This window comes from Sinorhizobium sp. (assembly GCF_059070375.1).
In genome coordinates this window covers 1,941,602-1,998,012 of the sequence record NZ_JCACWC010000003.1, presented here as the reverse complement: position 1 = coordinate 1,998,012, position 56,411 = coordinate 1,941,602, and the positions used below count along the sequence as shown (strand labels likewise).

Below are 56,411 nucleotides of genomic sequence, written 5' to 3'. Positions count from 1 at the left end.
AGGATGATTTCGTTGCCGTAGGGGCGCAGCGCAACGATCATCGCCTGGGGCAGAATGACCTTGAAGAAGGCTACGCGCTCCGGCAGGCCGAGCGCGGCCGCCCCCTCGCGCTGGCCGCGCGGCACGCTTTCGATGGCGCCGCGCAGGATTTCCGCCTGATAGGCGGCGGTGTTCAGCGTGAAGGTGAACAGCGCACAGTTCCAGGCATCGCGGAAGAACCACCACAGTCCCGCGGATTCGAGCTGCGGACGGAAGCTGCCGAGTCCGTAATAGATGAGGAAGAGCTGGGTGATGAGCGGCGTCCCGCGGAAGAAGTAGACATAGGCGTAGGCAAGCCAGCCCCATAATCTGTTCTTCGACATGCGCCCGAGCGCCACCGGCAGCGAAACGACGGCGCCCATGAGGATGGAGGAGGTGACGAGGGTCAGTGTCACCCCAAGACCGGAAAGGAAGCTCGGTCCGTAGCGAGAGAATTTCTCGGGGTCCCAGCCATTGACGACCGTCAGGAAAATCCCGACACCGAGCGCCAGCCAGATGCCGAGCGCCACGCTGCCGAAAAAGCGCGAGAAGGTGTAGGGCTTCGGCGGCGCCGGCGGGGGCGCCTGCGGCGGGATCATGGTTTCGGCAATGCTCATCGGCGTGCCTCCGCGCGTTTGGTCGAGCGCTCGAGTGCCGAGAATACGACCGAGGAGATCATTGCCAGGACGAGGAACAGAACGCAGGCGATGCCGAAGAATTCGAAAGCGTGCTTGGTCACCCGGGCTGCAACGCCGGTTTGGCGCAGGATATCCGGCAGCCCGATGACCGAGACGAGGGCGGTGTCCTTGAGCAGCGCCATCCAGAGATTGCCGAGGCCGGGCAGCGCGATGCGGATGAGCTGGGGCAGAATGATGAGGCGCATCGTCTTGCCCCGGTGCAGGCCGAGCGCGTCACCGGCCTCGTACTGACCGTGGGGGATCGCCTTGAAGGCCGAAAGCAGCACTTCGGAACAATAGGCCGAAAAGACCACGCCCAGAGCGATCATCCCCGCAACGAAGGCGCTGATCTCGACGGCGCCCGTATAACCGATCGTCGCCAGGAACTGCTGGGCGAGGATCTGCAGGCCGTAATACACGATGAAGAGCGTAAGGAGCTCCGGCAGGCCTCGGAAAATCGTCGTATAGATGTTGCCGGCCAGCCGCAGGGATCTTTCCTCGGATTGCTTGGCGAGCGCAATGAAGAAGCCGATGATCAATCCCACTGGAAGGGTCGCGATCGCCAGGCTGGCGGTGACGAGGAATCCATAGGCGATTTCATCGCCCCAGCCTGCGTCTCCGCACGCGAGAAGGGTATCCGATCCGAACCACCGAAATACCCCGAGAGGACCGCATAGCGGATCGATGATCGCGCCGATCCAGGAGAGACCGGAGGAAAGGGCGGCAAACAGTCCGCTCATGCCAATAGTTCCCGTTGCGTATTCTGGCGTCTACCGCGTTTTTGTTCTTCAGCCGCGCCGCGCGCTAGACGCTTATTTTCGTGATTCCTTGTCAAACAAAAACGGCGGAAGGGCAAGCCCGTCCGCCGTTGCATTTTCTTCATCAACCGAGATTATCCCGGCATAAAGCCTCAAGATGTGCAGGAATCGCCGAGATTAGCTGCCGTAGACGTCGAAGGGGAAGTACTTTTCGTTGATTTCCTTGTACTTGCCGTTCGCGCGGATGGCGTCGATCGCCTTGTTGAACTTCTCCCGCAGAGCGTTGTCGCCCTTGCGGAGCGCGATACCCGCGCCTTCGCCATTGATGACCGGATCGATCGGCAGGGTGCCAAGCAGCTTGCAGCAGGCGCCATCGTCCGTCTTGAGCCATTCCGACAGCACGACGACGTCGTCGATTGCCGCGTCGATGCGGCCGTTGGCGAGGTCGAGCTTGTATTCATCCGCGGTCGGGTAAAGCTTCAGTTCCGACTCTTTCATATGCGCTTCCGCATAGTTGGAATGCGTGGTCGAACTTTGTGCGCCCAGCATTTTGCCGGAGAGGGCTGCGGCGGTCGCTTCGGTAATCGGCGAATCTTTCGGCACCGCGATGGCCGGAGGCGTGTTGTAGTACTTGTTGGTGAAGTCGACCTTTTCCTTGCGCTCCTCGGTGATCGACATGGACGCGATGAACGCGTCGAATTTCTTGGCGATCAGCGCCGGAATGGCGCCGTCCCATTCCTGGGTCACGAAGGTGCAATCGGCCTTCATCTCTTCGCAAAGCGCCTTGGCGATATCGATGTCGAAGCCGGTCAGCGTGCCGTCGGACTCGAGATTGTTGAAGGGCGGGTAGGCGCCTTCGGTACCGATGACGATCTTTTCGCCGTCAGCCATGGCAGCGCCGGCCATAAGCACGAAAACGGCAGCCGATACCGTGGCTGCCAGACGTCTGGAAATACGCATGATGTCCTCTCTGTTGGCTCGGCATCCGGTTCTTCTTGTTTCGCGGATGCCAATTGGCGCCGGAGCTTCAAGCCGCCGGTTGCGGCGATATTCGTACGGATTTCCTGCAAAAATCAACTGGAAAGCTTTGCTTCCCACTGTTTGACGCGAATCATGTCCTTCGATTGTCGCATAAGTTGCGCTAGAAGATGAACGGGCCGTTCAGGACCGGTTAATGTCGCCTTCGATAGGCCTTGCAGCGGAACCGATCCGCAGTTGCGGCGTTGCGGCTACGGCATTTCGGCCGAGGCAAAAAAGGCCGGGACCGCGGATCATGGCCCTGTGACGAGGGCGCCATGGTGGGCGAGGCGATTGGAGTCGCCTTTGCACACCAGCGTCAGGACCTCCGAACAAGAGGAAGAAAAAAATGTCGATACGATCCAGACTTTTCGCAACAGTGGCCTTGCCCGTTCTTTCGGCCTCCCTGATGATCCAGCCGGCCTTCGCTGACAGCCTGACTGCTCCGTTCGAAGTCGCTCAGGAAGGAGAGGGCCAACAGTCGCCCGAGGATCTGCTGTTGCTGAAGCGCAAGCAGCGTCAGGCCGAGGAATCGCAGGGGCAGGCGGAGGAGCAACAGCCGCAGGCCGAGGAGCAGCAAAAGCCGCGCAGGAAGCGCCAGCAGCAGGCCGAAGAACAGCCGGCAGCCGAAGAGGGCGCCCCGCGGCAGGCCGAAGAAGAGGCTCCGCGGCGCAAGAAGCGCCAGCAGCAGGCGGAAGAGCAGCCCGCAGCCGAAGAGAGCGCTCCGCAGCAGGCCGAAGAAGAGGCTCCGCGGCGCAAGAAACGCCAGCAGCAGGCCGAAGAGCAGCCCGCGGCTGAAGAGAGCGCTCCGCAGCAGGCCGAAGAAGAGGCTCCCCGGCGCAAGAAACGCCAGCAGCAGGCGGAAGAACAGCCCGCAGCCGAAGAGAGCGCTCCGCGGCAGGCCGAAGAAGAGGCCCCCAAGCGCAAGAAGCGCCAGCAGCAGGCCGAAGAGCAGAAGCCTGCGGCCGAGGAGAGTGCTCCCCAGCAGGCCGAAGAAGAGGCCCCCAAGCGCAAGAAGCGTCAGCAGCAGGCGGAAGAGCAGCAGCCCGCAGCCGAGGAGGGCGCGCCGCAGCAGGCCGAGGAACAGGAGCCTACGCGTAAGAGACGCCAGCAACAGGCCGAAGAGCAGCGGCAGACGGAAGAACAGAAGGCCGCCGAGCAGCCGAGCGCCGAACCTGAGAGCGGCACGACCGCCAAGCAGCCCGCGACGGAGACGCCCGCCGAGCAGACGGGCGAGGGCGAGCAGCAGTCGATTCCCGGCGCCGAACAACCCGCAACCGCTGAACAGCAGGGTGAGCAGCCCGCCGGCCAACCGGCTCCCGAAGTCGTCGATGAGCGCTCGACGGAAGAAAAGCAGAAAATCGCGGAGGACCCCGCAGCCTCCGACGAGACCGTCGTCCTCCCGGTCGAGAAAGGCGCGGCTGTCCTGGACAGCGACAAGGATGCCGACATTTCCGGCGGCAACCAGGCGCGAGAAACACGGCGGAAGCAGCGCGAGGAATTGCGTACGACCCAAGAGAGCGTAGAACCGCCGGCCGACGATGCAGCGGCGCAGGCTGCGATCCCGGCCGAAGCCAGGGAAGAAATTCCTCAGAAGATCGAGGCTGTGCTCAGCGAAGAGGGCGAGCGGGTTGAGGAGGCGCCGACCTTTGCGGTGCCGCAGACGACCAACATCATCAACAACACTGTCATCAACAACACAACGGTCAACAACACGACCGTCAACAACACCACCGAGAACAACGTCACGGAGGTGAGGGTCGTCGAAGAAAACGAGGACCGTGTCATCCTCGGGGTCGGCGATCGCATCTTCGTGCGCGGTGACGACCGGCCGCGCCTGCGCAGGAATTCGGAAGAGAGCTATTATGAAAATCTCTCGCGAGGTCGCGTCCGTGAAACGATCGTCCGCCCGGGCGGCTATCGGATCGTCACCATCTACAACGAATACGGAGACATCCTGACGCGCACGCGCGTCGATCGTGACGGCGAGGAATACGTCATGATGTACGCGCCGGAATACGAAGAAGACCGGCCCGCAATCATAGACGTAGGTTACGACCTGCCACCGATGCGTCTCACGATACCGGTGGACGAATATATCGTCGATGTCGCCGAGGATCCGAACCGGGATTACTACGAGTTCCTGTCCGAACCCCCGGTCGAGTCGGTCGAACGCGTTTACACCATCGACGAGGTGCGTCACTCCGCCCGCCTGCGCGACAAGGTTCGCCGAATCGACCTCGACACCATCACCTTCGCGACGGGAAGCGCCGAGGTATCGATGTCGCAGGCGAAAACCATGCGCAACGTCGCGGAGGCAATGAACAAGATCCTGGAGAAGGATCCGGGTGAAACCTTCTTTATCGAGGGTCACACGGATGCCGTTGGCGCCGATCAGTCCAATCTCGTCCTTTCCGACGAGCGTGCCGAATCCGTCGCAGTGCTCCTGACCGAGGTCTATGGCATCCCGGCCGAAAACCTCGTCACCCAGGGCTATGGCGAGCGGTTCCTCAAGATCCGCACGGACGGGCCGGAGCAGGAGAACCGCCGCGTCACCATTCGCCGCGTCACGCCGTTGGTGCGTCCTGTAGCGCAGCGGTAGGTCAACGAGGCGTGCGAACTGACATCGGGGCCGGGAAACCGGCCCCGATTATTTGTCGGTTCTGCAAGCTGCCTGTGCGCTTGGATTGATGCCGTCCGCTCGACCGTCAGTCACGCAGTCCGATGACCTTCTCGATGAAATCGGCGATCGCCTGCGTGTCGTCCAGGTCGAATACGGGGAGGCCGGCGTCCGCGACCGGATGATCGGCAGCGATGGCCAGGATATGCGGATCGTTCGGTGCGAGCGGTTCGCGATTGGCCGATTCCTCGCGGCGCGCCTCGATTTTCGGGACAGGCTCGCGCTTGTAGCCTTCGATCAGTACCAGGTCGCAAGGGGCAAGCCGGGACAAGATCTCTTCGAATGTGGGCTCCGGCGCCCCACGCAATTCATGCATGATAGCGAAGCGCGTCGACGAAACGATCGTTACCTCGTGCGCGCCGGCCTCGCGGTGGCGGTAGCTGTCCGCGCCGACCTTGTCGATGTCGAAGTCGTGATGCGCGTGCTTGATCGTGGAGACCATATAGCCGCGCCGGGTCATTTCGCTGACAAGGCGGACCATCAGTCCGGTCTTCCCGGAATTCTTCCAGCCGGCGATGCCGAAAATCTTCGGTGGGCGCAAGGGGTCGTTCATGGTTCGCGATCCTCGATATAGGGCAACCAGGCCTCAGCCCGCTGAAGCTCTTCGGGGGTGTTGATGTTGACTGCCGGAGGGAAGGTGGCATGGGAGGGGCCGCCTGTCATCGAGAACGTCCTCAGCTATTCCAGGGGTCCGCCGAGTGCGCGCTGCGCGACCGCCTGCCGGCCGCGCTTGCTCTCGCGGTAGAACGTATAAAGGCCGGAACCGATGATGATGGCGACGCCCGCCAGCATCCAGCGGTCCGGCGTCTCTGCGAAGAAGACGACCCCGAGGGTGACCGACCAGAGAAGACTCATATAGCGAAATGGCGCGATCACGGAGATCTCGCCCTCGCGCATCGCGAGTACGATCGTCTGGTAACCGAGCATCAGAAGCACACTGGCGCCGGCGATATGGCTGAGCGACGTGGTAGACATCGGTTGCCAGCCGCCGAGCGGGACGATGAGGGCCGCACCGACCAGCGTCGTCACGAGAGAGGTCGTCACCGTGATGTACAGCGACGGCACGTCGGTGCCGATGCGGCGGGTGCAGAGGTCGCGGGTCGCAGTGAAAAAGACGCAGGCGACGACGGTGAGGGCCGCCGCGGTGAAGCCCTCGGGACCAGGACGCAATACGACGAGGACGCCGGCGAAGCCGACGACGATCGCCGCCCACCGCCGCCAGCCGACGGGCTCGCCGAGGAACAGCGCGGCGCCGAGCGTGACCGCCAGCGGAAGTGCCTGCATGATCGCCGAAGCGTTGGCGAGCGGGATCTGGCCGAGCGCGGAGATATAGGTCACCGATGCAAGCGCCTCCATGGCGATGCGCAGCAGGATGGCCGGCCTGAAGATCGTCCGAACCGGCCGAAAGGCGCCGAACCGGTATGCGACTACGACCACCATCAGCGTCGTCAGCAACCCGCGGATGAACATGATCTGGCCGGTATTCATGGCCCCGGTGACCGATTTTACCAGCGCATCGTTGCAGGCGAACCCGATCATCGCGAGGCACATGAAGACGATGCCGCGGAAATTGGCTGACGAGCGCATTCTCATTCCTGATAGCTGTGGCCGAACGGCGCGAGGCTTCCCGGCGTGGCGAATCCCTACTGCATGTTCCTTAAATCCTATCCGATTAAAGGACAAAAACATCCGGAAGATCAAAGATCTGAGCGCTTCAAAACCGATGCGGTAGGAGATGTCGCGCATCGCCCGCAGCACTCGTGCCGCGCAAGGCACTGACGCTTGTCCCTTCGCCCGGCTTGCGGGGAGAAGGTGCCGGCAGGCGGATGAGGGGCAGAACTGTCGCCGTTATCCCCCGGTGACGCTCATGTGCCGGGCGACGGCGGGGCGGTTGTGTTCGCGGTCGATGATGAAGTCGTGGCCCTTCGGCTTGCGGCCGATCGCCTCGTCGATGACCTGCCCGAGATAGGCGTCGTCGTCGGTGGCGCGCAGTGCGGCGCGCAGATCGGCGGCGTCGTTCTGGCCGAGGCACATATAGAGCGTGCCGGTGCAGGTCAGCCGGACGCGATTGCAGCTTTCGCAAAAATTGTGCGTGAGCGGCGTGATCAGGCCGAGGCGCCCGCCGGTCTCCGCGACCTCGACATAGCGGGCCGGGCCGCCGGTGCGGTAGGGAATGTCATTGAGCGTGAAGTCGGCCTCGAGCCGCCTGCGCATCTCCGAGAGCGGCAGGTAATGGTCGGTCCTGTCCTCGTCCACTTCGCCCATCGGCATGGTCTCGATCAGCGTCAGATCCATGCCGCGGCCATGCGCCCAGCGCATCAGGTCCGGTATCTCGGCATCGTTGAAGTCCTTGAGGGCAACGGCGTTGATCTTCACCTTCAATCCGGCTGCCAACGCCGCGTCGATGCCTTCGTGCACCCTTGCCAATTCGCCCCAGCGGGTGATCTGGCGGAACTTGTCGGGATCGAGCGTGTCGAGCGAGACATTGATCCTCCGCACGCCGCAATCGACGAGTTCGGCGGCGAATTTCGAAAGCTGCGAGCCGTTGGTGGTGAGTGTCAGTTCGTCCAGCCGTCCCGCTTCGATCTCCTTGCCGAGTTCGCGAATGAGGAACATGATGTTCTTGCGCACCAGCGGCTCCCCGCCGGTGAGCCTCAGCTTGCGTACGCCCTTGGCGATGAAGGCGGAACAGAGCCGCTGGAGTTCCTCCAGCGTCAACAGGTCCTTCTTCGGCAGGAACGTCATGTGCTCCGCCATGCAATAGGTGCAGCGGAAGTCGCAGCGGTCGGTGACAGAGACGCGCAGATAGGTGACCGCGCGGCCAAATGGATCGACCATCGGGGCAGTCGTGGTGTCGAGCGGTCTGGCGTGGGTCTGGTCTATAGCGGCCGTGTTCAAGTCTTTTCTCCCTGCGCTTTCAATGTCGTGGTCAAAAAGGGTCGCGTCAAGGCGCATCCTGTCGCAAACTGTTTCAAATATCTGGAAAGCCTTCTGGGGGCGATTTCCGGCCGTTCAATTCTGCTTTACTGAACGGGGACGAACACGGAGCAATGACGATGAGCGAATTCTGGCCGACCGAACTGCGGATATCCAGGGACCGCCACCGCCTGTCCGTCACCTTCGACGACGGCGTGGCCTTCGACCTGTCCGCGGAACTTCTGCGGGTCCTCTCGCCCTCGGCAGAGGTGCAAGGGCACGGGCCGAGCCAGCGGGTGACGGTTCCGGGCAAGCGCAACGTCCAGATCATCACGGTCCAGCCGACGGGAAATTACGCGGTGCGAATCGGTTTCGACGATACGCATGACACCGGCATCTATACCTGGACCTATCTGCGGGAGCTCGGCGAGAAAGGCGAAGAGCTGTTCAATGCCTATGAGCAGGAGCTCGCCGACAAGGGTATGTCGCGCGACAAGGCCGAAAAGCCGCGCTGACGTCTCGCAGCCTTTGGGGGACCGCCGACCGGGCAGCCTCGGTCAGCCTCCCGCCGCCAATTCATCCTCCTTGAGCAGGGTGGCGATGATCCGCTCCATCGACTCGGCGACCTTGACGCAGTCCTCGATCGGCTCCCCGCCGTGCGAACTCTCGATGAGCGCCGTCTGAATTTCCATTGCTTCCTCGGTCAAGGTCCTTCCGGCTGAGGTCAGCGACAGACGCAATACGCGTTTGTCTCTTGCGTCGCCTCGCCTTTCGATGAGGCCGCGCTTTTCGAGCTGCGGCAGCAGCATGCTCATGTTCGAGCGGCCGACGAGCAGCTTGCGTGCAAGCTCCTGCTGGGTGATGCCGTCGAAGCGGTAGAGATTGACCAGGATGTCCAGGTGCGGCGGCTTCACATCCAGATGGCTCAGCCGCCGCGTCAATGTCTGCTGCATCAGCTGACAGGCGCGGGCAACGGCGATCCAACTTCGAAAACGAGGATGATCCCAGGGAAAGTGGTGATTTTCGATCTGTGCTTGCTTTTTGTTCATCGTTGTACAATTATGTTCATGGTTGAACATTAGAAAGCTCCACTATGCCATCCTTTGCGATCAAGGTCATCCGTCTATCGCTGAAGGCCGTTTCCGCGTTTTCGGCCGACAAGGCAGGCAAGTCCGCATTCTGGATCTTCTGCCGCACTCCGAGCCGGAAGCCAAAAAGCGGCAAGGAGGCGGCACTGCTCAAAGCGGCAGTGCCGATCATGCAACGGTCGCGCAAGGTCACGTTGTCCTTTGCGGGCGGCTGGGCTGCCGCTCGCCATTTCGAATGCCGCAACGGCGGTCGTGGGCCGCGGGTACTGGTCGCGCACGGCTGGGGATCTCGCAGCGACTATCTGGCAACCCTGATCGATGGCCTGCTCTCCTCGGGCGCGGAGGTGGTGGCGCTCGACTTGCCGGGTCATGGAGCGTCGCCCGGGCGGACACTGACCATGCCGCAAGCGGTGAGGGCGATCGATGCGGCGTGGCGCCATTTCGACGGATTCGATGTCGGTATAGGCCATTCCTTCGGCGGCGCGAGCCTCGCCTGCGCGGCCGGGGCAGTGCTCTGCGACGTACCGGCGCGCGTTCCGGGGAAACTGGTCCTGATCGGTGCGCCAAGCGAAATGACTTGGCTCTTCAGGGGCTTCGGCCGGATGTTGGGGCTCGCGCCGAAGGCGCAGGCAGCTTTCGAGGGCATGGTGGAGCGGCTCTCCGGGCGTCGCATCGAGGGTTTCGATGCCACCCGCATCCTGGCGGCACTCCGCAGGCCGGTTCTGGTCATCCATGCCGAGGACGACAAGGAGGTCCCCGCCGATCACGCGCGCCGCTACGGTGCGGTCGGACCAAATGTGGAATTGCACTGGGCGAACGGTCTCGGCCATCGCCGCATCGTTTCCGCCGCTCCGGTCATCGAGAAGATCAACGAATTTCTCTGGGAGCGCAGGAAAGAGGCTCCCATGTCAAAAATCGCCTGATGGCGTCATCAGGTCGTCATGCTATTCCTCGAAACGAGCGCGCAGAGATCGCCATTTCGGCGTGACAGCCGCAGCACCGTTGCAGGAGGGATGAGATGACGATTATCGGAACGGTCGAGGAGTTGCAGGCGCTCTATGGCGGCGCGAGCGAGGCATCGATCGTCAAGGTAACGGCTGCACTGACGGCCGAATACCGGGAAATGATCGAAGCGTCGCCCTTCGCAGCGCTCGCCACCGTCGGTCCTGAGGGACTCGACTGTTCGCCGCGGGGCGACGATCGATGCGTCGTCCGTGTCGCGGACGACAAGACCGTGCTGATGCCCGACTGGCGCGGTAACAACCGGGTAGACTCGCTTGCAAATATCGTGCGCGATCCGAGAGTGGCGCTGCTCTTCCTCGTGCCCGGATCGAATACGACCATCCGCATCAACGGCACCGCCGTCGTCAGCGTCGACCCGGATTTGACCGGTTCCTTCGAGATCGATGGGAAGCACCCGCGCAGCGTCGTCGTGGTAACGATCGGCGAGGTCTATTTCCAATGCGCCCGGGCTCTGATCCGTTCACAGCTCTGGAATGCGGAGCGCTTCGCCGATGCCGCCTCGCTGCCGACGCCGGGCGCGCTGCTGAAGGCTGCCAAGGCCGATTTCGACAAGGAAAGCTATGACCGGGAATGGCCCGGCCGCGCCGCGAAGACCATGTGGTAGGCGGCCGCGGCGGCTACATGTCGAGCCGCGGCCGCCTGAAGTCCGATCAGGCCGGGCCGATCATGGTCTCGGGGCGGACGACGGCGTCGAACTCCTCGTCCGTGACGTAGCCGCCGCCTACGGCCTCTTCGCGAAGCGTGGTGCCGTTCTTGTGTGCGGTCTTGGCGATCTTGGCCGCGTTGTCGTAGCCGATCTTCGGCGCAAGCGCAGTCACCAGCATGAGCGAACGGTCGAGCGCCGCCTTGATGTTGTCCTCCCGCGCCTCGATCCCGACGACGCAATTATCGGTGAAGGAGATAGCCGCATCGGCGAGCAGCTGCACCGACTGCAGGAAGTTGTAGGCCATCAGCGGATTGTAGACGTTGAGCTCGAAATGGCCCTGGCTGCCGGCAAAGGTCAGCGCCGCATGATTGCCGAAGACCTGGACGCAGACCTGGGTGAGCGCTTCGCACTGAGTCGGATTGACCTTGCCCGGCATGATGGACGAGCCCGGCTCGTTTTCCGGCAGCGAAAGCTCGCCGAGGCCGGAGCGGGGGCCGGAGCCGAGAAAGCGGATGTCGTTGGCGATCTTGAAGAGCGCGGCGGCGGTGGCGTTGATCGCGCCGTGGCTGAAGACCATCGAGTCGTGTGCGGCCAGTGCTTCGAACTTGTTCGGCGCGGAAGTGAAGCCGATGCCGGTGATGCCGGCGATTTCCTCGGCGACCTTCTCGGCAAATCCGACGGGCGCGTTGAGCCCGGTGCCGACGGCGGTCCCGCCCTGGGCGAGCTCGCAAAGGCCGGGGAGCGTCATCTCGATCCGTTTGATCGAGGAGGCGACCTGCGCAGAATAGCCGGAAAACTCCTGTCCCAGAGTCAGGGGCGTTGCGTCCTGCGTGTGGGTGCGTCCGATCTTGATGATGTGATCGAAAGCCTTCACCTTCTCTTCGAGCGCCTTGTGCAAGTGCTTGAGCGCCGGCAGCAGATCGTGGATCACGCGCTCCGCGCAGGCGATGTGCATGGCGGTGGGATAGGTGTCGTTCGACGACTGGCTCATATTGACGTGATCGTTCGGATGAACCGGTTTCTTCGAGCCCATGACGCCGCCGAGCAGCTCGATCGCACGGTTGGAAACGACCTCGTTCGCATTCATGTTCGACTGGGTTCCGGACCCCGTCTGCCACACGACGAGAGGGAAGTGCTCGTCAAGCTTGCCGTCGATCACCTCCTGCGCGGCCCTGACGATCGCGTCGCCGATCGTCGGGTCGAGGCGGCCGAGCGCCATGTTGGCGCGGGCAGCCGCCTGTTTGACGATGCCGAGTGCACGCACGATTGCCAGAGGCTGCTTTTCCCAGCCGATTTTGAAATTGCCCAGCGATCGCTGGGCCTGTGCGCCCCAATAGCGGTCGCTCGCCACTTCGATGGGGCCGAACGTATCTGTTTCCGTGCGGGTCGATGTCATCGCGATACCTGCTTTCGTCATGCGGTTCATGAAGCCGAGGCGGGGAACCGGGTCCAAAGCCGATCTTCCTCCCCGCTGCCGGGCATTTCTCTGCCTCGGCCATGACGCCTTGTAAAGGGGCCGCGGGGGCTTGGAACGCCTACAATCGTTTGAATTGCCGCCGAGCGGCAAGCCGCGATCAGGCTTCGCTCACAAGGGTTTCCGGCCGGCACGATGTGTCCTTTCCGTCACATCCGCAATCTTCCGTTGCGCATCTTCCCTGTGTCGCAGGGAACATCGGCATGGCGCCGCGGCGTTCAAAGTGGATGCAAATCAGATTTTTAGACGAAGGGTCATGGCTGAAAACGGGACGCGGCGATACGCGGGGCGCGGATTCGGGAGGCTTCGTTTCCTTTTCATTCACCATCCTTTTCTATAACTCTCGGAGCACGAGGGCGTGGCGAGAATCTGGCGGCGACTGCATTCGGCGGCGACGCAATACGGGGACGTTTATATCTATGAGAACTATCAAGTCGGCAGCGATTGTCGCGCTCATGAGCGGCTGTGCGGTTGCAACCATGGATGTGCAGCCGGCGTCTGCAATCACCTTCATGGACTTCATCCGCGGAGGCAAGAAGCGCGATGCGCAGGAGCAGGTGCAGCCTCGCCAGCAGGTTCCGGGCGTGGACATGTTCGCGCCGCAGCGGCTTGATCAGAAGGTGGCGAAGCCTCCGCGCATCACCGGCCCGCGCTATTATACCTATAAGGCGGATCCGCTGCGCCGGATCGCGACGGACCGTCTGGTCGATCCCGTCGTTACCGGTTCGGTGCTGAACGGAGCCCTGCCGCCTATGCTGCGCTCGCCGCTTTCCGATGCGCGCCAGTTTCTTCCGGAAATCAATGTGCGCGCGCCCGGCGAGGTGGCGAAAGCTGTCGAGAATTTCTACGGCACCCGGTCGGATTTCCTGTGGATCGAGAGGACGGGCGTCAACGGCCGTGCCAAGGCGGCGCTGGCCGTCCTGTCCGACGCTGCGAAGGTCGGTCTCGACCCGCTCGACTACGCCGTCGTCATTCCTCCGGAAGATTTCGACCGCGGCGACATGATCGCCCGCGAGAAGGATTTGGTGCGCTTCGAAATCGCGATGTCCGCGGCCGTGCTCACCTATGTCCAGGACACCGTGCGCGGCCGTATCGACCCGAACAGGATATCCGGCTATCACGACTTCAAGCGGAAAAACGTCGATCTTCTTGGCTTTCTGGAGAAGGTCGAGACAAGCAGTGATGTCGCGGCGCTTGTCGAAAGTCAGAATCCGAAAAGCGCACAGTTTACGGCATTGAGGCAGGAACTCGAGCGGCTTCGGACGCAGGTGGAAGCTGTGCCACGGGTGGAGATCGCACCGGGGACGTTGCTGAAGCCCGGCGAACGCAATCCGGAACTCGCGAATGTCATCGCCGGAATCAAGTTGAAAGCCTCGGAAGCGTTGAAAACGGAGCATGCGGTCGTGCTCGCGGCCTATGACGGGACGCCGGACTACACGCCCGAGTTGGTGCCGGTCGTCGAGGCCTTCCAGAAGGAACATGGCCTGAAGGCGGATGGCATTGTCGGGCAGGCGTCGATACGCGCGCTCACCGGCGGCGATACGACCGAAGGGAAGATAGACAAGGTCGAAATCGCGATGGAGCAGGCGCGCTGGTTGCCCGATGGGCTTGGCGAGCGCTATGTCTTCATCAACCAGCCGGCCTTCACCGCCTCCTATACGGAACAGGGCACCGAGCAGTTCTCCATGCGCGTTGTCGTCGGTTCCAAGGCCAACCAGACATATTTCTTCCAGGACGAAATCCAGACGGTCGAAGTAAATCCCTATTGGGGCGTGCCGCAGTCGATCATCGTCAACGAGATGCTGCCGAAGCTTAGAAACGATCCGGGCTACCTGGATCGGATGGGTTATCAGGTGGAAGTCGGCGGCCGCGTTGTTCCTTCCACCGCGGTGAACTGGTACGGGTCGACGAACTCGGTCGCCGTGCGTCAGCCGCCGAGCAGCGACAATGCGCTTGGCGAACTGAAGATCCTCTTCCCCAATGCGCATGCGATCTACATGCACGACACGCCGTCGAAGAGCTTCTTCAAGCGTGATCAGCGGGCGCTCAGCCATGGCTGCGTGCGTCTTGCCGATCCCCGGCGGATGGCGGCGGCGGTTCTGGGCGTAAGTGTCGATGATGTCGGCATGGAAATATCAGGCGGCCGCAACAAGGCGCTGCCGGTCTCCGCCAAAGTCCCGGTCTATGTTTCCTACTTTACCGCCTGGCCGAACAAGGACGGGATCGTCGAGTATTTCGACGACGTCTACGAGCGCGACATGTATATGAATCGCGCATTCGAGGCGACGCGCAAGGCGCGGAGTTTGGAAGGCTAAGGAGGGTGGGCCGCGTTACACGAGCGGCCCCTTTCACTTCGGCTTGCGGGAGAGCACGGTCTCGACCAGATTCGGTGTCAATTCGTCGAAGTGCCCGATGATTTGGTCGGGCAGCAAGCTTTCTATCGGCACGTCTGAATAGCCGAAGGGCACGACGATCGACGGAACGGAGGCATTTCGGGCGACGAGAACGTCGTTGAGACTGTCGCCGACCATGACCGCCCGTTCGGCCACCCCACCGGCATTCGAGACCGTCGACAGCAGGTGATCGGCATGCGGTTTGCGGACGGTGAAGGTATCGCCGCCGGATATCGCCGCAAAGCGGCCAAGTAGCCCCAACCCCTCCAAAAGACGCTTTGCCAGCATTTCCGGCTTGTTGGTGCAGACGGCGAGTTTCAGCCCCGCATCCTGCAGGCGGTCGAGCGCTTCGATCAGTCCCGGATAGGGCAGGGATTCACCCGGCATCGATCCGTGATAAAAATCGACGAACTCTTTCATCTGCCAGGACAGTTCTTCTTCGGCAATCGTTCTGCCGCGAAGCGCGAAGGTCCGCTCGATCATGGCCCGTGCGCCGTGGCCGACCAGATGGGTGAGGTCCGCGTAGGTCACCGGCTCGATACCGGCTTGCGTCACCGCATGGTTCAAGCTGGCGACGAGATCGGGCGCTGTGTCGACGAGCGTACCGTCGAGATCGAAGACGACTAGGGGCAGGGACACCGGCAACCTCGTTCTGCAAAACCTTGTCCGACCGGGTAGGCGAAGTCGGCGTCGAATGCAATGGCGACCTAGGTCGTAGCGCTGCCGGAATCCGGCTCAGGCCGTGCATTTTGACTTTTGTTTGCCGCGGCGGGCGTGTAAGTGTCTCAGCGGAATTGGACGGTGGCGGCCGAGGGCGACGCCCCCGCCTGACGTGGATCGAGAGGGAGCGAGTGGCGCATGGACGCCCGCCAAATGAAGATCAAGGCCGCCGAAGCGGCGCTTGAACATGTCGAAAACGGCATGCGGCTTGGAATAGGCACAGGCTCGACGGCTGAAGAATTCGTCCGATTGCTGGCCGAGAAAGTGGCATCCGGCTTTCAGATCTCCGGCGTCCCGACGTCCGAGCGGACTGCGCGCCTCTGCCTCGAGCTCGGTGTGCCTCTGAAGTCGCTCGACGAACTGCCGGAACTGGACCTGACGATCGACGGGGCCGACGAGGTCGACGGAAAGCTACGCCTCATCAAGGGTGGCGGTGGCGCGTTGCTGCGCGAGAAGATCGTCGCGAGCGCCTCGGCGCGGATGATCGTCATCGCTGACGAATCGAAGGTCGTGGACGTGCTCGGCGCTTTCAAACTGCCGATCGAGATCAATTCTTTCGGCCAGGTCGCCACGAGGCTCGCGATCGAGAAGACCGCTTCGCGTCTGGGTCTGGCAGGAGACATCATCGTGCGATCCTCCGGCGACGGAGCCTTCACGACCGATGGCGGACACCTCATTCTCGACGCATCTTTTGGCCGTATTCCTGATGCAGATGCGCTCGCGGTGGAGCTGAACGCCATCCCGGGCGTCGTCGAGCACGGGCTTTTCATAGAAATGGCGTCGATGGCGATCATTGCCGGTCCTGAGGGAGCGCGCACGCTTACGGCCTCTTGAACCGCTCCGGCCAGCGGCGCGGGGCGTATCGAGAGACAGACTTTTGCACAGGTCAGCCAGGCGGCGGCTATCGGCCGGGCGGCAGGTGCCAACACAGGAGCATGGAAAAATATGAACAAATTCGCAGGTCTTGCCCGCACTTTCGCTACTGCTGCGATCCTCGTTTCGGTTGCGGTTCCGGCGGTACGGGCGCAGGACGTGACGGAAGATCAGATCAAGGCTGCGCGTGCGACGATCGCCGCGCTCGGCGTGACCAACAGCTTCGACAACATTCTGCCGAACCTCGCCGAACGCCTGAAGAACACGCTCATTCAGGCATCGCCGAACCATCAGGAACTGATCACCGCGACCGTGGACGAGAAGGCGCTCAGCCTCGCCGGGCGGCGTTCGGATCTGGAGCGCGAAGCCGCCACCATCTACGCGAAGACTTTCACCGTCGAAGAACTGAACGCCATCGCCGACTTCTACAACTCGACCGCGGGCAAGAAGCTTCTGAACGACGGCCCGATCGCCTCGCGTGAGATGCTGAAGGCCGCCGACATCTGGGCTGCCGGCGTTTCGCGCGACCTGACCAGCGAAGCGACGAAGTCGCTCGACGAGAAGATCGGCAATGCGCCGGCGGCAAATGCCGGCACCGCGGCGCCTGCGCAATAACGACGGGTCGAACCGGCGGTCTGGCCGCCACCTGACGGCACGAGTTTAACCGCAAGACAGGAGCCCGGAGCAATCCGGGCTTTTCTTTTTTTGCGCCGCAATACTATATCAGGGGCGAAAGGCGACTCCGTTTGCGCTTTCCAGCCCGACGTCTCCGGCCGACGGCCTATTCGACATTTCACTTCCTGCAGGAGTTCCCATGAGCGCTTTCGACTATGACCTCTTCGTGATCGGCGGCGGTTCGGGCGGCGTGAGAAGCGGGCGGCTGGCTGCGGCGCTCGGCAAGAAGGTGGCGATCGCCGAGGAGTTCCGTTACGGCGGGACGTGCGTCATCCGCGGCTGTGTACCGAAGAAGCTTTATGTCTATGCCTCGCAGTTTGCGGAACATTTCGAAGATGCCGCCGGCTTCGGCTGGGTCGTCGGCGAGAGCCGTTTCGATTGGGCCAAGCTCGTTGCCGCGAAGGAACAGGAAATCGCCCGGCTGGAGGGTCTTTACCGTAAGGGCCTGGCGAATGCCGGCGCCGAGATCCTGGATACGCGCGCCGAACTCGCCGGTCCGAACACCGTGAAGCTGCTTGCTAGCGGCAAGACCGTCACCGCGGAGCGCATCGTTATCGCGGTCGGGGGGCATCCGAGTCCGCATGACGCGCTGCCGGGCCATGAACTGTGCATCACCTCCAACGAAGCCTTCGATCTTCCGGCGCTGCCGGAATCGATCCTCATTGCCGGCGGCGGCTACATCGCCGTGGAATTCGCCAATATCTTCCACGGGCTGGGCGTGAAAACGACGCTGATCTACCGCGGGAAGGAAATTCTGTCCCGCTTCGATCAGGATATGCGGCGTGGTCTGCACGCAGCGATGGAGGAGAAGGGAATCCGCATCCTCTGCGAGGACATCATTCAGTCGGTGTCGGCGGATGCGCACGGGCGGCGGGTGGCCACGACGATGAAACATGGTGAGATCGTCGCCGACCAGGTGATGCTGGCGCTCGGTCGTGTGCCGAACACGACGGGTCTCGGGCTTGAGGCCGCCGGCGTCAGGACCAATGAGCTCGGTGCAATCATCGTCGACGCCTTTTCGCGCACGAGCACGCCGGGGATCTACGCACTCGGCGATGTGACCGATCGCGTGCAGCTGACCCCGGTGGCGATCCACGAGGCCATGTGCTTCATCGAGACGGAATACAAGAACAATCCGAGCTCGCCAGACCACGACCTGATCGCGACTGCCGTCTTCTCGCAACCCGAGATCGGCACGGTCGGGATCACGGAAGAGGAAGCGGCCCGGAAATTCCAAGAGATCGAGATCTATCGCGCCGAGTTCCGGCCGATGAAAGCGACGCTCTCCGGCCGTAAGGAGAAGACGATCATGAAGCTCGTCGTCAATGCCTCTGACCGCAAGGTCGTCGGGGCGCATATTCTCGGCCATGATGCGGGCGAGATGGCGCAGTTGTTGGGGATTTCGCTGAAGGCCGGCTGCACGAAGGACGATTTCGACCGGACGATGGCGGTTCACCCGACGGCGGCGGAGGAGCTCGTCACGATGTATCAGCCGAGCTACCGCGTGAGGAACGGAGAGAGGGTCGGCTGAGCCTTGTCCGCCGGCGTCGTGGCAGTCCACGTTTTCTGGTAGGATGGCTTTCCAAGCCCCCTGTTAACGTTTATAAGCCCGCATCCGCGAAAGTAGTCCGCCCCGGGCGTTGTGGCAGATCGCAGGTATCGGCGGGGCTGCCGACGCGGACGCATGCAAATCCGGATGCCGGGCGGCGTGACGGCCGCAGGGCGCGACGCGGGCCGATCCGCGTCAGACAACAGGTGATGGAAATGGCACAGACTTGGACTCCGAACAGCTGGCGGCAAAAACCCATTCAGCAGGTGCCGGACTATCCGGACCTCGCAGCGCTCGATAGCGTGGAGGCGCGTCTTGCCAAGTATCCGCCGCTTGTCTTCGCCGGAGAGGCGCGCCGTCTCAAGAGCGCACTTGCCAATGTCGCCGAGGGCCGCGGCTTCCTGTTGCAAGGGGGCGACTGCGCCGAGAGCTTCGCCGAGCATGGCGCCGATACGATCCGCGATTTCTTCCGCGCCTTCCTGCAGATGGCCGTCGTCCTGACCTTCGGTGCGCAGCAGCCGGTCGTCAAGGTGGGCCGCATTGCCGGCCAGTTCGCCAAGCCGCGCTCATCGGGCGTCGAGAAACAGGGCGATGTGACGCTGCCGAGCTACCGCGGCGACATCATCAACGGCATAGAGTTCACGGAGGAGGCACGCGTGCCCAATCCGGAGCGGCAGGTCATGGCCTATCGCCAGTCCGCGGCCACGCTGAACCTGCTTCGCGCCTTCGCCATGGGCGGTTACGCCAATCTCGAGAACGTCCATCAGTGGATGCTCGGTTTCGTCAAGGACAGCCCTCAGGCAGAGCGTTACCGCAAGCTCGCCGACCGGATCTCCGAGACGATGGATTTCATGAAGGCGATCGGTATCACCGCTGAAAACCATCCGAGCCTGCGTGAAACGGATTTCTTCACCAGCCACGAAGCTCTGCTGCTCGGTTACGAGCAGGCGCTCACGCGCGTCGATTCGACCTCGGGCGACTGGTACGCGACGTCCGGCCACATGATCTGGATCGGCGATCGTACGCGCCAGCCCGATCATGCGCATATCGAATATTGCCGCGGCATCAAGAATCCGCTTGGCCTGAAGTGCGGCCCGTCGCTGACGGCGGACGGCCTTCTCGAATTGATCGACATCCTCAATCCCGCCAACGAGGCGGGACGTCTCACGCTGATCTGCCGCTTCGGCCACGACAAGGTCGCCGAGCATCTGCCGCGCCTCATCCGAGCCGTCGAGCGGGAGGGCAAGAAGGTGGTGTGGTCCTGCGATCCGATGCATGGCAACACGATCACGCTCAACAATTACAAGACCCGACCGTTCGAGCGGATTCTGTCCGAAGTCGAGAGCTTCTTCCAGATTCACCGCGCCGAAGGTTCGCATCCGGGCGGCATCCATATCGAGATGACCGGCAACGACGTCACGGAGTGCACCGGCGGCGCGCGTGCGCTTTCCGGCGACGATCTTGCCGATCGCTACCACACCCATTGCGATCCGCGCCTCAATGCCGACCAGGCACTTGAGCTGGCCTTCCTGCTCGCCGAGCGGATGAAGGGCGGCCGCGACGAAAAGAAGATGGTCGTCAACGGCTGATGGCTTCGATAAAGCATCGGTTCAATATTTCTGAACCTGCGGCGCATTCTCTGAATTTGACTTTGGCCGGGCCAGCTTGAAAGCTTGCCCCGCTTTTTATGTGTCGAAGTGCACAGGTTCGAAGGGGCAGACGATGGAAATAAACGAGGGCGGTTGCCTTTGCGGCGCTGTGCGTTTCAAGACGCGCGGAAAGCTTCGCGAACTGATCTTCTGCCATTGCTCTCAATGCCGAAAGCAAACCGGGCTCTACTACGCGGCCACGAATGTGCTCGACAGTGAAATGGAGGTGGAAGGCGTCGAGAACGTGACCTGGTACCGTTCCAGCGATGAGGCGCGACGCGGTTTCTGCCGGCATTGCGGATCGGCCCTGTTCTGGAAGGCGGATGGACTGGACTACACGTCCATTCTCGCCGGAACGTTCGACGGGGCGGTGGCGCTCGAGCCCGGCTATCACATCTTTTGCGCGGACAAGGGGAGCTATTACGACATCGGCGACGACCTGCCGCGCTTTCCGGGATCGCGGCCGTAGCGTCATAAGGCGTACAGCGAATGCTCGGCAGTCAAGCACCCCAATCGGAGGCTTGATCATAGGCGCTGGCCAAAGCCTCGATCTTGACCGCCTGCCAGGAGACATATTCCTCGATCAGCCTTGCGCTCAGCCAGAACCGTCCGCGTCGTCCATCCTCGGATTTGCCAAGGAACCCGGCTGCGTCGGCGCTGGCGAATATCCGGCGGACATGGGTATTCGATATCAGGTAGTGCTCGGCGAGTTTCGCCAGGCTGACATCGACCCATACCTTGCCGTCCATCGGCACGAATTCGCAGACGCGCGTCATGAGATCGTCGAGGATCACGCCGCCCGATTCGGACCAGACAAAGATGGCGACACCCTTCGGCGGCGTCGTCCATCTGCCGTCGGAGAGGAGGCGCCGTGCCGCGAGCGGCTGGGCGCGTTCGAAAATCGATTTGTCCGCCTCGACGCGTGAGACTCTGGTTCCGCCGTCGAGGAGATCGATCGTGCTCATCTGACTCTTGAACCAGAGTCGCATCGCGGTCTCGCTGACCTCGGTCGGCTCGAGAGGGCGCGCTCTCTTGGTACGTCCGCCGGATGCCGGCTGAAGCAGCTTGTAAGCGACCAGTTCCGCCAGGAATGCGGCCGCCGTGTTGCGACTGGCGCCTCCGGTATCCCGCATGAATTTGAGCAACCGCGCGGCAGTGATGCCTGATTCCGGGTTGTTGGCATCCCGTTCGAGATGCAGGGAATAGGCCGCTTGGGTCAGCATCCACTTCTGGTGTGAGGCCACCAGCCGCGCAACGCGCGGGAAGAGGTCATTGACGGCGATCAGCGTTCGCGCGCCTGCCTGCAATATTTGCGGGAAATTTGGATTTTGCACCAAGTCGCTAACCGTCAAGCCGGTTGGTACCTGCTGCTCAGAGCTGCCCTTCTCCGCGACCCGCTGCATCTGCTGCGCGCGCCCCCACTCCTGCGCTGGGGGCACTGCAATGGTCCCTTCGCCCCGCATTTACCATTCACGCGTAATGAACAATGCGCAAGGCCTGCGATTTGTTTCACACGAAATTGAAATCGGCACGTGTGCGAGCGCTTTACTGAACAAGAACGGGCCGTTGGCATTTGACGCCGGTGACGCGCACGTCGGCCTCGCCGATGCGCACGCCGACGAGGAGCAGTAGATTGTAGAGCAATTGATCGACGGGTGCGGTCACCGCGCCGAGTGTTTGCGCCAGGGCCTGCTGCAATAAAGTCGGACTTCCGATCGAGAGGAGACCGCCCACATTGATCTGGGCGTCGAGATTGCCGAGCAGGGTCTTGGTCGTGGAAGAGAGGATATCCCTGGTCGAGACGCTCTTGATCGTCCGCGAGGCAACCTCGGTGGGGCTGAATGCGAGGCGAGAGGGTTGCAGGTTCTTGGACTCGACATGGGCGATGCCGTCGATCTTGATGAGCCCGTCGAGGAGCCGCGCCCGGGTCACCCGGGCGTCGGACGAAAAGCTCGACAGGACGGTGGGATCGACATCCCCGAGGGCGATCTCCGCCACGCCGGGAACCGCATCTATGATCACCGCCGCATTCTCCGGCGTTCCGCCGTAGCGACGGATATCCGAGAGCTTTGCTTCCGCATGGGCGAGTTCGACATAGATCGGCAGCCGAATGCGGGTCCCGGCGAGAGCCGCGAGACCGTCGATGACGACTTCGACGGCGAGGCGCGTCTGTGCCGTTCTTACTGCCGCGCCCGGTGAACCAAGGCGATGGCTCGGCGTTTCCACGGGCGGTTCACCGATCGCGAGCCTGACCTTTACCGAGGCAATACCTGGCAGGCCCGCAACGGCGTCGAGCGCGATCTGATGTTCGCCGTTGGCAATCACCGCAGCGGCAGAGACGATTTGCAATGCACTGACTTTCATCGACCAGTCCGAGCCCGCATCTATGCCGAGGCTCTTTTTCGGGTCGATGTTGAGGATCTGCGCCAGAGTGAATGTCTGCCTGTTCCCGGCTGTTGCGAGTTCGACGGACTTGAGCGCTGAAGTCACCGTTCCGGAAAGCCCCTGCACGAGCCGCAGCGATCCGAGCAGTTGCGGCATCGTCAGCTCCGTCGCCAGCACGTCTTCATAGGAAGCGGCCGTGAGACTGAGGCGGGTGGCGATGATCTTGAGGAATGGCTGGATATCGATGTCGGCGTCGATCAATGCCTCGTAATCCATGACCTTCAGCGCCACATTGGTGCCGAGCATCTGGCCGAGGATCGCGTTCAAGAGGCCACCATTGAGGCTGGCAAGGCGGGAGCCGACGGAGAAGGCAGCGATTTTCGAACTCGCCGCGGTGCCGATCACGCTCAAATCGGGCGAGTCACTGAACAGCGCCGCAAGATAGATGTCGCCCTTCTTCTCAAGCGTAACCTGGACGGCGTCGGCGGGCAGGGCCCCCCTGATGAACCGTTGGCCGGCATCGATCGTCGGGTCGGGGACATAGCGCCCGCGCACGATCGTAGCCACCCCCTTTGCGGCGGTTTCGACGTCGTTCGGCAGGAGCCTGCCGTCCACAGTCATCAGCCCCGAGGGAGTCGAGACGGCGAAGCCGAGACCGTTGCTCCGGAAGTGGGCGAGCACGGCCTCTTCGGCTGAACTTACATTGGCGGCGGCCGCGATCGAGGCGAGGTCCGCAACAGACTGCAGCTCGCGCCGCTGAAGGGTGAGATAGCCGTAATCGATGCCGAGCCCCATCGACGCGACCACCAGCGGCATGACGAGGGCCGCCGAGACGCCGATATTGCCGGTGCGGGACTGCAGGCATCGCCGGAAGACGGATGTTGCTCCATGCATCTCAGATACCTCCCACGCGTATCGTCGCGTAACGCTCGATCTGCTCACCCGGCAGGGCAAAGGTGAAGAGCTTCCAGATGGGGAGGTCGCTTGCGTCATAGGAGATGGTGACGGTGAACTGGTTGGTATTGTTGGCGTCATCGCGCACGGTGACGTTCATGCGGGAGGAGTCGATGAAGGTCTGGCTCATCGTCGTGCGCCGGATGTAATCGGTCGCAAGGCGCTCCCGCTCCTCTTCGGAAAGGCCCGCAATCGCCGTCCGTGCCGCATCCGCGGCTATCTGCTGGATCGAATGTGCGGCGCTCAGATAGATCCCGTAGGCTATCAGCGTCAGCACGCACATGAAGAAAAGCGGCGCAATGACTGCGAATTCAATGGCGGCAGCACCCTTCCGACTGCCGAGCAGGCGGTTGAAAACGGACATGCGGCACCTCCGAAGTATTCTGAGTATTTGTTTCCCATTGTCTCTGCAGCTTCAGGCTGCGCCACAATCGTTAATTATTCTATACGCCTGCAAGTATTTGTTTTTGCTTGTGGAAAATTGAAATTTAGGAAATATTTATTCGCGTTTTAATTGAATTCGGTGGCGTCTGCCACATTTTCCCGAGGGGCACGGTTCGCCCGGAATCAAGAAGCGCTTCACTGCTTGTCGAAAGCAGTGAAACGCTTCGTGGAGCCGGGGGGATTGGCCGTCCTAGCCGAGTCCGTTCACAAACCAGCGCTGTAAAGCTCGGCGTGGGACTTGAAGAAGCGCTCGGTGCTGTAGCGCTTGCCGAACATCATGTCGTGCTGCAGGAAGCGGTAGTCACGCAGCGATGCGGGGATCTTCGGCTGGCGCAGCCAGTCGGCGACCTCCTTGCCGTTCTTGCGGATCAGCATGTAACGGTCGAGGACACGGTAGTGGTCGTAGACCTTGCCGAGGAACCCCGTGTAGTAGGGATGCTCGTAGCCCGCCTGTTTCAGGATCTGGTAGGAAAGGAAGGCCGGGCTGATCGTGCCGATGTTCTTCTTCGGCCCCGTCTTGTTCGACCAGACGACGAGCGGCGTCTCATGCTCGGCCTTCATCTGATCCTTCGGTCCCTTGCGCTCGGCCGTAATGCCCTTCATGTAACCGGTGCTGGAATAGACGGTGTTCAGCGGTGGGAGGTGGTCGCCGAAGAGAACGATGATCGTCTCCCGGTCGCGCTCTTTCGCCCAGTCCATCAGCATCTTGAGGCTGTCGTCGGCTTCCTTCACGCCTTGCGCATAGGTGGCGAGCACCTGGCGGTCGGCCTCGGGAAGATCGCCCTCGACTTTGATCGTGTTCTTCGCATAGCGGTTGGCCTCATAGGGACCATGGCCCTGCAGGGTCACCGCGAAAAAGAAGAAAGGATCCTCCACCTCGTCCGCCTGGCGGATGATTTCCTTCGTCAAAGACTCGTCCGACGCGAAGATGCCGCGCTTCTGCATGGCCGGCATGTTCTCTTCCGACCGGAACATGTCGAAACCGAAGGCCTTGTAGACGGCTGTGCGGTTCCAGAACCATCCCTGGAAAGGGTGAATGGCGCGCGAAACATAGCCTTCGCCGCGGAAGAAGGTGGCGAGCGAGGGAATCGGATTGCGGATATATTGCTGGTAGGGGATGCTGCCATAGGGCAGGAACGCGTTGGAAAATCCGGTCAGCGCTTCGAATTCGACATTGGCGGTCATGCCGCCGAATTCCGGAGAAAAGACGTTGCCGCCCTGCAGTTCACGGATCGTCGGCATCGGATCGGGCGTGAGCTTCACCTTGGGAAGCCGCGTAGGATCCCAAAAGGACTCGCTCATCAGCACGATCACATCCGGTTTGCCGCGATGGGTCGTGCCGGCGGGAAGCGACTTTACCGGAATCCGGTCGATCGCGTCCGCCATATAGCCGGCCGGCGCGTTTACGTTGGCCATCGGGAGGTTGATGGCAAAGGCAAGCGCGAAGCCGTTGTGGCGGTAGTTCTCGGTCTGGTCCCACATGATGGGGATGACACGAAGCCGGTCACGGATCCACGAGAACTGGTTGTAGTCCATGATGTTCCAGAATGCGACCAGCAGCGGCAGGGCGAATGCGATCCGCATCAGCCGCTCCCGCCGTGTCAGCTTGGGAAAATTCCGCCAGGCGAACCGCAGCAGGAGCGCGCCAACGACGATGGCCGCGATCAAACCGGCGACGACGCCGACTGCGGTCCACGGCCTGTCCTTCACGAGTACCGGCATCAATTCCATGATCTGCCGGCCGAAAAGGAAATCGGTCGGATAGAGCGGATCGGACAGGAAGACCTGCTTCTGCTGACTGATGAATGCCGGCACAACGGCGAGCGGCGCGACGAGCAGCGCGGCCTTGTGCTCGCGGCCGAACAGGGCATCGACGCCGAGCATGGCGAGGAAGAACACGGCGACCGTGGTCCAGGCCGGGCGCATGGGATCGGTGAAATAGGCGACGGTTTCGGGCAAGGACCAGCGCACGATCAATTCGACGGTGAAGACGAGCGCCGTAGCAATGAGAAGCGTGAAGAGCGCACTGCGGGCGCCCGACAGGGTTCTCGTATATCTTGCGGAAGAGCCTTGCCCGTCGGCGTAGACTTGAGAGCTGCTCACGGCGGAATCGATACGGGCCAACGGGCGTCTCCAGTTTCACAAATATTTCACTCTACCGTCATACGACTGTCATCTTGAACAGGGGATGAATGGCGGAAACGGCGCCGCCGCTGCCAGGTTCCTGTGGCGGCTAAAGAATTTCTGCGCTGCGCTTAACGGTCCGAAAACACGAAGCTTTTCGGATTTTTTCAGCCGGATCTCGATTGAGTGCGGGTTTTTTTCTCCCGGATGCGGTAAGAACAGCGCGAACGACACATGCATTCGCTGACGAGAGACGACGGGCCCGCTCATGACTGCACAGAAAGCCGCTCCCTCAACGCTACGGATCGCCGTGGCACAGCTCAATCCCACGGTCGGAGACATTGCCGGCAACGTCGCGAAAGCACGCGAGGCGCGAACGGCGGCGGCGCGCGAAGGCGCCGATCTCCTGCTTCTGACCGAGCTCTTCATCTCCGGCTATCCGCCGGAAGACCTCGTCTTGAAGCCCGCTTTCCTGAAGGCCTGCGAGCAGGCTGTGGAGAAGCTTGCGGCGGAGACGGCAGATGGCGGGCCGGGCGTGGTCATCGGCTTTCCGCGGCAGGCCGCCGGCCTCCGGCACAATTCCGTTGCAGTTCTCGACGCTGGGACGATCATCGCCATCCGCGACAAGGTCGACTTGCCGAACTACGGCGAATTCGACGAAAAGCGCGTCTTCGACGCGGGTGAGATGCCGGGCCCGGTGAACTTTCGCGGCGTGCGGATCGGCATACCGGTGTGCGAGGACATATGGGGCGATCTCGGCGTCTGCGAGACCCTCGCGGAGAGTGGCGCCGAAATCCTCCTGTCACCGAACGGTTCGCCCTACTACCGAGGCAAGGTCGACGTGCGCCATCAGGTGGTGCTGCGGCAGGTGATCGAGACCGGTCTGCCGATGATCTATGCCAACCAGCTCGGCGGCCAGGACGAGCTGGTTTTCGACGGCGCGAGTTTCGCCTTCAACGCGGACAAGTCGCTGGCATTCCAGATGAGCCAATTCGAAGAGGCGGTGGCCGTCTCCGAATGGAAAAGGGGCGCGGGCGGCTGGACCTCGACCAACGGGCTCAAGTCGCGCATACCGGAAGGCGAAGAGGCGGATTACCGCGCCTGCATGCTGGGCTTTCGCGATTACGTCAACAAGAACGGCTTCAGGAACGTCGTTCTCGGCCTGTCCGGCGGTATCGATTCGGCGATCTGCACGGCGCTTGCGGTGGATGCGTTGGGCGAGGAGCGGGTTCGCACGGTCATGCTGCCCTACCGCTACACCTCGCGCGAGTCGTTGCAGGATGCCGAGGCATGCGCCAAGGCGCTCGGCTGCCGCTACGACATCGTTGCGATCGAAGAGCCGGTCGAGGGCTTCCTCAGCGCGCTCTCCGACATGTTCGAGGGAACCGAGGCGGGCATTACCGAGGAAAACCTTCAGAGCCGTACGCGCGGGACGATCCTGATGGCGATATCCAACAAATTCGGCTCCATGGTGGTGACGACGGGCAACAAATCCGAAATGTCGGTCGGTTACGCCACGCTTTACGGCGACATGAACGGCGGCTTCAATCCGATCAAGGATCTCTACAAGATGCAGGTTTACGCGCTGGCACGCTGGCGAAACGGCACCGTTCCGCCAGGAGCGCTGGGCCCGTCTGGCGAAGTCATTCCGCAGAACATCATCGACAAGGCGCCGTCGGCCGAACTCCGCCCCGACCAGACGGATCAGGATTCGCTGCCGCCTTATCCGGTGCTCGACGACATTCTCGAATGCCTGGTCGAGAAGGAAATGAGCACGGAGGAGATCGTCGCGCGCGGGCATGAAGAGGCAACCGTTCACCGGATCGAGCACCTGCTCTACATCGCTGAATACAAGCGCCGCCAGTCGGCGCCGGGCGTGAAGATCACCAGGAAGAATTTCGGCCGCGACCGGCGTTATCCGATCACCAACCGCTTCCGCGACAGGGGGTAGCATGCGCAGTTCGGTGGAGATCTTCGACATCGCGACCGGCGAGACGCGCGTCGTCTGGCAGACGGAGCGGCTGGTCGAGGCACCGAACTGGTCACCCGACGGAAAATTCCTCATCATCAACGGCGACGGCAGGCTTTATCGGCTTGGCTTCGACGGTTCCGAGCCCACGGAGATCGATACCGGCTTTGCCCGGCGCTGCAACAACGATCACGGGATTTCGCCCGACGGCAGCACGCTCGTGATCAGCGACAAGACGGAATTCGGCAGTTCGGCAATCTATCTCCTGCCGGCAGAAGGCGGCACGCCGCGGCTCGTCACACGCAACCTGCCGTCCTACTGGCACGGTTGGTCGCCCGACGGACGCATGCTGGCCTATTGCGGAATCCGCGATCAGGTCTTCGACATCTACACGATCCCGGTCGAAGGCGGGGAGGAACGCCGCCTGACGCAGGGGCAGGGCCGCAATGACGGGCCGGACTGGTCTGCGGACGGGGAGTGGATCTATTTCAATTCAAGCCGTACCGGCCGCATGCAGATCTGGCGGGTGAGGCCGGACGGCGAGGATCTACAGCGTATCACCGACAGCCCTTACGGCGACTGGTTTCCGCATCCGTCGCCGGACGGCAGGCACCTGCTCGTGCTCTCCTATGACGGCGATGTCTTCGATCACCCGCGCGATCTCGACGTGCGTCTCCGCCTGATGGATGCGGACGGCGGCAATGCGCGCGTACTGTTCGAACTCTTCGGCGGGCAGGGGACGGTGAACGTCCCGAACTGGTCGCCCTTGGGCACCGCCTTTGCCTTCGTACGCTATCAGCCGGAGGAATAGCCGGCGGGGTCAGACACGCGGCAGATTGTAGGGGGTGATTACTTCGACGGCGGAAAGATGCCGCTTTTCGGAGGCGCGCAGCGCGCCCCGGCGCTCCATAACCGCGTGGAAAGCCATGCGGACGTCCGTTTTCAGATCGTGGTGAAGAACGAACTGGACAAGGCCCTGACGCAGGAGGTCCAGATTGTCCTCGTCGAGGTCGTGAGCGACGAAAAGAAGGCAGCCGCGCTGCAACTGTCTGAAGGCGTCGAGCACGGCGGGATTGCCTCCGCCGATCGAATAAACAGCATTGATCTCCGGATGGCTGCCGATTGCCTTGAGGGCAAGTGCGCCTGTCTCCTCGTTCCTGCCGTGGCCCTCGCTGATCTCGATCACGCCGATATGCGGATATTTTTCCCGCAGCACGCGGCGAAAGCCGATCTCGCGTTCCTCTTCGCCGCGAAAGCGGCTGCTCGATATGGTGACCAGCACCGTCGCAGGACGGTCCGCGAAGCGCTCGCCGATCAGGTAGGCTGCGGTTTCCCCGGCGGCGCGATTGTCAGCCCCCGCATAGGCCGTCCGCGATGAATGCGGGAGATCGGTAACGAGCGTGACGACCGCAACTCCCGCTTCTTCGAGCCGCGCTACGGCGCCGGCAATCTCCGGCACGTCGGGCGCCTTGAGGACTACTCCGTCGGTTCCGCGAAGCCGAATACGGTCGAGCAACTGGCTGATGTCCTGCGGCCGCATGGTCTCGGCGAAATGGAAGCGGGACCGGAAAACGGTAGGCATGAAGGTCGCGGCTTCGCTTTCGAATGCCTTGCGCACCGCTTCGGTAAAGCGTTCCGGTGCCTCCATCACCACGTCGACGGCAAATTTCCGTCCCGGTACCTCAAGGCCGGCCTGCTGCCTCTCGAGTTCACGAATGGCTGCATTGACGCGCATTACCGTTTGCTGGCGCACGCCCCTCCGGCCGTTGAGGACGCGATCGACGGTCGCCGTACTGAGTCCCGCCTGGAAGGCGATGTCCTTGACGAGAAACGGATGTGCCACCGATCCCTCCTGATGGCTTTTTGATGGATTCCTGCTCTATATCAGAAGCGGGCAAGCCGTATAGTCGGATCATCGTCGTCCTTGAGGAGGAGAACTGATGAAGACGGACAATCCCGCGAGAGCGCGTCTGGAACGCGTCTGGCTCAGTGAGGCGGCCTGCGATATCGAGGAATTTCGCGCCGCGGTCGAGCACCGTGGCGGCCTGGCGGACTATCCGCACGCGGCAGACTGCCAGAAGAACGTCCTGATCTATGACAGCGCCCGTCTTATCGGTGATTGCGGCACGCAGGACGGCAGGCGGTCGGTGCTTGCGGAGATCTGCGAAGTGCTCGCGACGGGGCCGGGCGTCGCGGTCTTCAAGCGTGCCTTCACCGATACGCATGTGGTCGACGAAGCGAGCCGCATCTTCGATGAGATCATCGAGGAGCAGCACCGCACCAACAGCGGCGGCGGCGATCATTTCGCCAAGCCCGGCGCCAACGACCGGATCTGGAATTCTCTGGAAAAGCACTGCCTGAAGAACCCTGAGAATTTCGCCGCCTACTACGCCAACGCCATCATCGCGCTTGTCAGTGAGGCATGGCTTGGTCCGAGCTACCAGATGACGGCGCAGGTCAATCGCGTCAATCCGGGCGGCGCGTCTCAATCGCCGCATCGCGACTACCATCTGGGCTTCCAGACCTCGGCCGTCATAGAGCAGTATCCGGCGCATGTGCACAGGCTCTCGCCGGTCCTGACGCTCCAGGGCGCGGTCGCTCATTGCGACATGCCGGTCGAAAGCGGGCCAACCTTGTTCCTGCCCTATAGCCAGACGTATCTGCCTGGATATCTCGCTTTGAGACGGCCGGAGTTCCGCGCCTATTTCGAAGAGAATCATGTGCAATTGCCGCTGGAGAAGGGCGATGTCGTGTTCTTCAACCCGGCACTTTTCCACGCCGCGGGCAGCAACCGGTCTGCGGGAATCAAGCGTGTCGCCAATCTTCTGCAGGTATCCTCCGCCTTCGGCAGGGCGATGGAAACGGTGGATCGCGAACACATGTGCGCCGTGCTCTTTCCGGCTCTGAAAGTCCTTGCGGCCGGCGGCAAGCTCACGCAGGACGAAATTGCCCATGCGGTTGCCGCGTGCGCCGAAGGCTATTCATTCCCGACCAATCTCGATCGTGATCCGCCGGTTGGCGGTCTGGCGCCCAGGACGCAGGCGCAGCTGATGCACGAAGCGCTTGCCGGTGAATGGAGTGCCGAGGCGTTTGCCGAGGCGTTGGCCGATCAGGCGGCGAGAAAGCTAAGCTAAACCACCTGGCTCAATGCACGGTCACGAAGCCATATTCACCAACATATCAAAGGGAGGAACAGGATGAGCACGGACCACGCCCGTTTGGACGGGAAGATCGCCATCGTGACCGGTGGCACGCAGGGGCTCGGTGCCGCGATTGCCGCACTCTTTGCCGAGCGTGGCGCCGCCGGCGTCGTCATTTGCGGGCGAAACGCGGCGAAGGGGGAGGCGAAAGCTGCCGAGATCGCCGCGGCGACCGGTTCGAAGGTCGTCTACGTACCGGCGGATCTCGAGCGGGTGGAGGACGCCCGAACGGTCGTCGCGGTTTGCGACCGCACTTTCGGCCGCGTCGATGCGCTGGTCAACGCCGCAGCGATCACCGACCGGGGCACGATCCTAGACACCAGCCCGGAACTCTTCGACCGGATGTTCGCGGTCAATGTGCGGGCGCCATTCTTCCTGATGCAAGAGGTGATAAAGGTGATGCGGCGGGAGAAGACGGAGGGCACGATCGTCAATATCGGTTCCATGTCGGCGAAGGCGGGCCAGCCTTTCATCACAGCCTATTGTGCGTCGAAGGGGGCGCTGGAGACGCTGACCAGGAACACCGCCTATGCCGTCCTGCGCAACCGGATACGGATCAACGGCCTCAACATCGGCTGGATGGCCTCGGAAGGCGAAGACCGCATCCAGCGCGAATATCACGATGCGCCGGCGAACTGGCTGGAAAAGGCGGCGGCGAGCCAGCCCTTCGGCAGGCTCGTAGATCCGGCCGAGGTCGCGCGCGCCTGCGCCTATCTCTCATCGGCAGAATCCGGCCTCATGACGGGTTCCGTCATCTGTTTCGATCAGTCGATCTGGGGGGCCTATGACGCCTCGCCTCATCCGGAGGCACCGCTCTGAAGCTCTCCTCTTGCTCGCCTTGCGTTTCGAGGGGAGCTGTGGCCATATGCCGCCGTCAGGTGCCCGCGAAATGCGGGAGAATCGGGAAGCCGGTGCAGTTCCGGCACGTGCCCAACGCTGTGACGGGGACGTTCTCGCCAGGTTGGTCTGAATCTTTTCAGACCTTTGCCACTGAATCTTCACGTGATTCGGGAAGGCGGCGCGAACGGATGATCCGAAGTCAGAAGACCGGCCTGGCGAGATAGACCGGCCCCGCGCGGACGGCGGGAGGTTTCCGCATTGTTGGGGATCGAACGATGCTGCCTGACCAGAACGGCTGCCTTGCGGCGGCCGGAGCTTTTTCGCCGGACGAGCGCGCCGCCGTCTATCGTGCCATAGAGACCCGCCGCGACGTGCGCGACGAATTCCTGCCCGAGCCACTGCCTGAGGATCTGGTCGCGCGACTGCTCGCTGCGGCGCACCAGGCTCCGTCCGTCGGCTTCATGCAACCTTGGAACTTCGTGCTCGTTCGTCGGGACGAGACGCGGGAGAAAGTCCGGCAGGCATTCCAGCGCGCCAATGACGAGGCCGCAGAGATGTTTTCCGGCGAAAGACAGGCGAAGTATCGCTCGCTGAAGCTCGAAGGCATTCGCAAGGCGCCGCTCAGCATTTGCGTGACCTGCGACCGGACGCGCGGCGGAGCGGTCGTCCTGGGCCGCACCCATAATCCGCAGATGGATCTGTACTCGACCGTTTGCGCCGTCCAGAACCTCTGGCTTGCCGCGCGCGCCGAAGGGGTGGGCGTCGGCTGGGTCAGCATTTTCCATGAGAGGGAGATCAAGGCGATTCTCGGGATTCCGGAGCATATCGAAATCGTTGCCTGGCTTTGCCTGGGTTTCGTCGACAAGCTGTATCAAGAGCCGGAACTCGCCGCGAAGGGCTGGCGGCAGCGCTTGCCGCTCGAAGATCTCGTTTTCGAGGAAGGCTGGGGTGTCCGTTAGATCACGATGTTAGGGTCGATCTAAGGCCTGTTGATACTCTGGATACCCGACGCGGCTTGTTCGATACCCTCATTCCTGTGCTTGTCACAGGAATCCAGCCAGACCAAGTCCTTGGGCTGAAAGAACTCTTCCCGCGCCGCAGACGCGGCGCTGCTGGATCCCTGTGACAAGCACAGGGATGAGGGTCGAGAGGGTGCGACCCCTCGGCGCGTTTCATAAACCGTGAAGATAGCGAGGCGGCGCGGAAGCTCCCGCCCGTATACAGCGTCCCGCTTCGCTTCGATGTAGCAGCCACACATCCCCGGTCCCTCATTCCTGTGCTTGTCACAGGAATCCAGCCAGACCAAGTCCTTGGGCTGAAAGAACGCTTCCCGCGCCGCAGACGCGGCGCTGCTGGATCCCTGTGACGAGCACAGGGATGAGGTGAGGAGAGAGTGCGGTCCCTCGGCGCGCTTCATAAACCGTGAAGATAGCGAGGCGACACGACAGGTCCCGGGTCACGCCCGTATACAGCGTCCCGCTTCGCTTCGATGTAGTAGCCGCACATCCCCGGTCCCTCATTCCTGTGCTCGTCACAGGAATCCAGCCAGACCAAGTCCTTGGGCTGAAAGAACGCTTCCCGCGCCGCAGACGCGACGCTGCTGGATCCCTGTGACGAGCACAGGATGAGGGTGGAGAGATTGCAGTCCTCCGAAAAGTTTCCCACAGCGCTGCGCATCTTACCGGACGCGCAAAGGTCGCTGCTTAACGGGCTCTGGATCAAGAATATGCGTGATTCCACCAGAATGCTCGCGCCGGCGCCTGTCAATTGTCCTGCAGCGGCTGGTATCGCGGCCCAAGCGGATGCTTGAGGTCGATCGCGCTCTCTTCCTGCGGAAGGAAAGTCGGACCGACGATGCGGACCTTGTTTTTGGTCGGGTCGTAGGGCCGCTCTTCTATCGGCTTGGGCGGCGCCTTTCTCTCGCTGCCGATGGTAATGACCGATGGGCTAACGGCGGTGAGCTTTCCGGCAGAGCCTGTCTTTTGCCTGCTGGCATCCGTTGCCGAATCCGGGATTCCGCAGCCACAGATGCCCGGTGAGCCGACACCGCGCGCCCGGTAGGCAAAGGCCGTTGGGAGGTCGGTGTAGGGCCGGCCGGTCGTTGCCGAAACCATCCGGTCCGCTTCTTCCGTTGCGAGCACATGGTAGTAGAGCTCCGTCTCCGCACCCGGGCAGCGCGCGCGGCAGAGATCGGCGTCGCGACCGAAGTCCGCCGGCGTGGCATGCGAGGAGATGGGAAAGAAGGCGCCATCGCATGTTCGCACGCACATGGTTCTGAGGCTGCCGGCGAAATCGGGCTCCATGAGCGGAAGCTCTGCCCCGGGGGCGTCGAGTAGTAGCGGATAGGCATCGCTGTCCGGCGGCAGGTCCCTCAGGATGTTCCGGTGAACCTCCGCTTCCCGGGCGGCGGCGTTCGCAAACTCGCCTCCGGCGCTTCCGGTATCCCAAGCCTCGCGCACCCCCGAGCAGCCGTTGAGTTCCATTGCGGCGAGGATGCGCCGCCGAACGTCGTCGTCGCCACCGCCGATCAGATGCCTGCGCTGCGCCTTGAGTTGCCGCAGATTTTCCTCCATCCGCGCGATCGTGCCGTCGAGTTCGGCGCAAGCCGCCTCGTCATCGCCGCCGATAATGACGACGCTGTCGCTGCTGCATTCCATTCGGCGGCGATCGTTCTTGGCGCGCCGCAGCTCGATGTTCTGGCGGGAGACCGCACCTGTGAAATCGCGCAGGCTGGCATTCGTCGTGAAACCTGTGGGAAGGCCCGCGAGGCGGGCGCTCAGCCGTTCGCAAACGCCGGATGCCGCAGCCGGGCCGGTTGTCGCCAACGCGAGCGGTACGAGAACCGCCGCGATGCGCCGGATCTTGGATGCCACCTTCGGGGACGCGGACACGTGCTTCTTCCTGCCTTGCAGCGGACCGTTGCCGATGTGTCCGCCTTACCGCCTCATCATAGGACCTTGTCGAGATGGTGCAACGGGAAGAGGGCATCTGCGTTAATTTGCGATGCCCTTGAATGGAAAGCAGTGGGCCGTGCGCCTGCACGGCCCGGAATATCGGGTCAGGCGGCGCGTGCCGTTTCGAGCGACATCGGGCGATCGAGGACGGTACCTTCGATGGAGGCCACCGCCTTCATCGTTTCGAGCAGGTTCCTGCTCACCTCCCAGGCAATGGCGACCGCATGGACGGAGCCGATCCTGTGCGGGTCGGCTATGCGCTCCCCCGGGCAACCCATGCGGCGGAACATTCGCTCCAGGAACACGTCGGTGACCGTGACGATATGGCTGATGCCCGAGGCAAGGCTCATTTCGCCCACACCGCACATCAGTTCGGCCGCGGCGATGGTGACCTGGTTCGATGCGCGATCCTGGGAAATTTCGGGATCGATGCAGAAGCGGCTCGATTCCCACACCGACGCGCTGCGGATTTCCGGATTGTCCCCGAGCAGGATCGGGAACGTATCGTCCAGCATATTCGGACCGAGCGTCGGAAGGAGCCTGAGAGAGCCACGAATCTTGCCAGTGTCCGGCGAGTACGACATGACATAGAGCGGATTGGCCTTGTCGTAGTGGTCGATTTCCCAGTCCCCTTCGGTCTTGACGTCCCACTTCAAGAAGTCGTGGAATACGCGCTTACGCAGCCGGAACATCTCGTCGATGGCCTGGGGATGCTGGCTGCGACCGTTTCCGTTCACTATCCTGATCATTTTTCGCTCCATGCGTGATTACGCGATGTAGCGATGCTGTCAGGCTCGGATGACATATGTAACTGTCTATAGTGACAGTTTATTTTCTTGTTATTTCCCAATAGATTTGTGGGGGAAACTGCGAGTGGCCGGTCCTGTCCCGGGCCGGCAACCCGTCAGATGGTGGGGATCAGAGCGTGTCGAACAGCGTGCGCTACGGCTTGCGTGTTGGACACTACATTGAGTTTGCGGCGGGCATTGGTCATGAAGAAACGCACGGTTCGCTCGGATATCCCGAGAATAGTTGCAATCTCCCAGTAGCTCTTGCCGGCCGCCGACCAGGTGAGCACTTCGGTTTCCCGCCCGGTCAGGCGGAGATCGCGCTCGTCGAGCGCCCCGGCCATGGCCGAATGTTCGAGCATGGAGGCGTGGAACAGGTTGGCAGCGAGCTGGAAATCGCGCAGATGGCAACGGCGATAGGCGGACCACTCGACCGGCGACATATTGGCACCGATTGCGAGGAGCGCCATGCGGCCGGCAGGCGAGGGGAGCGGCAAGGCCACGCCTTCGGTGGAAAGCCCGATCTCCTCGGCCGCCTCGAAGAGGGGCTCGCATTCCGGAAAGCGGCGCCGCGCTGTCGCCCATTCCACGGGCCTGACACCGCCTAGCGCAAGCTTGAGGATCGGGTCGATCCTGTAAAGCTCCCTGGCGGCGTAGATTTCAGCGGCGTAGGCGCCGAAAGTGTGATGCAGGCGGCAGATTCTCAGACCATCCGGAAGCGACTCCGCCTCCAGATACAGGAGATGCGAGATGTTGAAGGTTCTTCGCATCAAGGCGAAGAAGCGCTCGGGGTCGGCGCAACCTCCATATTCCACGATATCCAGCAAATTGAGGACAGCTTGTTGATTAGTCATGCCGTAACACCGAAACTTGCCCCTATAATAAACATGGTTTACGGCGGCCGGTTTTGTCTAGTGCAATATTTCATAAACGGTGCAGTAATCCGGTCTATACAATCATAAGTTGAGTTTTGAGCCTGATATCGCTAGCGCGGCCGCGCCGGCTCCCCTGGAAGCAGCGCTTTTCGGCCCTCCATCGCCAATGAGGAGGCGCGCCATCCCTCAGACGGGATGGCTCGATTCGACCACGGCCAGCGCCGCCATATTGACGACGCCGCGCGAGGTAACGGACGGCGACAGGATATGCGCCGGCAGCGCCGAGCCCAGAAGGATCGGACCGACATGCAAGCTGTCCGTCATGGTTTTGACCACGCCGAGCGTGATATTGGCGGCGTCGAGATTGGGGAAGACGAGCAGATTCGCTTCGCCGTTCAGCGTGCTGTCCGGCATCACGCGTTGGCGCAGGACCTCGGAGATGGCGGAATCGCCATGCATTTCTCCGTCCACCTCCAGATCGGGGGCTAGCTCGCGCACGAGCTGCAGTGCGGTGCGCATCTTGAAAGCGCTCTCGGAATCGCGCGAGCCGAAGTTCGAATGGGAGACGAGGGCGGCACGCGGCGTGATGCCGAAGCGGCGGATTTCGTTTGCAGCCATCACCGTCGTCTGAGCGATCTCCTCTGCGCTCGGGCTGAAGCTCACATAGGTATCGGTAAAGAAAGTCGCGCCGCGTTGTGAGATCAGGAGGCTGAGCGCCGAGAAGTCGAGTACGCCCGGACGCTTGCCGATGATCTGCGATACATCGCGCAAATGCTTGCTGTAGCGTCCCTCAACCCCGCAGATCAGCGCGTCTGCCTCGCCGCGCTTGACGGCGAGCGCACCGATGACCGTCGTATTCGTGCGCACGATCGTGCGGGCCGCCTCGGGGATCACGCCGAGCCGCCCGACGAGGGCGAAATAATCATCGACATAGTCGCGATAGCGCGGGTCGCCCTCGGGATTGACGACCTCGAAATCGACGTCGGGGCGGATTCTGAGGCCGTAGCGCCGCAGTCGGGTCTCGATGATTTGCGGGCGGCCGATCAGGATCGGCTTGGCTGTGCCTTCCTCCAGCAGAACCTGGGCGGCCCGCAGCACCCGCTCATCTTCGCCCTCGGCGAAGATGACGCGGTTCTTCGTCGCATTCTTCGCTGCAGCAAAGACCGGTTTCATGATGAAGCCGGAGCGGAAGACGAACCGGTTGAGCTTGTCGAGATAGGCGTCGAAGTCCTGGATCGGACGCGTGGCGACGCCGCTTTCGGCTGCAGCCTTTGCAACGGCCGGCGCAATCCGCAGGATCAGCCGCTGATCGAAAGGCGAAGGGATCAGGTAATCGGGGCCGAAGACGGGCGTTTCGCCGGAATAGGCGCGCGCGGCGACATCCGACGGCTCCTCGCGGGCAAGGCCTGCTATCGCGCGCACCGCCGCCATCTTCATCTCTTCGTTAATGGTGCGTGCGCCGCAATCGAGCGCGCCACGGAAAATATGCGGGAAACAGAGGACATTGTTGACCTGGTTCGGAAAATCCGAGCGTCCGGTGCAGATCATGGCATCGGGGCGCGCGGCGCGGGCCACTTCGGGCATGATCTCCGGCGTAGGATTGGCCAGCGCCATGATCAGTGGCTTTTCGGCCATCCGGGCCAACAGTTCAGGCTTGAGGACGCCGGCGGCCGAGAGCCCCAGAAACACGTCGGCTCCGCCGATGCTGTCGGCGAGCACACGATTGTCGCTCTCCTGCGCATAGACGGCTTTCCACTCGTCCATCAGGGCCTCGCGCCCCTTGTAGACGAGACCTTCGATGTCGTGGACCCAGATGTTTTCGCGCTTGGCGCCCAGCGTGACGAGGAGGTTGAGGCAGGCAAGCGCCGCCGCCCCGGCACCTGAGGCCACGATCTTGGCCTCGGCAATGTCCTTGCCGGCAAGTTCCAGGCCGTTCAGGACGGCGGCAGCGACGATGATCGCGGTCCCGTGCTGGTCGTCGTGGAAGACCGGTATTTCCATTTTCTCGCGCAGACGCCGCTCCACCTCGAAACATTCGGGAGCTTTGATGTCCTCGAGATTGATGCCGCCGAAGGTCGGCTCCAGCGCCGAGATGACGTCGACCATCCGATCGACCGTCGGTGCGTCGATCTCGATGTCGAAGACGTCGATCCCCGCGAACTTCTTGAAGAGAACGGCCTTCCCCTCCATCACGGGTTTGGAGGCCAGGGGACCGATATTGCCAAGGCCGAGAACGGCTGTGCCGTTGGATACCACGGCGACGAGATTGGCGCGGGCGGTGAAATCGGCGGCGGTCTCGGGATTGTCCTTGATGGCGAGGCAAGGTGCGGCGACCCCCGGCGAATAGGCGAGCGCCAGGTCGCGCTGATTCCCGAGTGGCTTGGTCGGCTGGATCTCGAGCTTGCCGGGGCGAGGATAGCGATGGAAGAAGAGTGCCTGCTGATCGATGTCTCCGCTGGCGGGAACGGCCTGGGATTTCGCTTTATCGCCCGTGTTCATGCCTTTGCATTCCTTGAATTCTTGCGTGGGACCCGAGAGCGCGGTTATGAAATCGCGCTCACATCCGGTGCTGATCGATGTCGTGCCTTTTGGCATGAATCGCCCGGCAGGTACAGTTTCGACGCGGTTCTTTCCAGGCATGGCTACGCGGCGCTTGCTGCGTGCTCCGCGTCCCATGTCATCTTCCTGAAACACGAGTCTGATTTTGACGGTCGTGAAACGGCTAAACCAGGATGAGGCTGGCATGGCGGCGGCATCGGCATACCAACAGAATTCCGTTCTGAGACTGCGGACGCTTTTCATTTCCGATGTTCATCTGGGCTCGAAAGCGGCCAAGACGGACTTTCTTCTGGATTTCCTGCGGCACCACGAGGCGGAGACGATCATTCTGGTCGGGGATATCGTGGACGGCTGGCGTCTCAAACGCAGCTGGTACTGGCCGCAATCGTGCAACGACGTGGTCCAGAAGCTTCTGCGCAAGGCACGAAAAGGCACGCGCATCATCTACATCCCCGGTAATCACGACGAGTTCCTCCGGGAGTTTCCGGGCGTTCATTTCGGCGGTATCGAAGTGGCGCAACGCTATCTCCACAAGGGTGCGGACGGGCGGACCTATCTCGTGCTGCACGGGGACGAGTTCGACGTGGTCGTGCGCAACGCACGCGTTCTCGCCTATCTCGGCGACTGGGCCTACGACATGGCAATCGCCATCAATATTGGCCTTGCGGCCATACGTCGTCGTCTCGACATGCCTTACTGGTCGTTTTCCTCCTGGGCCAAGCTGCAGGTCAAACACGCGGTGAACTTCATCGGCGAGTTCCAGAAAGTCGTGACCGAGGAAGCCCGTCGTCACGACGCGCAAGGGGTGATCTGCGGCCACATCCATCATGCGGTCATCGAAGACATCGACGGCATCAGGTACATCAACACGGGCGACTGGGTGGAGAGCTGCACGGCAATCGCCGAGCATCACGACGGCACGATGGAGCTCATCACCTGGCACCAGATGCGCGGCGACAGCGCCGCTGGGCAGCGAGCCGCCGAGGCCGAGACAATGCCCGTCAGGCGGCTTGCACCGCAGGCCGCCTGAGTGATTTGCGGGGCAAGGAAAAGCCGCGGAAGGGTCTGACTATCGTTCCGGTGGACAAGCGTCCGCGGTGACGACGAGCCGATGGCAAACACACGCGCGGTTGTGTTAATGGTGGCCCACAGCCATCAGGTCCCTCCATGATTCCGTCATCTGCTCCCGCATTCGTCGCGGGGCCCCCGCCGCGCCATTTCGCACTCCGCATCGCGCTTCTCTTCTCAGCGCCGCTGATCGTCAACGGTTTCGCGATGCCGTACTTTCCGGTCTGGCTGAGCAGCCTGTCGCTCAGCGACTTCGAAATCGGCATAGTGCTTGCAGTTCCGATGTTCGTCCGGGTGATCACCGCACCGCTGGCGGGCGTTCTCGCAGACCGCATCGGGGAGCGGGCGATCGTCCTGATCTGGTCGGGCATCCTGTCCTTCGCCGGGGCCATCGTTCTTTTCTATGCGCAGAGCTTCTGGCCGGTGCTCGTCATCTACACGCTGCAATCGGCGGTTTATTCGCCCTATGTGCCGATCGTTGAGGCGATAGCACTTTCGGGCGTGCGGCGCTGGGGATTCGACTATGCGCAGATGCGTGTCTGGGGATCGGTCGCCTTTATCGGGGCGACGATGCTGGGTGGCTGGCTGATCGGAGTCGTCGGCGGGCAGATGGTCCTGCCCGCAATGGCGGCAGGCTTCGCGCTCACCATACTGTTGGCGGTGGCCGCGCCGCGTGTCGGCCGTCCGCGCAGGCCATCACCGATTACCGCAATCACCGAGCCGCCGCCGCAATCGCTGCGCCAGGCGGACCTGCAACTGCTTTTGGTCGGCGTGACGCTGGTCAACAGCAGCCATGCGATGCTCTTCGCCTTCTCTGCCATCTACTGGCAGCATATCGGCTACAGCGGCACGCAGATCGGTATTCTCTGGAGTGCCGGCGTCGCAGCGGAAGTGCTGATGTTCTTCCCTGCCAGGGCGATCGTCCGCCGGTTCAGCGTCTGGACGATGATTTTCTCCGGCTGTCTGCTCGCGGTCGTGCGCTGGCTGATTTTTCCGATGGATCTCGGCTTCTCGGGCTATTTCGTTCTGCAGTGCTTCCACGCCTTCACCTATGCCATCATGCATACGGGCATGCAGCACAAGCTGGTCGAACGTGTCGCGGAGGAGCAGGAAGCGTCGGCGCAGGGGCTTTACTTTTTCTACACCGGCATCTTCACGGCGATCTTCACCTTTCTGTCGGGCTATTTCTACGCCTGGTTCGGCGTCGACGGCTTCTACTCCATGTCGGTGGTCGCGCTTTCCGGCTGCCTTTTCACTTTCCTCGGCTGGTATCTTCAGCCCCAGAGGCTGGCCTCCGGCGGAAAGACGAGCGAGGCCTCGTAGCGAAGGCCCGGCGTGCGGTCTTTCGAGAGCAGCAGCGGTCCGTCGAGATCCACGAAATCGGCGCCCTGCGCGACAAGCACCGCCGGCGCCATGGCGAGGGAACTGCCGACCATGCAGCCGACCATGATCTTCAGGCCGAGGGCTTCGGCCGCGGCGCGCATGCGCAGGGCCTCGGTCAGCCCTCCGGTCTTGTCGAGTTTGATGTTGACCGCATCGTAGCGGCCGACGAGCCTTTCGAGGTCCTCCGTGGCATGCACGCTTTCGTCGGCGCAGACGGGTACGGGGCGGGGCAGGGAGGCGAGTATCTCGTCGCGGCCGGCCGGCAGCGGCTGTTCGATGAGGCTGATGCCGTTCTCGGCGCAGGCGGTGAAATGGGCCGTAAGGTTGGCTGCCGTCCATCCCTCATTGGCGTCGAGAATGATGCGGCTCGCCGGCGCGCCGCTCCTGACGGCGCGAATGCGCGCCGTGTCGTCTTCCGTTCCGACTTTCACCTTGAGAAGCGCCCGATGGCCGTGTTTCTCGGCCTGGGCCCTCATCTCCTCCGGTTCGCCGAGCGACAAGGTGTAGGCGGTGGTCAAAGGCATCGGGCCGGCTATTCCGGCGAGCGCCGCAGCGGAGCTTCCACTGCGCTTTGCCTCGAGATCCCACAGGGCGCAGTCGACCGCGTTTCGAGCGGCGCCGGCCTTCATCGCCTTCTGCAGGTCGGTGCGTGTCATACCCTCTTCGATGAGCGGTCGTACGGTCTCGATGGCGCTCAGCACCGACTCGACCGATTCGCCGTAGCGGGCATAGGGAACGCACTCGCCCCAACCCGATAGCTCGCCGTCGGTAACGCGGCAGGTGACGACGCTTGCCGTGGTTTTCGAGCCGCGCGAAATGGTGAAAGCCCCGGCGATCGGGAAATGTTCGACGGTGGCTGTAAGAGAAATCGGCATAGGGACCCCTTGACTTCATACGCTCCGGACCGCGGAAGGCGGACTTTCGCGAAGCTTCCGGCCCATTGTGTCATTTCTGTCGCACCAAGGGCACTGTACGACTTTGAATTCCCGCATGATTTTGTCATCAAATCGATTCTGGTTTAAGAGACTATGCGGAGAACGAACTGAAAGACCGATATCACGTGACGCGTGCCCAAACAGAGACCGCTGCCGACGTCGTCGTCGATGAGGGCGCCGCCGGAAACGGTCGGCGCTATGTGTTCAGCGGCGACTGGCGGCACGAGACCGCGGAGGAGATGGCCGCCAAGCTGAAGCGGCTTGAAAAGCCCTCCGATGGGCAGAGCGAGTTTGACTTCTCCGGCATCACCGCGATGGACACCGCCGGTGCATGGATCATTCGCCGCTTCATGCACGGGACAGCCGACGACGTTCGGTTCACGGGCGGCGAGCGTTATGCCGAGCTGGTCCGCGCACTGCCGAAGCAACTGCGCAGCCCGGAAGAGAGTGGGACCAGAATGCCGCTTTTTCAGCGGCTGTTTACGCCCGTGGGTGAGCTGACGGTCTCCATCTGGACCGACACGGTCGCGGCCATGTACATTCTGGGGTCTGCGGTACGCGGTGCGCAGATGAAGCTCGGGCGTCACGCGGGCGTCTCGCCTGCTGCGATCGTCCATCAGATCGACCGCATGGGCGTCATGGCGACGCCCATCATCACCCTGATGTCGTTCCTGATCGGCGCCATCATCGCGCAACAGGGAGCGTTCCAGCTCCGTTCTTTCGGAGCGGAAATTTTCGTCGTCGATCTCGTCGGCATCCTGCAATTGCGCGAGATCGGCGTGTTGCTGACCGCGATCATGATCGCCGGCCGGTCGGGCAGCGCGATTACCGCCGAGATCGGCTCCATGAAGATGCGCGAAGAGGTCGACGCGCTCAAGGTCATGGGCTTGAGTCCGGTCGGCGTTCTCGTCTTTCCGCGTCTCGTGGCGCTGACGATTGTCTTGCCGCTCCTGACGATCATTGCGAACTTCGCCGCCCTTGCCGGCGCCGCCATGGTGGCATGGGCCTATTCCGACATCACAATCCCGACCTTTTTGGCGCGGCTGCAGGAAGCTGTCGATTTCTCCTCGGTCGCGGCCGGTATGATCAAGGCCCCCTTTATGGCCCTGATCATCGGCGTCGTTGCCGCAGTCGAGGGACTGAAGGTCGGCGGCAGCGCCGAGTCGCTCGGGCGGCGTGTGACCTCCTCCGTCGTCAAATCGATATTCGTCGTGATTCTGATCGACGGATTGTTCGCCATGTTCTACGCGGCAATCGATTTCTGAGGTAGGCGAACATGGTTCAAGCGATCATCGAAAAGCAAGCGGACGCGGGGGAGAAGCGAGAGGCGGTTCTCTCCGTGCGCGATCTGACCGTCGGCTTCGGAGACCATGTGGTTCTCGACAATCTCAATCTCGAAGTGCTGCGTGGTGAAATCCTCGGCTTCGTCGGCGCCTCGGGTACCGGAAAGTCCGTACTGATGCGCACGGTCCTTCGGCTTCTGCCGAAGCGTTCCGGCACGATCGAAATTCTTGGCGCCGACTACGACAAAATGGGCGAGGCCGAGCGCATCGCACTCGATATGCGCCTCGGCGTGCTGTTCCAGCACGGCGCGCTTTTCTCGGCCCTGACGGTGCGTGAGAACATCCAGGTGCCGATGCGCGAATATCTGGATCTGCCGCAGGACCTGATGGACGAACTCGCGCGCCTGAAAATCGAACTGGTCGGCCTCGCACCGGAGGCCGCGGAGAAATACCCCTCGGAGCTTTCCGGCGGCATGATCAAGCGCGCGGCGCTTGCGCGCGCGCTTGCGCTCGATCCCGATCTCGTCTTTCTCGATGAGCCGACATCCGGACTCGATCCGATCGGTGCCGCGGAGTTCGACGAGTTGATCGCCAAGCTGCGGGACACGCTTGGATTGACCGTGTATATGGTGACGCACGATCTGGACAGCCTGTTTTCGGTTTGTGACCGGATCGCGGTGCTCGGCAACAAGCGCGTTCTCGTCGAAGGCACCATCGAGGATATGCTCGCCTGTGACGAGCCCTGGGTGAAGTCTTATTTCCGGGGCAAGCGCGCAAGAGCGATCGTGCGCGAGCAGGATTGAGACGAGAATGCGGGAGGCGGGGGAGCTACGGCAAGCCTGCTCGCAGAATACATGAACAGGCGGCAAGGACCGCAAAGGTAGGTAATGCCGATGGAAACTAAAGCGAATTATGCCATTGTCGGCTTCTTCACCGTCCTGGTCATCGCCGCGGCCTTCGGCTTCGTGTATTGGATGTCGCAATATGGCCGAACCGGCCAGATGGTCGAACTCGTCGTCAACATTCCCGGATCGGCCAACGGTCTGTCGGTGGGCTCACCGGTGCGCTTCAACGGCATCAACGTCGGCAGCGTGCGCAATCTTGCGATCGATGCCAACGATCCTCGCTATTCGATTGCGATCACCGAAGTCTCGGCCGATGCGCCGGTCATGAAATCCACAACGGCGACGCTCGAGGTGCAGGGGCTGACGGGAGCGGCCTATATCGAACTCAGCGGCGGTCGCAAGGGGGACGAGAATATCCTCAAGACCGCGCTGGAAAACGGCACCCAGGCGCATATCCTTGCCGATCAGTCGAGCGTCACCAGCCTGCTGGCCACCGCGGACCAGATCCTCGACCGCGCGAATTCGGCGATCACGGATATTCAGAGCTTCGTCACCGACGTGCGTGGTCCGCTGACGGCCACCATCGGCAACGCGGAGCGCTTTTCCAAGGCGCTGGCGGACAATTCCGGTGCGATCGACCAGTTCCTGAAAAGCGTCGAACAACTGTCCGGTTCCGTCAATGCAGCATCGAAGAAGCTCGATGATACGCTTGCGAGCGCGGACAGGCTGATCAAGTCGGTCGACCCGAAGAAGATAGACAACATCGTCAGCAATGCCGAGCAGGTGAGCAACAATCTGAAGGATGCTTCAGGCGGGGTATCGGAAGCGATCGCCGGATTCCGGCGCACGGTGGAAACCTACGATCAGTTCGGCAAGAGCGCGCAACAGACGTTGAAGCGGGTCGATACACTGGTGGCTGCCGTCGACGCGCAGAAGGTCGGGCTGGTCGTCAACGATATCACGGCCGCGAGTGCGGACGCCCGCAAGATCGCCGCGCAGGTTTCGGACTTTGCCGAAAAGATTTCCGCCCGGCAGGGGGACATCGATCAGACGATCACCGATTTCACGCAAATGTCCAACAAGCTGAATGCGGCATCGAACCGGGTCGACAGCATCCTGGTGAAGATCGACGGCTTCCTCGGCGACGCGGACGCTCCGTCGCTTTCTGCGCAGGCACGCGAAACGCTCGAGTCCTTTCGGCGGGTGGCGGAGAACCTGAATGCGCAACTGGGCCCCATAGCCGAAAATCTCAAGCGTTTCTCCAATTCGGGACTGCGGGACGTCGAGGCGCTCGTCGGCGACACGCGTCGCACGGTTCAAAGCCTGCAGAATACGATTTCCGAGTTCGATAAAAATCCGCAGCGGCTTCTGTTCGGCGGCGAAACGGTTAAGCAATATGATGGCCGCACGCGTCGGTGATTCGTTTATCGACGGTCGCGGGCAGGTTGCGTTGAGGGCGGGAAGCTGAACGGCGCCGCGTTGCTAGGGGATATTTGGCGTATGGGTTTTCCGGGTCTGGTAGGTTTTCGTGGCGCGAGAGGGGCCCGGTCTGCGGTGGTTCTTGCATTGGCGGCGATGCTGGCGGGGTGCGGCTCGCGCCAGGCAGCCAACGACACGTTCAGTCTGGCGTCCGTTCCTGCGGTGGAGCGTCCGGGAGCTACAAACCGCCAGCTTCTCGTGCCCGAACCGACGGCGCTGAAGACGCTGGGCAGCGACCAGATCGTCGTTCGTCTTTCGAGGTCGGAACTGCAATACCTCGCCAGGGCCCAATGGGGAGACAGTCTGCCGCGCATGGTGCAGGACAGGCTCGTCCAGACCTTCGATAACACCGGCAGGATTCGCGTCGGTAAACCCGGCCAAGGGCTCGCCATCGATTATCAATTGATAACCGAGCTCAGAGCCTTCGAAATATCCACCGATGGGCCGGCAACGGCGGTCGTTGAGATATTCGCCAAGCTACTGGACGACCGGAACGGCACCGTCCGCAAACAGCAGGCCTTCCGCGCCGTCGTGCCCGTGCGTGGAGCCGGCAACCCCGCCTTCGTCACCGCACTCGACGCCGCTTTCGCCAGGGTCGCGGCCGACATCGTCGGCTGGACGCTCAGCTCCATCTGAGGGAAGCCGTCTCTCTGATGATTGTTTCTGATCTGAGATCAGCCGCATTTATGCAGGTGAGGGGCCGCTCACCCGCGCCCCGCCTTCGCGCGTTCGATGCGATTGACCACCTCGGCGACGCCTTCGACCGATAGGGCCGCCTCCTCGGCGCGGGCGATCTCCTCTTCGGTCGCCACCGTACCGGCGAGCAGGATCGTACTGCCCGAGCCCGTCACCGTGACCTCTATGGCGTCGAGGCCCGGCGCGACCGCAAGACAATGAGCGACCCGGCGCTCGAGTTCGGCGGGATCTTCGGCAGGCAGCCTCTCGGGGTCATCGCCGAAGAATGTCCTTTTCTTGAAGACCATGCGTCGCTCCTTCTCTCCTGGAGAGGGAAACGCCGACGCGGCGCATTTGTTCGCCGTCTCAACGATGGTCGAATAAGCTGCGATTCACGGCCAGCGTACGAGTGGGGGCAGGGAGGAGAGGATCGACTCCACGTTGCCACCCGTCCTGAGACCGAAGATCGTGCCGCGGTCGTAAAGCAGGTTGAACTCGACGTACCGGCCGCGGCGCACGAGCTGCTCGTTTCTATCCTGTTCGGTCCAGGGCTTGTGGAAATTCGTACGGACGATTCTCGGATAGACGAGTGCGAAGGCTTTGCCGACATCGCGCGTGAAGGCGAAATCCGCGTCCCAACCGCCGAGCTCCTCCGCAGAGCGGAGCCAATCGTAGAAGATCCCGCCGGTGCCGCGCGGTTCGTTCCGGTGTTTCAGGTAGAAATACTCGTCGCACCACTGCTTGAATTTTGCATGATCGGCGACAGGGTGCCTATTGCAGGCGATCTCCATGGCACGATGAAAAAGGACGGTATCCGGATCGGTCATGATGCGCCGGCGGTCCAGGACCGGCGTGAGGTCCGCACCGCCGCCGAACCAATTGCTGGTGGTCACGACCATGCGCGTGTTCATGTGCACGGCAGGGACATTGGGGTTGACCGGGTGGGCGATCAGCGAAATGCCGGATGCCCAGAAGCGCGGATCTTCGCTCGCGCCGGGAATCTGGTCGCGGAACTCCGGCGAGAACTCGCCGAAGACGGTGGAGGTGTGAACCCCCACTTTCTCGAAGACGCGCCCTTCCATCATGGACATGCGACCGCCGCCGCCCGCACCTTCCTCGCGCAGCCAGTCCTTGGCGACGAAACGGCCTGCCGGACGATCCGACAGCGGACCTGTCAAATCGTCCTCGATCGCCTCGAAGGCGGCGCAGATCGTGTCGCGGAGGCTTTCGAACCAAGCCTTCGCCGCTGCCTTCTTGTCTTCGATGTCGGCCGGCAGGCCCTGTGGCAGTTGCGGTCTTTCCATGGGAATGCACTTCCGTTCGCGGATTTCCCTGCTGAAAACCGCCGATTCGATGTCGCCGCCACAGTCCATATTTTCAGCGGCTTGGCAACGGTGCCACGGGGACAGCGACAGTCTACCGCAATCAGGGCCTCATCGCAGGATCGGGACAAATGACTGGCAATAATGCGGCGCTCATCCTATCTTTTCGCCAGAGGTATGGCCCATGGCGAAGATACCCCCAGGACCGCCGCTGGACGGCTTGCGGCGCCAGATCGCCCGGCATCGCCGGGAGCACCCCACACGAAGAGACGGGCTTTTCGTGCGCGAGACGTTTAGGCTCGAGCGCGATGCCGCGCGGGCCAAGGCGCGGGAGTGGTTCGATACCTGGCCAAAGGCTGCCTATTGGACCGAAGTCGAGAGCTGGCGCCAGCTCGAAGGCGGCGAGATCGAGTTCACGATGCGCCGTCTCCCGAGCGCAGACTGATTGCCCCGATCCCACCGCTCATACCGACAGGCAAGATGCATCTTTGTCCATCGATAATAGCGTGGCCAAGATCATAGCGGCGCGATAAACCAGTTTGTGTCTCCCTCTCGCCATTGCATGTATTCCCGAACCTGCCCCGATGCCCGTTCTCCGTTCCATCATCGTGCTCTCCATCACCCAGATCATCGCTTGGGGAGCGATGTTCATGTTCGTCTCGGTGACGGCGGTCGGAATGGCGAACGATCTTCTCCTGAGGCCTTCGGCAATCTATCTCGGCCCGACCGTCATGCTAGTCGCGATGGCCTTCTGCTCACCGCTGCTTGCGCCGGTCTACGCGCGCCACGGGGCGCGGCTCGTGCTCGCTTTCGGTTCGGCAGCCGCGGCTCCGGGGCTGTGGCTGCTGGCCGGCGCCGGAGGTCCGGTTTCCTATTTTGCGGCCTGGGGCATTCTTGGTCTGGCCGGGGCGGCAGCACTCACGACTTCGGCTCAGGTGTTCCTCACAGAGATCGCGGGCGAGGGCGCGCGTCGTGCCATAGGGGCGCAGATGCTCGCCATGGCGCTCGCACCCACGATCGCCTGGCCGGTCACGACTTTCTGCGAGGCGGCTCTCGGTTGGCGCGGCACATTCGTTCTTTATGGCGCGGTGATGCTCCTTGCCTGCGCGCCCTTGCATTTTTTCGCTTTGCCCAGGCGCGAGCCGCCAAAATCCGATCCCCGGGTCGCCAAATCGAATCGATCTGCGTCGCCGGCTGTTCGTCGCCAGTGGCGCGTCGTTGCCCTGATCACGGCGGCGGTCGCGCTCAACGGCTTTGTTACCTGGGGTTTTCAGCTTGTGGTGATCGATCTTTTCCGCAGCTTTGCCGTGCCCGGCTATCTGGCGGTCGGCTTCGGGTCGGCCATCGGGTTCATCCAGCTCTCGGCGCGGCTTTTCGATTTCCTCGGCGGCAATCGCTGGGACGGGTTGACGACGGGCTTGGTTGCCGCGGCGATCATGCCGCCGGCACTGCTGGCGCTCGCGCTTGGGCAAGGGGCGGAATGGTCGATCGTTCTCTTCCTCGCGCTCTATGGCCTTTCAAGCGGCGCCATGTCCGTCAGCCGGGCGACGATGCCGCTCGTCTTCTTTTCTTCTACGGAATATGGGGCGGTGGTGGCGCGCCTCGGCCTGCCGCTCAACCTGGCTTTCGCCGCCGCCCCGCCGTTCTTTTCGTTCCTGCTTGGCGAGGCGGGTAACCGGTGGACGCTGGCGTTTGCGCTTCTCTGCTCCCTCGGTGCGTTGGCCAGCATGGCACTGCTCTCCCGTATGAGGCCTGCGCAGTCGGGTCAGCCGGCTAACTGGCCTCATGCTCCGCCCCATCGGCGGGATCGATGAGGCGCGGCCCCGTTCCTTCGGAGGCAAGAACGTCCCATGGATTGCGCAAGGGACAGTCGCGCATCGACAGGCAACCGCAGCCAATGCAGCCTGTGAGCTGATCGCGCAGCGCCGTCAGCTTGGCGATCCGCTCGTCGAGCTGCTGCCGCCAGGTCTTCGAGAGCCGTCCCCAGTCGTCGACCGTCAGCGGCCGGTCGTCGGGGAGCACCGACAGAGCCGACTGGATCTCGGCAAGCGGGATACCCGTACGCTGAGCAACCTTGATCACGGCCACCCGCCTCAGGACGGAACGCGGGTAGCGCCGCTGATTGCCCCGGCTGCGATTGCTGCGGATGAGGCCCTTGGTCTCGTAGAAATGAAGCGTCGACACCGCGAGGCCGCTGCGTTCGGCCACTTCGCCGACCGTCAGTTCGCGCTTGATATCATTGGGTTTGTCTTTTTTCACGGCTGCTATTGACCTCAACTATAGTTGAGGTTCTATAGCATGAGCTCCCTGTAACCGACAACATGGAGCCGACATAGCATGACTGAAAAGATGACCCTTGCCCTGATCTACGGCAGCGCACGTCAGGGCCGTTTCTGCGACACGGTCGCGAGCTGGCTCATTCGCGAGCTCGAGACGTCCGACGTGTTCAGCCTGACGATCATCGATCCCGTCAGAATGAAAAGCGCTCGCGGCGACAAATCCGCCGGTCCAGCCGAGTGGATGGAGCGGAAGGTCGCCGAAGCGGACGCATTCATCGTCATCACTCCGGAGTACAACCACGGCTACCCGGCGGCCTTGAAGGAGATGATCGATGCGGTCTATGAGCCCTGGCACGCAAAGCCGGTAGCCTTCGTTTCCTATGGCGGCGCATCGGGCGGCATACGGGCCGTCGAACAATTGCGGCAGGTCTTCGGCGAATTGCACGCCGTCACCCTTCGCGACGGAATCTCCTTTGCGAAGGCCTGGTCGAAGTTCGATGCGGCGGGAAATCTCTACAAACCGGAAGAGATGCGTGCGCCGCTATTCCTGATGATCGACCGGCTGACCTGGTGGGCGCGCACCCTGAAATACGCTCGCAAGGCAACGCCCTACAACGAGATCGCCGCATGACCGCCGTCAGGACACCGGACCGGGGTGCCGCTGAGGGCCGCCGCTCGTTTCGGCTCAGAAGGCGCCGGTCTGCCGCAGCGCTTCTCCAGCGATCATGGCGGTTGCCATGGCGATGTTGAGCGAACGCTGGCCGGGCGCCATCGGTATGAGGATGCGCGCTTCGGCCCGTTCGTGGACGTGATCGGGAACCCCGGCGCTTTCCCTGCCGAAGAGAAGGACGTCGTCCGGCCGGAAGCTGAAGCGCGTATAGGGGGCGGCCGCCTTGGTGGAGGCGAGCACGAGGCGTCTGCCGGTGCTCGACCGCCATGTTTCGAAACGCTCCCAGCTGACGTGCCGAGTCATGGTCACCGCCGCGATATAGTCCATTCCCGCACGCTTGAGATTGCGGTCCGAAAGATCGAAACCGGCAGGCTCGATGATGTCGACCGAAAGACCGAGGCAGGCGGCGAGCCGCAGGATCGTTCCGGTATTGCCTGGAATGTCAGGCTGGTAAAGGGCGATGCGAAGATCGTTCATGCGCTTGTCGATAGAAGGGATTGGAGCGTGGGAGTGATTGATGACGGTTCCTATGCCACCGATCGGCCTCGCGATCCATGGTCGGGTGTACTCCGAGACGATTCATTCGGGGCCGCTTCTTTTGCCGCCGCTAATTTGTGCCGTATTGGCAACAGACCAACGGCCGGCGAAAAATTGGTCAAGAAAATGCCTGCGACAATCTGGCATGGCAGCACGAATAAGGTTAAAGCTCTGTCCTCTTCAACGCGAACCGAAGGAGGCATGCATGACTGTTCTGATGTTGACGCGCCTCCCACGAGTAACACGGCCTTTCCTGGCCTGACCGGTTCCGCGCCTCTGCTTTTTTTCGATCGAGCGATGCGCGCTCCGGTTCATCCGGGGTCATGCTCCGCTCGCGGGCGTCATTTCCGGGTTGTATTTTTCAAGATAAAGAATGCGGGGCGACCCGCTTTCCTTCAAGCTATCTGAAGGGGCTAGACAATGTTCGGCTGGTTTGAATCCCGCCTCGATCCTTATCCGACGGAGGAGCCGAAGCTTCCGCCAAAGGGTCTCTTTGCCTTTTGCTGGCACTATACCAGGCCCGCGGCTCCGTGGCTCTTGATCATGTCGATCTGCACCATGCTGATCGCGATCGGCGAAGTGGCCTTGTTCCAGTTCCTGGGCAATGTGGTCGATTGGCTGTCCACCGCTGACCGCGAAACCTTTCTTGCGACCGAAGGCGGCAGGCTCGCCTGGATGGCAGCCCTCATTCTTATCGGTCTGCCGGGGCTGGTCGCCCTCGACTCCTTCGTGATGCATCAGGTGTTGCTCGGCAATTATCCGATGATCGCGCGGTGGCAGATGCATCGCTATCTGCTCAGGCAGAGCATGACGTTCTTCGCCAACGAGTTTGCCGGGCGCGTGGCGACGAAGGTCATGCAGACGTCGCTCGCGGTCCGCGAAACGGTGATGAAGATCCTCGACGTCTTCGTCTATGTGGTGAGTTATTTCGCGACGATGCTGATCGTCGTGGCGGCCGCGGATTGGCGCCTCGTGATGCCGCTCGGGCTGTGGCTCGTCATCTATATCGTGATCGTCACCTATTTCGTTCCGCGGCTGCAGAAGATCTCCAAGGAACAGGCCGACGCGCGCTCGATGATGACCGGACGCATCGTCGACAGCTACACCAATATCGGGACCGTCAAGCTTTTCTCCCATGCCGGGCGGGAGGAGACATACGCCCGCGCGGGCATGGACGAATTCCTGAGCACCGTGTACCGGCAGATGCGGAAGGTCACGCTCTTCCACATATTCGTCTACGCAAACAACTGTATCGCCCTTTTTTCCGTCGGCGCTCTCGGAATCTATCTGTGGCTGACGAGCGGAATCTCGATCGGCGCGATCGCAGTTGCGATCGGTCTTGCCATGCGCGTCAACGGCATGTCGCAATGGATCATGTGGGAAGTGTCGGCGCTGTTCGAGAATATCGGCACTGTCTATGACGGCATGGGCATGATGACGAAGGCGCACGACATCGTCGACAAGCCGGCTGCCGTGGCGCTCAAGGCGGACCAGGGTGCGATCAGCTTCGAAGACATCCGCTTCCATTACGGCAAGGCCAAGGGCGTCATAGACCGGCTGTCGCTCGATATCCGGCCCGGGGAGAAGATCGGGCTGGTCGGCCGCTCCGGCGCGGGCAAGACGACCTTGATGAATTTGCTTCTGCGCTTCTACGATCTGGAATCCGGCGCTATCCGGATCGACGGCGTGGACATCTCGACCGTCACCCAGGACAGCCTGCGTTCCCAGATCGGCGTCGTGACGCAGGACACGTCGCTCCTGCATCGCTCCATTCGCGACAACATCGCCTATGGGCATCCGCAGGCAAGCGACGACGACATCATCGCCGCGGCGAGGAAAGCGAATGCTTGGGACTTCATCCAGACGCTCGAGGACAATCTGGGCAGGCGAGGGCTCGACGCTCAGGTCGGCGAACGCGGGGTCAAGCTTTCGGGCGGCCAGCGGCAAAGGATTGCGATCGCCCGTGTTTTCCTGAAGGACGCACCGATCCTCATCCTCGACGAAGCGACGTCTGCGCTCGACTCGGAGGTGGAGGCGGCTATTCAGGAAAATCTCTTCGCACTGATGTCCGGCAAGACGGTGATCGCCATCGCGCATCGCCTGTCCACGCTGACGGAGATGGATCGCCTGGTCATCCTCGAAGCCGGCCGGATCGTCGAGACCGGCTCTCACAACGAACTCGTCGCCAGGCGCGGCATTTATGCCGATCTCTGGTCGCGCCAGTCCGGCGGCTTCATCGCCGACGAGGTCGAAAAGGAGGAGGCGGCGGAGTAATACGCCGCCTCCCGGGCCACTGCCGGCTGCGCGTTCAGCGGGCCGCAGTTACGCAATCGTAATGGGCGTGGAAGCGAAAACGGATTGCCCGGATTTCAGAACCGCCTATATCGGACTGATGCTGCGCGCCATCGTCAAGATTTTCGAAAACTGGATCGACCCCTTTGCGCCGCGCGAGCGGCTGCAGCCGCCGCGGTCGCTCTTGGGTTATGCCTGGTTTTACGCCAGCCAGGCGAAAGGTCCTTTCCTCGCCATGGCCGTGCTCGGCGGTCTGGTGGCGATGCTGGAAGCCGGCCTGTTCTATTTCGTCGGTCGGCTTGTCGATGTGCTCGACACGATCCGACCGGAGGACGGCTGGCACGGGTTGATCTCGACCAACGGACCGGAACTGCTCTTCATGCTGCTGACGGTCCTGGTTTTCCGCTTCCTTGCGGTGACGCTTGCCGCGCTGGTGGAGGAGCAGTCGATCATTACCGGCTTCCTGAACCTGGTGCGCTGGCAATCCTATGTCCATGTCGCGCGCCAGTCGCTCTCCTTCTTTCAGAACGACTTTTCCGGGCGTATCGTCACCAAGGTCTGGAGCGGCGCACAGGCGACGAGCGACCTGATCGTTTCGCTGTTGCAGGTGGTCTGGTTCATCGTCATCTACACGGCCTCGACCATGGCGCTGATCGCCCAGTTGGACTGGCGGTTGGCGGCGATGGTCGCCTTCTGGATCGTGATCTTCCTGGTGCTCGCGCGCTATTTCGTCCCGCGTGTGCGCAAGCATGCCCGCGACACAGCGGAGATGGCGTCGATGCTGAACGGCCGCATGGTCGATGCCTATGCGAACATCCAGACGCTGAAGCTGTTCGGCAGTGACGAAGAGAACGACCGTTATATTCGGGGTGGGTTCCACCGCTTCCAGGGAGCAGTCATCCCTTTCACGCGCCTCCTGACGGGGGTGAGGGCATCGCTCGCGCTTTTGTCCGGCATGATGATCGCGGCGATCGCGGTCTACGCCGTTCACTTGTGGTTGGCGGGCGCGGTCAGTTCCGGCGCCGTCGCGTTCACCTTGGCGCTGGTCCTGCGCCTCAACATGCTGCTCGGGCGGATGATGTCGCAATTCAATGCGATCATGCGCAATATCGGCACGATCCAGAATTCGGCGGAGCTGGTATCGCAGCCGATCGGGCTGACCGACCGGCCGGGCGCACCGGAACTGCGGGTCAGCCGGCCGGAAATCCGCTTCGAACATGTGACGTTTCACTACGGCAGGGGCGGCGGGGTCATCGACGACTTTTCGCTCACCATCCGTCCTGGCGAGAAAGTCGGCATCGTCGGCCGTTCGGGTGCCGGCAAGTCGACCCTCGTCAATCTGCTGTTGCGATTCTACGATCTCGAAGGAGGGCGGATCCTCATCGACGGACAGGACGTCGCTGCCGTCCGGCAGGAATCGCTGCGCAGCCAGATCGGTATGGTCAGCCAGGACACGTCGCTTTTGCACCGGTCGATCCGCGACAATATCCTCTTCGGGCGACCGGGGGCGGGCGAGGAGCAATTGGTCGAGGCGGCGCGCAGGGCGGAAGCCCATGACTTCATCGTCGGTCTGCAGGATCAGCGCGGCCGCAGAGGGTTCGATGCACATGTGGGCGAGCGCGGCGTCAAGCTTTCCGGCGGCCAGCGCCAACGTATCGCTATCGCCCGGGTCATGCTCAAGGATGCGCCGATTCTCGTGCTGGACGAGGCGACTTCGGCGCTCGATTCGGAAGTGGAAGCGGCGATTCAGTCCAATCTGGAACGGCTGATGCAGGGCAAGACGGTGCTGGCCATCGCGCATCGGCTATCGACGATCGCCGCGCTCGACCGGCTCGTCGTCATGGACAGGGGCCGTATCGTCGAGGACGGCACCCATGCCGAACTCATCGCCAATGGCGGTCTCTACGCCGATCTCTGGTCGCGCCAGTCGGGCGGTTTCATCGCGCGCGAAGAGGCCGCGGAATAGGGCGCTCCGCGGCGCGGCTATAACGCGTCAAGTCCTTGTGCCAATTGGTCGCGCCTTTCCCCGCGACAATCTGCCCGCGGCCCCTTGTCAAGGCTGGACATAATCTGCGATCAGGCATAGAACGCGCCGGATTGATGGGGAATCTGCGTGCAGAATTTTTCCCGGATTCTGACATCCGATCCGTGGCTTGCCTCAAGGGGCCGGATGGGGTGTCAGCGTTTGACGGGGCGTGGTTCCAGACTCGGGACGGGGCAGGAAGCGCGCCGGGGGCGGATGCGGTTTCCGCAACATTTGCGTGAGAGGATGTTTTAGCCGTGAGCGAACACGAGACTTCAAGCGAGACCATGGGCGAGCCCACTCGCCGCGATTTCCTATACCTGGCTACCGGTATGGCCGGCGTTGTCGGGGCCGGTGCGGCGGCATGGCCGT

At 62.2% G+C, this 56,411-nt stretch carries 50 protein-coding genes, 1 pseudogene and 1 riboswitch (2 of these 52 running past the window's edge); of the genes and pseudogenes, 27 read left to right on the top strand and 24 right to left on the bottom strand.

Annotated elements, in window-relative coordinates:
- From AC5J09_RS21700 to AC5J09_RS21690, 3 genes are all read right to left on the bottom strand, one after another.
- A protein-coding gene (locus AC5J09_RS21700; RefSeq protein WP_018095163.1) for an ABC transporter permease crosses the window boundary here: on the bottom strand, positions 1–635 show its 5' portion. The gene continues 196 nt to the left of window position 1, outside the view; the window shows 635 of its 831 coding nt (coding positions 1–635); its start codon is at positions 633–635; its stop codon lies beyond the left edge, outside the window.
- Positions 632–1,435, bottom strand: a complete 804-nt coding sequence (locus AC5J09_RS21695) for an ABC transporter permease (RefSeq protein WP_100673080.1) — start codon at positions 1,433–1,435, stop codon at positions 632–634. Before AC5J09_RS21695 ends, AC5J09_RS21700 begins: the two co-directional genes overlap by 4 nt.
- Before the next feature lie 195 nt (positions 1,436–1,630).
- Entirely contained in the window at positions 1,631–2,413 is a 783-nt protein-coding gene (locus AC5J09_RS21690; RefSeq protein ID WP_275597814.1) for an ABC transporter substrate-binding protein, read from the bottom strand.
- Positions 2,414–2,819: 406 nt separating this feature from the next.
- Here AC5J09_RS21690 and AC5J09_RS21685 point away from each other — a divergent pair, with 406 nt between their 5' ends.
- A complete protein-coding gene (locus AC5J09_RS21685) occupies positions 2,820–5,072 on the top strand; it encodes an OmpA family protein (RefSeq protein ID WP_494298455.1) in 2,253 nt (750 codons plus the stop codon).
- A 106-nt stretch (positions 5,073–5,178) separates the two neighbouring features.
- On the opposite strand, the gene mobB is transcribed toward AC5J09_RS21685, so the two are convergent.
- From mobB to moaA, 4 genes and pseudogenes are all read right to left on the bottom strand, one after another.
- Entirely contained in the window at positions 5,179–5,703 is a 525-nt protein-coding gene (mobB, locus tag AC5J09_RS21680; RefSeq protein ID WP_100673083.1) for a molybdopterin-guanine dinucleotide biosynthesis protein B, read from the bottom strand.
- A pseudogene (locus tag AC5J09_RS21675) lies at positions 5,700–5,780 on the bottom strand (molybdenum cofactor guanylyltransferase MobA); the annotation flags it as partial. The gene mobB and the pseudogene AC5J09_RS21675, both read right to left, overlap by 4 nt.
- 48 nt (positions 5,781–5,828) lie before the next feature.
- The gene (locus tag AC5J09_RS21670) at positions 5,829–6,737 is read right to left on the bottom strand and encodes a DMT family transporter (RefSeq protein WP_324761877.1); all 909 of its coding nucleotides are present in this window, start codon (positions 6,735–6,737) and stop codon (positions 5,829–5,831) included.
- A gap of 261 nt (positions 6,738–6,998) precedes the next feature.
- Positions 6,999–8,048, bottom strand: coding sequence for a GTP 3',8-cyclase MoaA (gene moaA, locus AC5J09_RS21665; protein WP_100673085.1), 1,050 nt, complete (start codon positions 8,046–8,048; stop codon positions 6,999–7,001).
- A gap of 158 nt (positions 8,049–8,206) precedes the next feature.
- Between moaA and AC5J09_RS21660 the strand changes: the two genes are divergently transcribed.
- A complete protein-coding gene (locus AC5J09_RS21660) occupies positions 8,207–8,581 on the top strand; it encodes a gamma-butyrobetaine hydroxylase family protein (RefSeq protein WP_324761876.1) in 375 nt (124 codons plus the stop codon).
- 42 nt (positions 8,582–8,623) lie between these two features.
- Here AC5J09_RS21660 and AC5J09_RS21655 read toward each other — a convergent pair whose 3' ends face one another.
- Positions 8,624–9,115, bottom strand: coding sequence for a MarR family winged helix-turn-helix transcriptional regulator (locus AC5J09_RS21655; RefSeq protein ID WP_275597819.1), 492 nt, complete (start codon positions 9,113–9,115; stop codon positions 8,624–8,626).
- Positions 9,116–9,159: 44 nt separating this feature from the next.
- On the opposite strand from AC5J09_RS21655, the gene AC5J09_RS21650 reads away from it, so the two are divergent.
- Both AC5J09_RS21650 and AC5J09_RS21645 read left to right on the top strand, forming a co-directional pair.
- On the top strand, positions 9,160–10,077 hold the full coding sequence (locus AC5J09_RS21650) for an alpha/beta fold hydrolase (protein WP_494298454.1): 918 nt from the start codon (positions 9,160–9,162) through the stop codon (positions 10,075–10,077).
- A gap of 95 nt (positions 10,078–10,172) precedes the next feature.
- Positions 10,173–10,781 (top strand): pyridoxamine 5'-phosphate oxidase family protein, encoded by a 609-nt coding sequence (locus tag AC5J09_RS21645; protein WP_494298453.1) that lies wholly within the window; start codon positions 10,173–10,175, stop codon positions 10,779–10,781.
- 46 nt (positions 10,782–10,827) lie between these two features.
- On the opposite strand, the gene fumC is transcribed toward AC5J09_RS21645, so the two are convergent.
- On the bottom strand, positions 10,828–12,219 hold the full coding sequence (fumC, locus tag AC5J09_RS21640; RefSeq protein ID WP_164867045.1) for a class II fumarate hydratase: 1,392 nt from the start codon (positions 12,217–12,219) through the stop codon (positions 10,828–10,830).
- A 497-nt stretch (positions 12,220–12,716) separates the two neighbouring features.
- On the opposite strand from fumC, the gene AC5J09_RS21635 reads away from it, so the two are divergent.
- Positions 12,717–14,612, top strand: coding sequence for a L,D-transpeptidase family protein (locus AC5J09_RS21635; RefSeq protein ID WP_494298452.1), 1,896 nt, complete (start codon positions 12,717–12,719; stop codon positions 14,610–14,612).
- A gap of 33 nt (positions 14,613–14,645) precedes the next feature.
- On the opposite strand, the gene AC5J09_RS21630 is transcribed toward AC5J09_RS21635, so the two are convergent.
- The gene (locus tag AC5J09_RS21630) at positions 14,646–15,329 is read right to left on the bottom strand and encodes an HAD family hydrolase (RefSeq protein ID WP_324761871.1); all 684 of its coding nucleotides are present in this window, start codon (positions 15,327–15,329) and stop codon (positions 14,646–14,648) included.
- Positions 15,330–15,548: 219 nt separating this feature from the next.
- Here AC5J09_RS21630 and rpiA point away from each other — a divergent pair, with 219 nt between their 5' ends.
- The 5 genes from rpiA to AC5J09_RS21605 all read left to right on the top strand — a co-directional run bounded on the left by rpiA (position 15,549) and on the right by AC5J09_RS21605 (position 20,625).
- The gene (gene rpiA, locus AC5J09_RS21625; protein WP_324761870.1) at positions 15,549–16,244 is read left to right on the top strand and encodes a ribose-5-phosphate isomerase RpiA; all 696 of its coding nucleotides are present in this window, start codon (positions 15,549–15,551) and stop codon (positions 16,242–16,244) included.
- Between the two features lie 111 nt (positions 16,245–16,355).
- Entirely contained in the window at positions 16,356–16,898 is a 543-nt protein-coding gene (locus tag AC5J09_RS21620) for a DUF2059 domain-containing protein (RefSeq protein ID WP_100673090.1), read from the top strand.
- A 199-nt stretch (positions 16,899–17,097) separates the two neighbouring features.
- Positions 17,098–18,489 (top strand): glutathione-disulfide reductase, encoded by a 1,392-nt coding sequence (gor, locus tag AC5J09_RS21615; protein WP_494298451.1) that lies wholly within the window; start codon positions 17,098–17,100, stop codon positions 18,487–18,489.
- Between the two features lie 233 nt (positions 18,490–18,722).
- A complete protein-coding gene (locus AC5J09_RS21610) occupies positions 18,723–20,096 on the top strand; it encodes a class II 3-deoxy-7-phosphoheptulonate synthase (protein ID WP_100673237.1) in 1,374 nt (457 codons plus the stop codon).
- 133 nt (positions 20,097–20,229) lie between these two features.
- On the top strand, positions 20,230–20,625 hold the full coding sequence (locus tag AC5J09_RS21605) for a GFA family protein (protein ID WP_275597824.1): 396 nt from the start codon (positions 20,230–20,232) through the stop codon (positions 20,623–20,625).
- Positions 20,626–20,656: 31 nt separating this feature from the next.
- Here the strand turns inward: AC5J09_RS21605 and AC5J09_RS21600 are convergent, their stop codons facing one another.
- From AC5J09_RS21600 to AC5J09_RS21585, 4 genes are all read right to left on the bottom strand, one after another.
- Entirely contained in the window at positions 20,657–21,595 is a 939-nt protein-coding gene (locus AC5J09_RS21600; RefSeq protein WP_198516788.1) for a hypothetical protein, read from the bottom strand.
- A 106-nt stretch (positions 21,596–21,701) separates the two neighbouring features.
- The gene (locus AC5J09_RS21595; protein WP_494298450.1) at positions 21,702–23,435 is read right to left on the bottom strand and encodes a TadG family pilus assembly protein; all 1,734 of its coding nucleotides are present in this window, start codon (positions 23,433–23,435) and stop codon (positions 21,702–21,704) included.
- A gap of 1 nt (position 23,436) precedes the next feature.
- Positions 23,437–23,859, bottom strand: coding sequence for a TadE family protein (locus AC5J09_RS21590; protein ID WP_100673095.1), 423 nt, complete (start codon positions 23,857–23,859; stop codon positions 23,437–23,439).
- A gap of 284 nt (positions 23,860–24,143) precedes the next feature.
- Complete coding sequence (locus AC5J09_RS21585; RefSeq protein ID WP_100673096.1) at positions 24,144–26,063, bottom strand: LTA synthase family protein; 1,920 nt, start codon at positions 26,061–26,063, stop codon at positions 24,144–24,146.
- A 268-nt stretch (positions 26,064–26,331) separates the two neighbouring features.
- Between AC5J09_RS21585 and AC5J09_RS21580 the strand changes: the two genes are divergently transcribed.
- Entirely contained in the window at positions 26,332–28,014 is a 1,683-nt protein-coding gene (locus AC5J09_RS21580; protein WP_100673097.1) for an NAD+ synthase, read from the top strand.
- 1 nt (position 28,015) lies between these two features.
- The gene (locus tag AC5J09_RS21575) at positions 28,016–28,843 is read left to right on the top strand and encodes a TolB family protein (RefSeq protein ID WP_494298449.1); all 828 of its coding nucleotides are present in this window, start codon (positions 28,016–28,018) and stop codon (positions 28,841–28,843) included.
- Between the two features lie 9 nt (positions 28,844–28,852).
- Here the strand turns inward: AC5J09_RS21575 and AC5J09_RS21570 are convergent, their stop codons facing one another.
- Positions 28,853–29,875 carry a LacI family DNA-binding transcriptional regulator gene (locus AC5J09_RS21570; RefSeq protein ID WP_324761862.1) on the bottom strand — a complete coding sequence of 341 codons (1,023 nt, stop codon included), beginning with the start codon at positions 29,873–29,875 and terminating at the stop codon, positions 28,853–28,855.
- Between the two features lie 97 nt (positions 29,876–29,972).
- Here AC5J09_RS21570 and AC5J09_RS21565 point away from each other — a divergent pair, with 97 nt between their 5' ends.
- The 3 genes from AC5J09_RS21565 to bluB all read left to right on the top strand — a co-directional run bounded on the left by AC5J09_RS21565 (position 29,973) and on the right by bluB (position 33,031).
- Positions 29,973–31,166 (top strand): phytanoyl-CoA dioxygenase family protein, encoded by a 1,194-nt coding sequence (locus AC5J09_RS21565; RefSeq protein WP_275597828.1) that lies wholly within the window; start codon positions 29,973–29,975, stop codon positions 31,164–31,166.
- A 63-nt stretch (positions 31,167–31,229) separates the two neighbouring features.
- A complete protein-coding gene (locus AC5J09_RS21560; RefSeq protein ID WP_324761860.1) occupies positions 31,230–32,051 on the top strand; it encodes an SDR family oxidoreductase in 822 nt (273 codons plus the stop codon).
- Between the two features lie 40 nt (positions 32,052–32,091).
- A riboswitch (cobalamin riboswitch) is annotated at positions 32,092–32,302 on the top strand.
- A gap of 45 nt (positions 32,303–32,347) precedes the next feature.
- Positions 32,348–33,031 (top strand): 5,6-dimethylbenzimidazole synthase, encoded by a 684-nt coding sequence (gene bluB / locus AC5J09_RS21555; RefSeq protein ID WP_324761859.1) that lies wholly within the window; start codon positions 32,348–32,350, stop codon positions 33,029–33,031.
- An 804-nt stretch (positions 33,032–33,835) separates the two neighbouring features.
- Here bluB and AC5J09_RS21550 read toward each other — a convergent pair.
- The 4 genes from AC5J09_RS21550 to AC5J09_RS21535 form a co-directional block, all read right to left on the bottom strand.
- Positions 33,836–34,963, bottom strand: a complete 1,128-nt coding sequence (locus tag AC5J09_RS21550; protein WP_494298448.1) for a DUF2865 domain-containing protein — start codon at positions 34,961–34,963, stop codon at positions 33,836–33,838.
- Positions 34,964–35,130: 167 nt separating this feature from the next.
- The gene (locus tag AC5J09_RS21545; RefSeq protein ID WP_003534106.1) at positions 35,131–35,775 is read right to left on the bottom strand and encodes an acyl-homoserine-lactone synthase; all 645 of its coding nucleotides are present in this window, start codon (positions 35,773–35,775) and stop codon (positions 35,131–35,133) included.
- A gap of 155 nt (positions 35,776–35,930) precedes the next feature.
- On the bottom strand, positions 35,931–36,668 hold the full coding sequence (locus tag AC5J09_RS21540; RefSeq protein WP_018095134.1) for a helix-turn-helix transcriptional regulator: 738 nt from the start codon (positions 36,666–36,668) through the stop codon (positions 35,931–35,933).
- A gap of 207 nt (positions 36,669–36,875) precedes the next feature.
- Positions 36,876–39,188, bottom strand: a complete 2,313-nt coding sequence (locus AC5J09_RS21535) for an NADP-dependent malic enzyme (RefSeq protein ID WP_100673238.1) — start codon at positions 39,186–39,188, stop codon at positions 36,876–36,878.
- Positions 39,189–39,432: 244 nt separating this feature from the next.
- On the opposite strand from AC5J09_RS21535, the gene AC5J09_RS21530 reads away from it, so the two are divergent.
- Together AC5J09_RS21530 and AC5J09_RS21525 are read left to right on the top strand one after the other, a co-directional pair.
- Entirely contained in the window at positions 39,433–40,278 is an 846-nt protein-coding gene (locus AC5J09_RS21530) for a UDP-2,3-diacylglucosamine diphosphatase (protein ID WP_494298447.1), read from the top strand.
- Between the two features lie 137 nt (positions 40,279–40,415).
- Positions 40,416–41,639, top strand: coding sequence for an MFS transporter (locus AC5J09_RS21525; RefSeq protein WP_494298446.1), 1,224 nt, complete (start codon positions 40,416–40,418; stop codon positions 41,637–41,639).
- Here the strand turns inward: AC5J09_RS21525 and dgcA are convergent.
- Complete coding sequence (gene dgcA / locus AC5J09_RS21520) at positions 41,591–42,574, bottom strand: N-acetyl-D-Glu racemase DgcA (RefSeq protein ID WP_494298445.1); 984 nt, start codon at positions 42,572–42,574, stop codon at positions 41,591–41,593. The genes AC5J09_RS21525 and dgcA overlap by 49 nt on opposite strands.
- Before the next feature lie 185 nt (positions 42,575–42,759).
- On the opposite strand from dgcA, the gene AC5J09_RS21515 reads away from it, so the two are divergent.
- The 4 genes from AC5J09_RS21515 (at position 42,760) to AC5J09_RS21500 (ending at position 46,877) form a co-directional block, all read left to right on the top strand.
- The gene (locus AC5J09_RS21515; protein WP_100673108.1) at positions 42,760–43,899 is read left to right on the top strand and encodes an ABC transporter permease; all 1,140 of its coding nucleotides are present in this window, start codon (positions 42,760–42,762) and stop codon (positions 43,897–43,899) included.
- 11 nt (positions 43,900–43,910) lie between these two features.
- Positions 43,911–44,720 (top strand): ABC transporter ATP-binding protein, encoded by an 810-nt coding sequence (locus AC5J09_RS21510; protein ID WP_494298444.1) that lies wholly within the window; start codon positions 43,911–43,913, stop codon positions 44,718–44,720.
- Between the two features lie 90 nt (positions 44,721–44,810).
- Entirely contained in the window at positions 44,811–46,181 is a 1,371-nt protein-coding gene (locus tag AC5J09_RS21505; protein WP_164867046.1) for an MlaD family protein, read from the top strand.
- Positions 46,182–46,262: 81 nt separating this feature from the next.
- The gene (locus AC5J09_RS21500) at positions 46,263–46,877 is read left to right on the top strand and encodes an ABC-type transport auxiliary lipoprotein family protein (protein WP_100673111.1); all 615 of its coding nucleotides are present in this window, start codon (positions 46,263–46,265) and stop codon (positions 46,875–46,877) included.
- Positions 46,878–46,945: 68 nt separating this feature from the next.
- On the opposite strand, the gene AC5J09_RS21495 is transcribed toward AC5J09_RS21500, so the two are convergent.
- Positions 46,946–47,224 carry a BON domain-containing protein gene (locus AC5J09_RS21495; protein ID WP_100673112.1) on the bottom strand — a complete coding sequence of 93 codons (279 nt, stop codon included), beginning with the start codon at positions 47,222–47,224 and terminating at the stop codon, positions 46,946–46,948.
- 84 nt (positions 47,225–47,308) lie between these two features.
- A complete protein-coding gene (gene hemF, locus AC5J09_RS21490) occupies positions 47,309–48,220 on the bottom strand; it encodes an oxygen-dependent coproporphyrinogen oxidase (RefSeq protein WP_026168610.1) in 912 nt (303 codons plus the stop codon).
- 202 nt (positions 48,221–48,422) lie between these two features.
- Here hemF and AC5J09_RS21485 point away from each other — a divergent pair, with 202 nt between their 5' ends.
- Positions 48,423–48,683, top strand: a complete 261-nt coding sequence (locus AC5J09_RS21485) for a hypothetical protein (protein ID WP_003534130.1) — start codon at positions 48,423–48,425, stop codon at positions 48,681–48,683.
- A gap of 139 nt (positions 48,684–48,822) precedes the next feature.
- Positions 48,823–50,052, top strand: coding sequence for an MFS transporter (locus AC5J09_RS21480; protein WP_494298443.1), 1,230 nt, complete (start codon positions 48,823–48,825; stop codon positions 50,050–50,052).
- Here AC5J09_RS21480 and soxR read toward each other — a convergent pair.
- Positions 50,012–50,497 carry a redox-sensitive transcriptional activator SoxR gene (gene soxR / locus AC5J09_RS21475; protein WP_324761853.1) on the bottom strand — a complete coding sequence of 162 codons (486 nt, stop codon included), beginning with the start codon at positions 50,495–50,497 and terminating at the stop codon, positions 50,012–50,014. The genes AC5J09_RS21480 and soxR overlap by 41 nt on opposite strands.
- A 78-nt stretch (positions 50,498–50,575) precedes the next feature.
- On the opposite strand from soxR, the gene AC5J09_RS21470 reads away from it, so the two are divergent.
- Positions 50,576–51,148, top strand: coding sequence for an NADPH-dependent FMN reductase (locus AC5J09_RS21470; protein ID WP_010969495.1), 573 nt, complete (start codon positions 50,576–50,578; stop codon positions 51,146–51,148).
- Positions 51,149–51,202: 54 nt separating this feature from the next.
- Here AC5J09_RS21470 and AC5J09_RS21465 read toward each other — a convergent pair whose 3' ends face one another.
- Positions 51,203–51,664: a tRNA (cytidine(34)-2'-O)-methyltransferase gene (locus AC5J09_RS21465; RefSeq protein ID WP_100673115.1), complete on the bottom strand. Its 462-nt coding sequence runs from the start codon at positions 51,662–51,664 to the stop codon at positions 51,203–51,205.
- A 480-nt stretch (positions 51,665–52,144) separates the two neighbouring features.
- Here AC5J09_RS21465 and AC5J09_RS21460 point away from each other — a divergent pair, with 480 nt between their 5' ends.
- The 3 genes from AC5J09_RS21460 to petA all read left to right on the top strand — a co-directional run.
- Positions 52,145–53,998: an ABC transporter ATP-binding protein gene (locus AC5J09_RS21460; protein ID WP_494298442.1), complete on the top strand. Its 1,854-nt coding sequence runs from the start codon at positions 52,145–52,147 to the stop codon at positions 53,996–53,998.
- 118 nt (positions 53,999–54,116) lie between these two features.
- The gene (locus AC5J09_RS21455) at positions 54,117–55,982 is read left to right on the top strand and encodes an ABC transporter ATP-binding protein (protein ID WP_416385263.1); all 1,866 of its coding nucleotides are present in this window, start codon (positions 54,117–54,119) and stop codon (positions 55,980–55,982) included.
- 314 nt (positions 55,983–56,296) lie between these two features.
- Positions 56,297–56,411, top strand: partial view of a ubiquinol-cytochrome c reductase iron-sulfur subunit gene (gene petA / locus AC5J09_RS21450; protein WP_275597835.1) — the 5' end (the start) only. The gene runs 464 nt beyond the window's last position; 115 of the gene's 579 nt are visible here — the first part of the coding sequence; the start codon lies at positions 56,297–56,299; the stop codon falls past the right edge of the window.

What these genes read in the sequence shown, in the direction of transcription:
- AC5J09_RS21645 (WP_494298453.1), top strand. Translation starts at nt 10,173, where the DNA reads ATGACGATTATCGGAACGGTCGAGGAGTTGCAGGCGCTCTATGGCGGC.
- AC5J09_RS21590 (WP_100673095.1), bottom strand. Translation starts at nt 23,859, where the DNA reads ATGTCCGTTTTCAACCGCCTGCTCGGCAGTCGGAAGGGTGCTGCCGCC.
- AC5J09_RS21695 (WP_100673080.1), bottom strand. Translation starts at nt 1,435, where the DNA reads ATGAGCGGACTGTTTGCCGCCCTTTCCTCCGGTCTCTCCTGGATCGGC.
- AC5J09_RS21455 (WP_416385263.1), top strand. Translation starts at nt 54,117, where the DNA reads ATGCTGCGCGCCATCGTCAAGATTTTCGAAAACTGGATCGACCCCTTT.
- AC5J09_RS21605 (WP_275597824.1), top strand. Translation starts at nt 20,230, where the DNA reads ATGGAAATAAACGAGGGCGGTTGCCTTTGCGGCGCTGTGCGTTTCAAG.
- gor (WP_494298451.1), top strand. Translation starts at nt 17,098, where the DNA reads ATGAGCGCTTTCGACTATGACCTCTTCGTGATCGGCGGCGGTTCGGGC.
- AC5J09_RS21620 (WP_100673090.1), top strand. Translation starts at nt 16,356, where the DNA reads ATGAACAAATTCGCAGGTCTTGCCCGCACTTTCGCTACTGCTGCGATC.
- AC5J09_RS21465 (WP_100673115.1), bottom strand. Translation starts at nt 51,664, where the DNA reads ATGAACGATCTTCGCATCGCCCTTTACCAGCCTGACATTCCAGGCAAT.
- AC5J09_RS21505 (WP_164867046.1), top strand. Translation starts at nt 44,811, where the DNA reads ATGGAAACTAAAGCGAATTATGCCATTGTCGGCTTCTTCACCGTCCTG.
- AC5J09_RS21685 (WP_494298455.1), top strand. Translation starts at nt 2,820, where the DNA reads ATGTCGATACGATCCAGACTTTTCGCAACAGTGGCCTTGCCCGTTCTT.
- AC5J09_RS21510 (WP_494298444.1), top strand. Translation starts at nt 43,911, where the DNA reads ATGGTTCAAGCGATCATCGAAAAGCAAGCGGACGCGGGGGAGAAGCGA.
- AC5J09_RS21635 (WP_494298452.1), top strand. Translation starts at nt 12,717, where the DNA reads ATGAGAACTATCAAGTCGGCAGCGATTGTCGCGCTCATGAGCGGCTGT.
- AC5J09_RS21545 (WP_003534106.1), bottom strand. Translation starts at nt 35,775, where the DNA reads ATGATCAGGATAGTGAACGGAAACGGTCGCAGCCAGCATCCCCAGGCC.
- fumC (WP_164867045.1), bottom strand. Translation starts at nt 12,219, where the DNA reads ATGACATCGACCCGCACGGAAACAGATACGTTCGGCCCCATCGAAGTG.
- AC5J09_RS21525 (WP_494298446.1), top strand. Translation starts at nt 40,416, where the DNA reads ATGATTCCGTCATCTGCTCCCGCATTCGTCGCGGGGCCCCCGCCGCGC.
- AC5J09_RS21690 (WP_275597814.1), bottom strand. Translation starts at nt 2,413, where the DNA reads ATGCGTATTTCCAGACGTCTGGCAGCCACGGTATCGGCTGCCGTTTTC.
- AC5J09_RS21655 (WP_275597819.1), bottom strand. Translation starts at nt 9,115, where the DNA reads ATGAACAAAAAGCAAGCACAGATCGAAAATCACCACTTTCCCTGGGAT.
- AC5J09_RS21530 (WP_494298447.1), top strand. Translation starts at nt 39,433, where the DNA reads ATGGCGGCGGCATCGGCATACCAACAGAATTCCGTTCTGAGACTGCGG.
- hemF (WP_026168610.1), bottom strand. Translation starts at nt 48,220, where the DNA reads ATGGAAAGACCGCAACTGCCACAGGGCCTGCCGGCCGACATCGAAGAC.
- AC5J09_RS21610 (WP_100673237.1), top strand. Translation starts at nt 18,723, where the DNA reads ATGGCACAGACTTGGACTCCGAACAGCTGGCGGCAAAAACCCATTCAG.
- bluB (WP_324761859.1), top strand. Translation starts at nt 32,348, where the DNA reads ATGCTGCCTGACCAGAACGGCTGCCTTGCGGCGGCCGGAGCTTTTTCG.
- dgcA (WP_494298445.1), bottom strand. Translation starts at nt 42,574, where the DNA reads ATGCCGATTTCTCTTACAGCCACCGTCGAACATTTCCCGATCGCCGGG.
- AC5J09_RS21535 (WP_100673238.1), bottom strand. Translation starts at nt 39,188, where the DNA reads ATGAACACGGGCGATAAAGCGAAATCCCAGGCCGTTCCCGCCAGCGGA.
- AC5J09_RS21670 (WP_324761877.1), bottom strand. Translation starts at nt 6,737, where the DNA reads ATGCGCTCGTCAGCCAATTTCCGCGGCATCGTCTTCATGTGCCTCGCG.
- rpiA (WP_324761870.1), top strand. Translation starts at nt 15,549, where the DNA reads ATGGACGCCCGCCAAATGAAGATCAAGGCCGCCGAAGCGGCGCTTGAA.
- AC5J09_RS21650 (WP_494298454.1), top strand. Translation starts at nt 9,160, where the DNA reads ATGCCATCCTTTGCGATCAAGGTCATCCGTCTATCGCTGAAGGCCGTT.
- AC5J09_RS21470 (WP_010969495.1), top strand. Translation starts at nt 50,576, where the DNA reads ATGACTGAAAAGATGACCCTTGCCCTGATCTACGGCAGCGCACGTCAG.
- AC5J09_RS21565 (WP_275597828.1), top strand. Translation starts at nt 29,973, where the DNA reads ATGAAGACGGACAATCCCGCGAGAGCGCGTCTGGAACGCGTCTGGCTC.
- AC5J09_RS21595 (WP_494298450.1), bottom strand. Translation starts at nt 23,435, where the DNA reads ATGCATGGAGCAACATCCGTCTTCCGGCGATGCCTGCAGTCCCGCACC.
- AC5J09_RS21560 (WP_324761860.1), top strand. Translation starts at nt 31,230, where the DNA reads ATGAGCACGGACCACGCCCGTTTGGACGGGAAGATCGCCATCGTGACC.
- AC5J09_RS21660 (WP_324761876.1), top strand. Translation starts at nt 8,207, where the DNA reads ATGAGCGAATTCTGGCCGACCGAACTGCGGATATCCAGGGACCGCCAC.
- AC5J09_RS21575 (WP_494298449.1), top strand. Translation starts at nt 28,016, where the DNA reads ATGCGCAGTTCGGTGGAGATCTTCGACATCGCGACCGGCGAGACGCGC.
- AC5J09_RS21480 (WP_494298443.1), top strand. Translation starts at nt 48,823, where the DNA reads ATGCCCGTTCTCCGTTCCATCATCGTGCTCTCCATCACCCAGATCATC.
- AC5J09_RS21485 (WP_003534130.1), top strand. Translation starts at nt 48,423, where the DNA reads ATGGCGAAGATACCCCCAGGACCGCCGCTGGACGGCTTGCGGCGCCAG.
- AC5J09_RS21460 (WP_494298442.1), top strand. Translation starts at nt 52,145, where the DNA reads ATGTTCGGCTGGTTTGAATCCCGCCTCGATCCTTATCCGACGGAGGAG.
- AC5J09_RS21540 (WP_018095134.1), bottom strand. Translation starts at nt 36,668, where the DNA reads ATGACTAATCAACAAGCTGTCCTCAATTTGCTGGATATCGTGGAATAT.
- mobB (WP_100673083.1), bottom strand. Translation starts at nt 5,703, where the DNA reads ATGAACGACCCCTTGCGCCCACCGAAGATTTTCGGCATCGCCGGCTGG.
- AC5J09_RS21495 (WP_100673112.1), bottom strand. Translation starts at nt 47,224, where the DNA reads ATGGTCTTCAAGAAAAGGACATTCTTCGGCGATGACCCCGAGAGGCTG.
- AC5J09_RS21580 (WP_100673097.1), top strand. Translation starts at nt 26,332, where the DNA reads ATGACTGCACAGAAAGCCGCTCCCTCAACGCTACGGATCGCCGTGGCA.
- AC5J09_RS21500 (WP_100673111.1), top strand. Translation starts at nt 46,263, where the DNA reads ATGGGTTTTCCGGGTCTGGTAGGTTTTCGTGGCGCGAGAGGGGCCCGG.